Source organism: Streptomyces sp. NPDC097107 (genome assembly GCF_044762405.1).
GTDB classification, from domain to species: Bacteria; Actinomycetota; Actinomycetes; order Streptomycetales; family Streptomycetaceae; genus Streptomyces; species Streptomyces thinghirensis.
In genome coordinates this window covers 182,013-237,050 of sequence record NZ_JBIWEF010000007.1, presented here as the reverse complement: position 1 = coordinate 237,050, position 55,038 = coordinate 182,013, and the positions used below count along the sequence as shown (strand labels likewise).

Genomic DNA, 55,038 nt, shown 5'->3' with positions numbered 1-55,038 from the left:
TACCGCCGCGGCCGCTTCGGGAGGCGAGCGCGCCGGGGACGTCGAGGACGGTGCGCACCTCGGGGGTCAGATGGGCGGAGATCTTCGCGAACTGCTCGTCGGTCAGCTCGTCCAGCTCCTTGCCCTCGGCCTCGGCGGCCTTCACGCACTCCCCGGCCACCTCGTGCGCGACGCGGAACGGCACACCCTGCCTGACCAGCCACTCGGCGATGTCGGTGGCGAGCGAGAACCCGGCCGGGGCCAGTTCCGCCATGCGCTCGCGGTGCACGGTGAGGGTCGCCATCATGCCGGTGAAGGCGGGGAGCAGGACCTCCAGCTGGTCGATGGAGTCGAAGACCGGCTCCTTGTCCTCCTGGAGGTCGCGGTTGTACGCGAGCGGGAGGGCCTTGAGGGTGGCCATCAGGCCGGTGAGGTTGCCGATCAGACGGCCGGACTTGCCGCGGGCCAGCTCGGCGATGTCCGGGTTCTTCTTCTGCGGCATGATCGACGAACCGGTGGAGAAGGCGTCGTGCAGGGTGACGAAGGAGAACTCCTTCGTGTTCCAGATGATGATCTCCTCGGCGATCCGGGAGACGTTCACGCCGATCATCGCGGTGATGAAGGCGAACTCGGCGACGAAGTCGCGGGAGGCCGTCCCGTCGATGGAGTTGCCGGCGCTGCCGTGCTCGAAGCCGAGGTCCTTCGCGACCGCCTCCGGGTCCAGGCCGAGCGAGGAACCGGCCAGGGCGCCCGAGCCGTACGGCGACACGGCGGTGCGCTCGTCCCACTGGCGCAGCCGCTCCGCGTCCCGGGACAGCGCCTGGACGTGGGCGAGGACGTGGTGGGCGAAGAGCACCGGCTGGGCGTGCTGGAGGTGGGTGCGGCCGGGCATCGCCACGTCGGGGTGGGCCTCGGCGAGGCCGACCAGCGCGTCCTGGAGGTCGGCGATCAGGCCGCCGACGGTCCGGGCGTGGTCGCGCAGGTACATGCGGAAGAGGGTCGCCACCTGGTCGTTGCGGGACCGGCCGGCGCGCAGCTTGCCGCCGAGGTCGGGGCCGAGCCGCTCCAGCAGGCCGCGCTCCAGGGCGGTGTGCACGTCCTCGTCGGCGATGGTGCCGACGAAGGAGCCGTCTGCGACGTCGGCTTCCAGCCGGTCGAGGCCGTCGGTCATCCGGGTCAGCTCGTCCTCGGTGAGCAGGCCCGCCTTGTGGAGCACACGCGCGTGGGCGCGCGAACCGGCGATGTCGTAGGGCGCGAGCCGCCAGTCGAAGTGGACGGACGCGGACAGCCTCGCCAGGGCCTCGGCGGGACCGTCGGCGAAACGGCCGCCCCAGAGCCGGACATCACCGTTGTTGCTGCTCACTTGGGTCGCTCCTCTGGGCCGTTGTGGTGCCACCGCCTCCGCACGGTTACCTCCGGTGGCATGCATGATTATGCAGAGTTCCGCATGATTCGTCAATCTGGCGGGGTCCGGCTGGACACGAGGACCAGCTTTCCCGCATCCCCGACCGCGCGCAGGCGCAGTGGCCGTCCACGAAACGCCGGCCGGGGAGGCCGCGGGCGTGCCGGAGGTGGGCGGAAAACGCGTCCGTCTGCCGGGACCAGCGGGGATTCCTCGGACAGGCGCACGACGGGCACCCATAATCGTTAGTCATGGGAAAGACTTATGAGCGCATAGACGGCAGACTCCGCACCTTCATCGAGGCACAGCCCCTCTTCTTCACCGCCACCGCTCCCCTGGCCGGCGACGGAACGGTCAACCTGTCCCCCAAGGGCCTCACGGGCAGCTTCGCGGTGCTCGACGACCTCACCGTGGCCTACCTCGACTTCGCCGGCTCCACCGCCGAGACCGTCGCCCACCTGCGCGAGAACGGACGGATCACGCTCATGTGGTGCGCCTTCCAAGGGCCGCCGAACATCGTCCGGGTGCACGGCCGCGGCGAGCCGGTCTTCCGCGACGACCCCCGCTTCCCGGAACTGCTCACCCACTTCCCGGACATCGACACCACCGAGCACGGGCTGCGCGCGATCATCGTGGTCACGGCCGAACTCGTCCGCGACAGCTGCGGCTACGCCGTCCCCTTCATGGCGTACGAGAGCGACCGGGACCTGCACGGCAAGCGGTTCGCCCGCGAGGACGACGCGTCGCTCAGTGCGTATTTCACCAAGAAGGAGCACATCGCGACGAGCATGGACGGCCTCCCCGGGCTGCCGTTGCCGCTGCCCCCCTCTACCGTCTGACCCATGCGCCCCGGTCTCGTCGCCGTCCTCGTCTCCGCCTCCCTCCTCGTGCTCGGTGCGGCGCCCGCCGACGGGCCCGTTCCCCGGCCGCTGCCGGCCCGGATGGCGGACACCGGCGGCGGCACCCAGCTGATCACCGCGGTCGCCCCGCGGACCGGCTCGACCGAGGGACGGGTCACCTGGTGGGACCGCAGGGGCGGCGGCAGGGACGCCGGCCGGTGGGTGAAGGCCGGGTCCGCGCCGGCCCGCTTCGGGGCCAACGGGCTGGCCGACGGGGCGACGCGCGAGCAGGGCACGAACACCACCCCGACCGGGCTGTACGACCTGCCGTACGCCTTCGGCATCCGGGCGGCGCCGCGCGGGACGGCGTACCGGTACCGCCCGGTGCGCCAGGACTCCTGGTGGTGCCAGGACAACGCCTCCCGCGCCTACAACCGCTGGACCGAACCGCGCCCCGCCGACTGCCGCGCCGCCGAGGCCGAGCACCTGATCACCTACCCGGCGCAGTACGCGCACGCCCTCGTCGTCGGCTTCAACTACCACCGCCCGGTGCGCGGACGCGGCGCGGGCATCTTCCTGCACGTCAACGGGCGAGGGGCGACGGCCGGTTGCGTGTCGGTGCCGGCGGAGGCGATGCGCCGCATCCTGCGGTGGGCCGACCCGGAGGACCAGCCGCACATCGCGATCGGTACCTCGGGCGGGGCGACGGCGATCACACGCTACTGAACGGGCGCGGCAGTACCGGCACGGGCTGAACGCTCCGGGGGTGCGGCGCGTATCTGTGGGCCAAGGGTCAAGTCCCCACGGAGGAACCGTGACCACCACGCTCGCCGGCGGCCGTGCCGCCCGCCGTCAGACGATGCGGCGCATCCGTCCGCGCCGCTCCCCCGCCGTCCCCCTGCTGCTCGCCGTGTGGGCGGGCGCGGCGGGCGTGTTGTGGCTGTGGTGGCGCAACACGCCCGCCATCTCCGACCAGACCGGCATGATCCTCAACGCGGGCCGGATCACCGGTCTGCTCGCCGGGTACCTGATGGCGCTGGTGGTGCTCCAGATGGCGCGCGTGCCGGCGCTGGAGCGGCGGGTGGGCTCCGACCGGGTCGCCCGCTGGCACGCCATGACCGGCCGCTACACGCTCTGCCTGATCCTCGCCCACGTCTTCCTGATCATGTGGGGGTACGCCGCCCAGGCCGGCAAGGGCCTCGGCGACATCGTGCAGCAGACGGTCAGCTCCGTGAACCAGCTGCCGGACATGGGCAAGGCGGCCATCGGCACCGGACTGCTGGTCCTCATCGGACTGCTGTCCGCCGGCCCGGTCCGCCGCCGCATTCCGTACGACGCCTGGTACCACGTGCATCTGCTCACCTACGTGGCGGTGTTCCTGACCTTCTGGCACCAGCTGACCACCGGCAACGACTTCGCCGTCGAGCCGGTCGCGAAGACCGTCTGGTACACGCTGTACGGGACGGTGACCGCGCTCGTCCTCTGGTACCGCTTTCTCACCCCCCTCCGCCTCAACCTGCGGCACCGCATGCGGGTCGAAGCCGTGATCGAGGAGACGCCCGGGATCGTGTCGGTGCTGATCGGCGGGCGCCGGCTGCACCGGATGGGCGCGGAGGCCGGGCAGTTCTTCCGCTGGCGGTTCCTGGCGCCGGGGATGCGGTTCAGCTCGCACCCGTACTCGCTGTCGGCGGCGCCGCGCCCGGACATGCTGCGGATCACCGTGAAGGCGATCGGCGACCACAGCGCCCGGCTGCGCGAGCTGGAGCCCGGCACCCGGGTGTGGGCGGAGGGCCCGTACGGCGCCCTGACCGCGCAGCGCCGCAGCCGCGGCAAGGTGCTGCTGGTGGCGGGCGGGGTGGGGATCACGCCGATGCGGGCGCTGTTCGAGACGCTGCCCGGCGCATCCGGCGACATCACCCTGCTCTACCGGGCCAACAGCACCCAGGATCTGGCCCTGTGGGACGAACTGGCCGGGATCGCCGACGAGCGCGGGGCCCGGCTGATGTACGCGGTGAACAGCCCGCACGGGGAGCGCCCCGACATCTCTGCGGAGACCCTGAGCCGCAAGATCCCGGACGTCGACCGCCACGACGTCTTCCTGTGCGGGCCGCCCGGCTTCGCCCAGTCGGTGTACGAGGCACTGCGCGGCGCGGGAGTCCCCGCCCGCCGTATCCACCACGAGTCGTTCGAGATGTGAGCGACGGACATCAGGAGTCCAGGACAGATGAGGAAAAGCCACCCCGTTCGGCGTGCCGTGCTCGCCGGCGCCGCGACCGTGTCCGGGATCGTGCTGCTGCTGTCGCTGAAACCGGCGTCCGACCCGGGCTCCGCCTCGGCGGCGGGTGGCGCGGCGCCGCCGGTGGCCGCGCAGTCGCCGCAGGGCGGCCGGGGCGCGGGGGCCGGCACGGTCACGGGTGACGCGGCGAGTACGCAGTACGGCCCGGTGCAGGTCCGGCTCACGGTGAACGACGGGAAGATCACGGGCGCCGAGGCCGTCCAGGCGCCCAAGGGCGGACAGAGCGACCAGGTCACCGCCAACGCCGTACCCAAGCTCAACCAGGCCGCCGTCACCGCCGGCAACGCCGGCAACGCCGACATCGACGCCGTCTCCGGCGCCACCTACACCAGCGCCGGATACAAGCAGTCGTTGCAATCGGCACTGGACAAGGTGGCCGCCGCCGGGTCCGCCGGACAGGGATCGGGCGGCGAGGGAGCGGGCGGTGACAGGTCCGGTGGTGACGGACCGGGCGGGGGCGCCCAGGGCACGCAGACGCTCACCGGCGGCGTCGCGCAGACCCAGTACGGGCCCGTTCAGGTCCGTGTCACCGTCAGTGGCGGGAAGATCACGGACGCCGAGGCCGTGCAGGCGCCCAAAGGCGGACAGAGCGACCAGGTCACCGCCAACGCCGTACCCAAGCTCAACCAGGCCGCCGTCACCGCCGGCAACGCCGACATCGACGCCGTCTCCGGCGCCACCTACACCAGCGCCGGATACAAGCAGTCGTTGCAATCGGCACTGGACCAGTCCGGTGGCTGACGCCGTGGCCGAACCCGCACAGGCCCCCGCCGCGGTGCGTCGTGTGGAGGAGACGATGGGGACCGTCTTCTCCCTCGACGTCCGCGGCGGGGAACCCACGGCCGTCCACGCGGCGCTGGACGAGGCGGTCGCGGGGCTGCGCCGGGTCGACGAGGTGTTCAGCACCTATCGGGAGGGCAGCCAGATCTCGCGGCTGGCGCGCGGTGAACTGACCGTCGGCGCGTGCGCGCCCGAGGTCGCCGAGGTGCTGGAACTGGCGGCGGAGGCGGAGCGGGTGAGCGACGGCTGGTTCAGCACGTCGTACCAGGGCCGTCTCGATCCGACCGGGATCGTCAAGGGCTGGGCCGTGGAGCGCGCCGCCCGGCGGGTCGCGGCGGCGGGTGCGAGTGGCGTCAGCGTCAACGGGGGCGGGGACGTGCAGTTGCTCGGGGCGCCGGGGGCGGGGCGGCCGTGGCGGGTCGGTGTGTCGGATCCGCTGCGTCCGGGCGGGCTGGCGGCTGTCGTCTCCGCGGCGGGGACGGCCGAGCTGGCGGTGGCGACGTCCGGAAGCGCGGAGCGGGGTGCGCACATCGTCGATCCGCGCACCGGGCGCTCCGCGGTGACCGACCTGGTGGCGGTGACGGTGGTGGCGCCACGGCTGACGTGGGCGGACTGCTGGGCGACGGCGGCGTTCGCCATGGGGTCGCGGGAGGGGTTGCGGTGGCTGGAGTCCCTGGACGGGGTCGAGGGGCTGTTGGTGACTGCCGGGGATGAGGTGCGGTGCACGGGGGGTTTGGCGGGGTGGCTGGGGTGAGCGGCGTTGGTGAGTGAACGGCGCTGCGGCTGAGGTACGGGGGTGTCACTCGCCCGCGTCGGCGGGGTGCCTCCCCCGCTCCCGGCTCCTCCCCCACGCTCGGCTTCGCTCGCGCGGGGGCCCCGTCAGCGGGAGGTGGCCCCACCGCCCGCCCGTGCCGCCCCTGGGGGTACCTGGGTACCTCCCAGGCCGTTCAGGCACGGGGGGAGGCACGACTGCCCGCAGCCGGGAAAGGGGCGCGGGGAACTGCGCGGCCGGCCACGGACGGCCCGCGGTCGGCCGACCACCGCGTCGCCCCCTTCAGTGGCCGTTCTGAGCCAACCTCAGCAAATGGTCCGCCAGCGCCTGCCCACCCGTAGGCTCCCTGCTGATCAGCATCAGCGTGTCGTCTCCCGCGATCGTGCCCAGGATGTCGTGCAGCTCCGCCTGGTCGATCGCCGAGGCGAGGAACTGCGCCGCCCCCGGAGGAGTCCGCAGGACCACGAGGTTCGCGGACGCCTCCGCGGAGATCAGCAGCTCCGCCGAGAGCCGCCGCATCCGCTCCTCCTTCGCCGACTCCCCGAGCGGGGCTCGCGGGGTGCGGAAGCCGCCCTCGCTGGGCACCGCGTAGATGAGGTCGCCGTCGCTGTTGCGGATCTTCACCGCGTTCAGCTCGTCCAGGTCCCGGGAGAGCGTCGCCTGGGTGACGGTCAGCCCGTCGTCGGCGAGCAGCTTCGCCAGCTGGCTCTGCGAGCGCACCGCCTGCCGGTTGAGGATGTCCACGATCCGGCGGTGGCGTGCGGTGCGGGTCTGCGGAAGGGCGGGCCCGGCCGTCTGCTCGTGCTCCTGCGCATGGCTCATCGTCGTCTCATTCTCCGGATCGTCCGTCCCCGTCGGCCGCGTCGGCGGCCTGGTCAAGGATGCCGGGCAGCGCCCCGAGGAACGCGTCCACCACGTCGTCGCCGAGGTTCAGCGCGGGCATCAGCCGTACGACATCGGGTGCGGGCGCGTTCACCAGGATTCCGGCGTCCTGAGCCGCCTGCTGCACCTGGGCTGCGAGCGGCTCGGTGAGCACGATACCCAGGAGCAGTCCCGCCCCCCGGACGTGGCCGACGAGCGGGTGGCCGAGCGCCTCCACCCCGCCCCGCAGCTTCTCGCTCTGCCGCTTGACGTTGTCCAGCAGTCCCTCGTCCGCGATGGTGTCGAGGACGGCGAGTCCGGCGGCGCAGGCGACCGGGTTGCCGCCGAAGGTCGTGCCGTGCTGGCCGGGCTGGAGCAGTTCGGCCGCGCGGCCGAAGGCGAGGGTCGCGCCCAGCGGCAGTCCGCCGCCGAGGCCCTTGGCGAGGGTGACGACGTCCGGCAGGACACCCTCGTGGGCCTGGTACTCGAACCAGTGCCCGGTCCGGCCGACACCGGTCTGCACCTCGTCCAGGACGAGCAGCGCACCGGTGGCGGCGGTGATGGCGCGGGCGGCCTTCAGGTAGCCGGGGGGCGGGACGACGACGCCGTTCTCACCCTGGATCGGCTCGATGATCACCAGGGCCGTCTCCTCGGTGACCGCGGCGGCCAGCGCCTGCGGGTCGCCGTACGGTACGTGCGTGACGTCGCCGGGCAGTGGCAGGAATGGTTCCCGCTTGCCGGGCTGGCCGGTCAGGGCCAGCGCGCCCATGGTGCGGCCGTGGAAGCCGCCGTCGGTGGCGACCATGTGCGGCCGCCCGGTCAGCCGGCCGATCTTGAACGCGCCCTCGTTGGCCTCGGCGCCGGAGTTGCAGAAGTAGACCTTGCCGTCGCGGCCGAAGCGCTGGAGCAGCCGTTCGGCGAGGGCGACGGGCGGCTCGGCGACGAAGAGGTTGGAGACGTGGCCGAGGGAGGCGATCTGCCGGCTCACCGCCTCCACCACGGCCGGATGGGCGTGGCCGAGCGCGTTGACCGCGATGCCGCCGACGAAGTCGAGGTACTCCTTGCCGTCGGCGTCCCGGAGCCGGGAGCCCTCGCCGTGCACCAGGGGCAGGCGCGGGGTGCCGTAGTTGTTCATGAGCGCGCCCTGCCAGCGGGCGGTCAGCTCCTGGTTGGTCATGCGGCATCCCCCTGTTGCTCGTCGGGCACGACCATCGTGCCGATGCCCTCGTCGGTGAAGATCTCCAGCAGGATCGAGTGCTGGACCCGGCCGTCGATGACGCGGGCGGTCGTGACGCCGCCCCGCACGGCGTGCAGGCAGCCCTCCATCTTCGGCACCATGCCCGAGGACAGGTCCGGCAGCAGTTTCTCCAGCTGGGACGCGGTGAGGCGGCTGATCACCTCGTCGGAGTTCGGCCAGTCCTCGTAGAGGCCCTCGACGTCGGTGAGGACCATGAGAGTCTCGGCGTCGAGCGCCGCAGCGAGTGCCGCAGCCGCCGTATCAGCATTGACGTTGTAGACATGGTGGTCGTCCTGGGAGCGGGCGATCGACGAGACGACCGGGATGCGGCCGTCGGCGAGCAGCGCCTCGATGGCGCCGGTGTCGATCTCGGTGATCTCACCGACCCGCCCGATGTCGACGAACTCGCCGTCGATCTCGGGCTGGTGCCTGGTGGCGGTGATGGTGTGCGCGTCCTCGCCGGTGAGGCCGACGGCGAACGGCCCGTGCTGGTTGAGCAGTCCGACCAGCTCGCGCTGCACCTGCCCGGCCAGCACCATCCGCACGACGTCCATGGCGTCCTCGGTGGTGACGCGCAGGCCGGCCTTGAACTCGCTGACGATGCCGGCCTTGTCGAGCGCCCGGCTGATCTGCGGGCCGCCGCCGTGCACGACGACGGGCTTGAGGCCGGCGTGGCGCAGGAAGACGACGTCCTGGGCGAAGGCGGCCTTCAGGTCCTCGTCCACCATGGCGTTGCCGCCGAACTTGATGACGACGGTCTTGCCGTGGTGCCGGGTCAGCCAGGGCAGGGCCTCGATGAGGATCTGGGCCTTGGGGAGCGCGGTGTGCTTCCTCGTCGTGCTCATGAGCTGTACGCGCTGTTCTCGTGGACGTAGTCGGCGGTGAGGTCGTTGGTCCAGATGGTGGCGGTCGCGTCGCCGGCGGCGAGGTCGGCCACGACGTGGACTTCCCGGTAGCGCATGTCGACCAGCTCGCGGTCCTCGCCGACGCCGCCGTTCTTGCAGACCCAGACGCCGTTGATGGCGACGTTGAGGCGGTCCGGCTCGAAGGCCGCGGAGGTGGTGCCGATGGCGGAGAGTACGCGGCCCCAGTTGGGGTCCTCCCCGTGGATGGCGCACTTGAGGAGGTTGTTGCGGGCGATGGTGCGGCCCACCTGGACGGCGTCGTCCTCGGTCGCGGCGTTCACGACCTCGACCTTGATGTCCTTGCTGGCGCCCTCGGCGTCCCGGATGAGCTGCTGGCCGAGATCGTCGCAGACGGTGCGTACGGCTTCGGCGAACGCCTCGTACTTCGGGGTGAGGCCGGAAGCACCCGAGGCGAGCAGCAGCACCGTGTCGTTGGTGGACATGCAGCCGTCGGAATCGACGCGGTCGAAGGTGACCCGGGTGGCGTCGCGCAGGGCGCGGTCGAGTACCTCGGTGTCGAGGTCGGCGTCGGTGGTGAGGACGACGAGCATGGTGGCGAGGCCCGGCGCGAGCATGCCGGCGCCCTTGGCCATACCGCCGACGGTCCAGCCGTCCTTGCTCACCACGGACGTCTTGTGCACGGTGTCGGTGGTCTTGATGGCGATGGCGGCCTTCTCGCCACCGTGCTCGGACAGCTGGCCGGCGGCGGTCTCGACGCCGGGCAGCAGCCTGTCCATGGGAAGCAGTACGCCGATGAGCCCGGTGGAGCAGACGGCGACCTCTCCGGCACCCGTCCCGAGCACCTCGGCGGCCTTCTCGGCGGTGGCGTGGGTGTCCTGGAAGCCCTTGGGTCCGGTGCAGGCGTTGGCGCCGCCCGAGTTGAGGACGACGGCGGACACCTGCCCGCTCTTCAGCACCTGCTCGGACCAGAGCACCGGCGCGGCCTTGACGCGGTTGGAGGTGAAGACGCCCGCGGCGGCGCGGCGGGGGCCGGTGTTGACCACGAGGGCCAGGTCCGGGTTGCCGCTGTCCTTGATCCCGGCGGCGATACCGGCCGCCGTGAACCCCTTTGCTGCCGTCACACTCACGGCGCGACTCCGATCGTCGTCAGTCCGGTGGTCTCGTCGAGACCCAGGGCGATGTTCATGCTCTGGACGGCACCGCCCGCGGTGCCCTTGGCCAGGTTGTCGATGGCGCTGATGGCGATGATGCGGCCCGCGGCGGCGTCGTACGCGACCTGGATCTGAACGGCGTTGGAACCGTGGACGGACGCGGTCGCCGGCCACTGGCCCTCGGGCAGCAGGTGCACGAAGGGCTCGTCGGCGAAGGCCTTCTCGTAGGCGGCGCGGACGGACTCGGCGGTGACACCGGGCTTCGCCTTGGCGGTGCAGGTGGCGAGGATGCCGCGGGGCATCGGCGCGAGGGTCGGCGTGAAGGAGACGGTGACCGGCTCTCCCGCCGCCGCGCCGAGGTTCTGCATCATCTCGGGGGTGTGCCGGTGCAGGCCCCCGACGCCGTACGGCGACATGGAGCCCATGACTTCGCTGCCCAGCAGGTGCGGCTTGGCCGCCTTGCCCGCGCCGGAGGTGCCGGAGGCGGCGACGATCACGGCCTCGGGCTCGGCGAGCGAGGCGGCGTACGCCGGGAAGAGCGCCAGGGACACGGCGGTCGGGTAGCAACCGGGCACCGCGACGCGCCTGGACCCCTCCAGCGCGGCGCGGGCACCCGGCAGTTCGGGCAGGCCGTACGGCCAGGTGCCGGCGTGCGGGGAACCGTAGAACTGCTCCCAGTCACCGGCGTCCTTCAGCCGGAAGTCGGCGCCCATGTCCACGACCAGCACGTCCGGCCCGAGCTGCTCGGCGACGGCGGCGGACTGCCCGTGCGGCAGCGCGAGGAAGACGACATCGTGGCCGGCCAGCACCTCGGGCGTCGTCGCCTCCAGGACCCGGTCGGCCAGCGGCAGCAGATGCGGCTGCAGCGCGCCGAGTCGCTGTCCCGCGTTGGAGTTGCCGGTCAGGGCGCCGATCTCGATTTCGGGGTGCGCGAGGAGCAGACGCAGCAGCTCACCGCCCGCATACCCGCTCGCTCCGGCCACTGCCGCACGTACCGCCATGACATCCTCCTCCTCGATGGCATGACTATACGTATTGCCGCAGGTTTATGCAATCTGCTTCCGGCAGGCTCGGTCGCACCCGTGGCTCCTGGTGGTGTGGCCGCGCCATGCCCGTCAGGGACCACCGCTGCCGGGCGGTCCGATCGACGCCCTCGTCGCCTGGCAGCGCGGCGAACTCGCCACCCACGGGCCGGCCGGCCTGGGCCAGGACGACGACCCGCTGGAGTTCGCCGGGTTCGTGGCCTGGGACGACCGCGCGTACTGGTGAGGCCGTCCCAGGCCCACTCGACGACTACCGCTGTCTGATCCGCAGGAACGTCACCGAGTTCGCCGGGAAGGTGTACGTGAACTCGCTCGCCGCTCCCGAGAAGGTCGACCGCACCGGGGTGACCGGTGTGTCCGTCTCGGTGTTGACCGCGTCCGGGTCGGCGGCCAGCGTGGTGACGCGGGCCTTGGAGGCGACCTGGGCGCCGCCGAGGTCGACGGCGGTGCGGGCCGCCGTGTCCTGGGCGTTGACGACCTTGACGATCAGCTCGCCGGTCCGCGCGTCCTCGGTGACGATCTGGCGGAACGGCTCGGCCGGCTTGTCGTCGGTGAAGCCGCCCCACTCCTCGCCGTCTAGGTAGAGGGTCACCTGGCGGCCCCGCACCTTGATGTCGATGTCGTAGGCGCGGCCCGTCTCGATGGAGCCGGCCTTGGAGACGAGCGTCGACTTGCCGCCGTCCGAGGCCTGCTCGACGGCGGACTGGGTGTTGTTCCAGCCGCCCAGGTTCCACCAGTAGTAGTTACCGGTGTCCTTGACACCGAAGGCGACGAGGAAGCCCTCCTTGCCGGACTTCTTGGTGGCCGTCACGTGCAGGTCGTAGTTCTGCCAGGTCGGGTCGCCCGCCGTGACCAGGGTGTTCTCGGCGGCGGCGTCCGTCTGGACGTAGGCGCCGTCCTGGACGGTCCAGCTGCCGGTGCCCGAGGGGGTCCACCGCGAGGCGTCACCGGAGAAGTCGTCGGCCAGGAGGGTCTTCCCGTCCGCCGACGTCACCTTCACGTCGTCGTACGCCGCACTGGTCGCCCAGGTCGACAGGCCGACGGCGCCGGTGATGGGGCCGCTGACGGTCGGTGTGCCGGTCGCCGTCGAGGGGACGACCCGGTCGCCGGTGTTGTTCATGAAGAGCTTCTGGACCTCGTAGTTGGCCGAGTTCCAGGACGCGTGGTTGTTGAACCAGATCATGTCCGGGCTCCACTGCACGTAGTCCTCGTTGGCGAGCAGTGGGGCGTAGGAGGCCAGCTTGACGATGTCCGCGTTGCGTTCGAGGCCGGTCATGAAGGCGGCCTCGGACAGCGCGTTCCTCCAGGCGTTGCCCTGGGAGGCGTACTCGCCGAGGAACACCTTGGGGCCGCTGCGGTCGTACGAGTCGTAGCGGTCGTTGTTCTGGAGGAACCACTGCGGGCTGTTGTAGTAGTGCTCGTCGACCATCTCGACGCCGGCCTCGCGGTTCAGCTGCCAGGCGGTGTCGAAGGTGGTGCCGGAGTCGTCCGGGCCGGAGTTGGAGACGACGGTGATGCCGGGGTACTCCGCCTCGATGGCGGTGCGGAACTGCTTGAAGCGGGTCATGAACTCCCGGGGGAGGTTCTCCTCGTTGCCCACGCCGATGTGGGTGAGGCGGAAGGGCTTCGGGTGGCCCATCTCGGCGCGCACACCGCCCCACTCGCTGGTGCGGGGGCCGTTGGCGAACTCGATGAGGTCCAGGGTGTCCTGGATGTGCCGCCTCAGGAGCGCGTCGTCGTCGGTGGCCTTGTTCTGGCCGCAGCCGGTGACCAGGGCGGGCACGACGGGCAGCGGCATGGCTCCGATGTCCTCGGCGAAGCGGAAGTACTCGTAGTAGCCGAGGCCGTAGCTCTGGTTGTATCCCCAGAAGTTGGCGTTGGTGGCGCGCTCCTCGACCGGGCCGACGGTGTCCTTCCACTGGTAGCTGCGTTCGCGCTGCCAGCCGCTCCCCTCGCTGTAGTCCTCCATGGAGCCCGTGTTGACCAGGCAGCCGCCGGGGAAGCGCAGGAAGCCGGGGTCGAGGGCCTCGATCTTCTCGGCGAGGTCCTTGCGCAGGCCGTTGGGCTGGCGCTTGTAGGTGTCGCGGGGGAAGAGGGACACCATGTCGAGGGCGGCGGGGGCGGTGGTGGCGACGGCGAGGCGGCCGCGGCTGCTGGTGCGGGTCGCCGTGAAGGTGGCGGTGTACTTGCGCCACTCCCCGTTGACGGCGACCCGGCGGACCTTGGCGAGCGTGCCCGCGGCGTCCCGGAGGGTGACGGTGAGGGTGGTGCCGCTCTCGGCGCGGGCCCACACCGAGAAGTCGTACTTCTTGCCCTGCTCCACCCTGATGCCGGTGTTGTAGCCGGCGTTGGCGACGGAGGAACCGGCCGCCAGGGAGAGGTAGTTGCGGTTGCGCTCGTTGAGGCGGCCGTCGTCGTTCACGACCTGCGCCGTGCCCTCGGCCGCCCACGAGGTGAGCGGCGTGTAGGAGGCGTTGTCGGCGGTGGAGTACTCGAAGGACCGGTTCTGCACGAGCTCGGCGTACAGACCGCCGTCGGCGGCCCGGTTGATGTCCTCGTAGAAGACGCCGTGCATCGTGTCGTCGATCGCGGCGCCCTCGGCGGACGGGTCGACGGTGATCGCGTAGTCGGTGACGGCCTCCGCGTGCGCCGGGGACGGCAGCAGGGCGGAAGCCGCCAGGAGGGCGGTGACGCTGAGACCGAGTCTCCAGCGGGTGCGTGACATGGGTACTCCGCGGCTCTCACTAGGTCGTTCGAAATAACGGACGTTGGTCAGTACTTCGAACGGCAAGATAGGGAGGGGGCGGAGGCGCGTCAATGGGTCGCGCGGCAACCAGTGGTCCGGGAGCGGAAAGCGGGTGGAAATGGGCGAGTTGTGGCCGGTGCCGGATGCGCTGGCGTATCTCGCGGGCCGGTGGCGCACCCAGCGGGCGGTGCGGGATCTGGCGAGTGGCGCGGAGGGTTTCTTCGAGGGGACCACCGCCTTCGACGCGCTCGCCGGCGGCGGTCTGGTGAGCCGGGAGACCGGGGACTTCACCTGGCGGGGCGCGACCCGCCCCGCCGAGCGGACGCTGCGCTACGAACCGGGGGCCACGCCGGGCACCGCCGAGGTGCGGTTCGCGGACGGCAGGCCCTTCCACGGCCTGGACCTGTCCTCGGGGCACCACGTGGCCGACCACCCGTGCGCCGCCGACCTCTACCGCGGCGAGTTCACCGTCCGGGACGGGAGCCACTGGCGGACGGTGTGGCGGGTGGGCGGCCCGGCGAAGGACCTGCTGCTCACCACGGACTACACCCGGGAAACGGGTGGCATCCGGATGCCTTAGGGTCTGTCGTTCGGATCGGGTCGGCTGAGAGGGACCGCGCCGCTCGGCCCACCCGAGCGGGGCGTGGTGCCTGCGGCTGCAAGGCGGAGGAGGGCGGCAGGGCGGAGCCCCGGCAACCGGCGGCAACGCCGCGGATGCGCGTGCCGCGCCCCGCGACGCCGACAAGGTCCAAACGACAGGCCCGCTAGGCGGGCGCCCCTTCGAAGCGGAGGTTCCAGCGGCCCGCGCAGCCCGTGACGGTAGTGGTCGACAGGGGGCGCACGTCCAGGTTCCAGTAGGTCGCGGGCGGCGCCTTCAGCGCGTAGACCAGCGCGGCCCGGATCACGGACGGCTCGGCCACGGCGACGACACGGTCGCCGTCCTCGCCGGGACGGGTGTCGAGCCAGCCGCCGACCCGGGTGATGAAGGTCAGCAGCGACTCCCCGCCGTGCGGGGCCGTCCGCGGGTCGGCGAGCCAGGCGTCCACCGCAGCCGGCTCCCGGGCCATGGCCTCGCCGAGGGTCAGCCCGCGCCAGCGGCCCATGTCGCACTCCCGCAGGGCGAGTTGCACCAGCGGCGCGAAGCCGATGGCGTCGCCGGTGGCACGGCTGCGGGGCGTGGGCGAGCAATAGCGCAGCTCGGACGCCGCGAGCGGCAGCAGATCACCCGCGGCGCGCAGTACCTCGTCCCAGCCGGCCTGGTCCAGCGGCCGGTCGTCGTCGAAGCGCTCCGCGAGCAGCGGTGAGCTGCGTGCGGCCGCGACGAACGTGACCCGAAGCGCCATGCGGTGATGGTGCTGTCCGGAGGAGCGCAGGTCAAGAGGTGTCACCTGGGCGCTACCCAGGGTGCGCCACGGTTCACCGGCCGAAGGCGGGCGCCATCCACTGGTCGGGCCGGTCCAGCGCCGTCAAGCCGAGCCTCTCGTAGACGCCGAGCGCGTCGTGCGCGGCCATCAGGACGCGCCGCATCCCGTCCGGCAGCAGGTGCTCGCGCACCGCCCCGACCAGTGCCGTACCGAGGCCCTTGGCGCGTACCGCGGGGTCGACGCACACGTCGCACGGCCAGGCGAAGGCCGCCCGGTCGGTGACGACTCGGGCGTACGCCACCTGCTCCCCGGTCGCAGCCCTCGGGGAGGCTCGGCGTGTCGGTCGTGCCGGGATGTTCGCAGGGGTGGCAGGCGGCGTCGACCCGTCAGCCCGCCGCCCTTTGTCCCCGCACCTCCGCGCAGGCCGTGCGCAGGCGCCGTACCCCTTCCGCGATCTCCCCGACGCCGCCGACCGCCGCGAAGCTGAGCCGGAGATGGGCGGCCGGGGGTTCGGCACTGAAGTACGGGCGGCCCGGGGTGATCGCGACGCCCGCCCGCAGGGCCGCCGAGGTGAGCGCGGACTCGTCGGTGCCCTCGGGCAGGCGCAGCCACAGGTGGTAGCCGCCGGAGGGGATGTGGGGCAGGGACACCTCGGGCAGGTGCAGTCGCAGGGCCGACGTCATCGCGTCCCGGCGGGCCTTCAACTCCGCCGAGACGGCGCGCAGATGGCGTGGCCAGGCGGGCGAGCCGACGAGCTCCAGCGCCGCCTCCTGGAGGGGCCGGGGCACGAAGAAGGTGTCGACGACCTGGATGGCCCGCAGCCGCTCCAGCACCGGGCCGCGCGCGGCCAGCGCGCTGACCCGGAAGCTGGGCGAGGTCGCCTTGGTCAGTGAGCAGACGTGGACGACGACGCCGTCCGGGTCGTCGGCGGCGAGCGGGGCGGGCAGCGGGCCCGCGTCCTCGTGCACCAGCCGCCGTACGAAGTCGTCCTCGACGACGAAGGCACCGGCCGCGCGGGCGATGCGCAGCACCTCGCCGCGCCGCTCGGGGGCGAGCACGGCGCCGGTCGGGTTCTGGAACAGCGGCTGGCAGACGAAGACGCGTGCGCCGGTCGCCCGGAAGGCGTCGGCGAGCAGGGCCGGGCGCACGCCGTCCGCGTCCACGGGGACCGGTACCGGGCGCAGGCCGGCCGCCCGCGCGATGGCCAGCATCCCGGGGTACGTCGGGGACTCGACGAGGACGGCGGTACCGGGCGGGGCGAGGGCGCGCAGGGCGGTGGTCAGTGCGGACTGGCCGCCCGCGGTGATCAGCACCTCCGCCGCGGTGATGGCCCCGCCGATGCTGCGAGCGAACCACTCCCGCAGCTCCGGCAGTCCCTCCATCGGCGGCCTGCCCCACGCACCGGGCCGCCGCCCGGCCCGGGACAGGGCCGCTGCCATCGCCCGCTCCGGCTGCAGCGACGTGTGCAGGTAGCCGCCGTTGAACTCCACGACGCCGGGCGGTGGCGCGGCCAGCGAGACCAGGACTCCGGAGGCGTCCACCGAGCGCGGTACGAGGCCGGCGGGACCGTCGGCGCTGAGCGCGATCTCCTGCCACGAGGTGTCCCCGGAGGGCACGGCCGACTCGCGTTGCCGGGCGCGGAAGGCCCCGGCGCCGGGCCGGGTGACCACCAGCCCCTCGGCGGCCAGCTGCGCCAGGGCGCGGGAGACGGTCACCGGACTCACCCGGAACCGGTCGACGAGGGCCCGGCTGGACGGGAGCTTTCCGCCCGGTGAGTAGCGGTCGAGTTCCCGCCGCAACTGGTTCGTCAGGTCAGCGACACTGCTACGCTCATGCATGAGAGCACAGAGTAGCGCTACCAGCTCGACGGCGATAGCAGTCGACGGTCCGGGCACCACCGCCGGCACTGGCACCGGCTCCTCCGGCACCGGCTCGTCCGGCACCGGCTCGTCCGGCACCGGCTCGCTCGGCGCCCTTCAGGCCGCCCTCGGTGTCGTCGCCTTCTCCCTCACCTTCCCCGCCACCGCCTGGGGCCTGGAGGGCTTCGGCCCCTGGTCCCTGATCGCCGTGCGCAGCGTCCTCGCCGCGGTGATCGCGGGCGGCTGCCTGCTGGCGGTGGGGGTCCCCTCGCGCGAGCGAAGCCGAGCGTGGGGGAGGGTGCCGCTTCCCGAGCGGCGGCACTGGTCCGGTCTCGCGGTGGTGGGCGGTGGCGTCGTCCTCGGCTTCCCGCTGCTGACCACGCTCGCCCTGCAGACTTCCACCACCGCGCACGCCGCCGTCGTGGTGGGCCTGCTCCCGCTGACCACCGCACTGCTGTCCGCGCTGCGTCTGGGCACCCGCCCCTCGCGCACCTTCTGGATCGCGGCCCTGGCGGGTGCGGCGGCCGTGCTCGCCTTCACGGTGCAGCAGAGCGGCGGCGCCCTGACCACGGCCGACGCCTATCTCTTCGCGGCGCTGCTGGTGTGCGCGGCCGGCTACACCGAGGGCGGCCGGCTGGCCCGGGTGATGCCGGGCTGGCAGGTCATCGGCTGGGCGCTGGTGCTGTGCCTGCCGCTGACCGTGCCGATGGCCGCCGTGGCCCTGTCCTTCGAGCCGGTGCACCTGACGGCGCACAGCGTGACCGGGCTGCTGTGGGTGGCGGCGGGCTCGCAGTTCCTGGGCCTGGTCGTCTGGTACCGGGGCATGGCGGCCATCGGCATCCCCAAGGCCAGCCAGTTGCAACTGGCCCAGCCGCTGCTCACACTGGTGTGGTCGGTACTTCTCCTGGGCGAGCACCTGACGGTGGCCGCCCCGCTGACGGCCGCGGCGGTACTGGTCTGCATCGCGGTCACCCAGCGGGCCCGGGGGTAGGGCCTGCCCTGCGGCACACAGGTGAGGAGGCCTCACACATGCGAGCAACCAAGGGCGATCAGCTGATCCAGCACGGCCGGGTCGTCGGTGAGCACGACAAGGTCGCGGAAATCGTCGAAGTCATGGGCCAGGAAGGCGCACCCCCGTACCGGGTCCGGTTCGAGGACGGGCACGAGGCGGTGTGCTCGCCCGGCCCCGACTCCGAGATCCGGCACAGGGAGATCCAGCTGTAGCCGGCGCCGGTCCTACCCGTTCCTGCCGGAGGTGCCGGCCGCCCGCGCGTAGTGGTCGGCGCTCACCCGCGCCATCGCCCCGATCCGGTCCTCCGCCACCTCCTTCGCGGAGAAGAAGACGTGCCCGCGCACCTCGGGGTACTCGTGGGCCAGCGTGAGGTGCCGGGACAGTTCGGCGGGGTCCTGCCACGCGGCGGGCTGCGCCGGGTCGCCCGCCTTGTACAGGGCCTCACCCGCGTACAGCTCGGTCCGGCTGCCCTGGGCCACCTCCGCCCACCAGGGCAGCAGCTTCGCGTAGTCGGCGGCGTCCAGGCCGATGTTCCAGTACAGCTGCGGCACGATGTAGTCGAGCCAGCCCTCGCGCACCCACTTGCGGGTGTCCGCGTGCAGGTCGTCGTAGGTCTGTACGCCCGCCCTGGTGTCCGAGCCCTTCGCGTCGGTGGCGGCGTTGCGCCACACCCCGAACGGGCTGACCCCGAAGCGGGCGGCCGGCCGGACCTTCTTGACCCGCTCCGCGGTCTCGCGCACCAGCAGGTCGATGTTCTCCCGCCGCCAAGCGGCCTTGGTGGCGAAGCCGCTGCCGAAGGTGCTGTAGGTCCCGCCGTCGTCGAAGCTCTGGCCCGCCACCGGGTACGGGTAGAAGTAGTCGTCGAAGTGGACGCCGTCCACGGCGTACTTCCCCACCGCGTCCATCATCGCGTCCTGGACGAAGGACCGGACCTCGGGCAGTCCCGGGTTGTAGTAGAGCTTCCCGCCGTACGGCACGACCCATCCGGGGTTCTCGCGCCCGGGATGGGAGGGCACGAGGCGGGCCGGGTCGTCGTGCGTGGCGACGCGGTACGGGTTGAACCAGGCGTGCAGCTCCAGGCCACGGGCGTGGGCCTCCTGTACGGCGGTGCCCAGGGGGTCCCAGCCCGGGTCGCGGCCCTGGCTGCCGGACAGGTACTCCGACCACGGCTCGTACTCCGACGGCCACAGCGCGTCGGCCGTCGGCCGCACCTGGAAGATCACGGTGTTGAGGCCGTGCCGCACCGCGTTGTCGAGATGCTCGACGAGTTCCGCGCGCTGCTCCGCCGCACGCAGCCCCGCGCGGGTGGGCCAGTCGCGGTTGGCCACCGTGGCCAGCCACATGCCCCGCATACCGGTGACGGCACGGCCGGCGGGCGGTCCCGCCGCGGGGCCGCCCGGTGCCGTCGGCGGGGCCGGTGCGCCCGAGGGGATCGGCGCCGCCGACGCCCGGGGCGCCATGGTGAACGCCGACAACGCCGCCACCGTGAAGGCACGACGCGAGACACGGCCCATGGGAAGACCTCCTGAACGCTTCGGATCCGCACGGTCACGGATCGTGAGGGAGACCCCAGCATGCCCGACCCGGGAGACGGATCCGTGACCATTCGGGGGTAACGTGCTCGATCGGAGCAGGCACCGGGGACCCCGGTACGCCTGCTGCCACAGCCGTGAAGTCAGCGAAAGGGACGATGTGACCGGCATCTCGGGAGATATCACACGCGTCGGCGTGGTGGGCTGCGGTCAGATGGGGGCGGGCATCGCCGAGGTGTGCGCCCGCTCCGGTCTGGAGGTGATGGTCGCCGAGACCACCGGCGAGGCCCTGGAGATCGGCCGTACCCGGCTGTACAACTCGCTGAGCAAGGCGGCCGAGCGCGGCAAGATCACCGAGGAGGAGCGGGACGCGACGCAGGCGCGCCTGAGCTTCACCACCGATCTCGGCGAGTTCGCCGACCGTGATCTGGTGGTCGAGGCCGTCGTCGAGAACGAGCAGGTCAAGACCGAGATCTTCCAGGTGCTCGACCAGGTCGTGACCCGGCCGGACGCGATCCTGGCCTCCAACACCTCCTCGATCCCGCTGGTGAAGCTGGCGGTCGCCACCTCGCGGCCCGACCACGTCATCGGCATCCACTTCTTCAATCCGGCCCCGGTGCAGCAGCTGGTCGAGCTGATCCCGGCGCTCACCACCTCCGAGGGCACCCTCAGCCGGGCGCAGCTGTTCACCGAGAAGGTGCTCGGCAAGCACGCCATCCGCGCCCAGGACCGCTCCGGCTTCGTGGTCAACGCGCTGCTGATCCCCTACCTGCTCTCGGCGATCCGGATGTTCGAGTCGGGCATCGCCAGCCGCGAGGACATCGACAACGGCATGGAGATGGGCTGCGCCCACCCGATGGGCCCGCTGAAGCTGTCCGACCTGATCGGCCTGGACACTGTCTCCTCGGTCGCGTACTCGATGTACGAGGAGTACAAGGAGCCGCTGTACGCCGCTCCCCCGCTGCTCCAGCGCATGGTCGACGCGGGCCGGCTCGGCCGCAAGAGCGGTTCCGGCTTCTACTCTTACGGCTGACACGCATCCTGGCATCGCACGGGCCCGGCACCTCATGAGGTGCCGGGCCCGCGGCGCTCACACGGCGTGTGCGCACCGGGTCCACATATGCCGCTCGCACATTCTCCCCGCGCGCCCACCAGGCGAGTTGACTTGCCATGCACATGCAAGGGACGTGAGACGACTACGGAAAGGAGCGGTTCGTGACCGCCGATCCCGAGCATTCCGTCCGTCAGGGAGAACTCACGGAGTTACGGCGCCGGCTCGATGTGGCGTACGCCCGCGTCGAGGGCGGACTCGCCCTGCTCTCCCATCGCACCGAGGAGAGCGCCAGAGAACTGGAGGACCTGCCTGACCGCCCTGGAGCACGCCCGCTGGCCGCTTCCTCGGTCGCGGTCCTCACGGCCCTGGGTGCCCTGGTCGTGGCGGTGTGGCAGGCACTCGGACGCCAGCTAGGACCGGAGGTGGTACAGCAGGAGTAACGCGGCCGCCATGTTGGCGGCCGGGACCTCCCCGCGGGCGACCATGTCGGGCACGAGCTTGAGGGAGACCCATTCCCGGCGGTCCGACTCGAAGTCGTCCACGGGGTGTCCGACGTACGCGCCCTCGTCGGCCCAGTAGATGTGGTGCCGGGCGTCGGTGAGGCCGTTGGACGGCTCCACGCTCATGAGGTGGCGCAGCGGTCCCGGCCGCCAGCCGGTCTCCTCCTCCAGCTCCCTGGCCGCGGCCACCGCCACGTCCTCGCCGTCCTCCACGACGCCTGCCGCGAGTTCCCAGCCCCAGCTGTCGGTGATGAAACGGTGCCGCCACAGCAGGAGGACTTCGCCCGCCGCGTTCACGACCGTCGCCACGGCCACGGGGCGCATCCGGATGAGGAAGTGGTCGAGGTGCCGGCCGTCCGGTAGCCCGACGTCGGCGAGTTTGACGCTGAACCAGCGGTTTGAGTACACAGTTTGTTCGTTCTCTTTCGTCCACTGCACTGTTCTGCCACCTTTCCTGGAGTAGGTGGCAATATCGCAGCAGTGGCGTCCCGGCAGCAGGCGTACGACGGCCGCTCACGGCGCAGCGGTGGGCGCAGGGCACCCCGGGGACCTGGCGGTCACAGCGGGACGCGCAGGGCCCCGTCGATGAGTTCGGCGGCCTCCGCGGTGCCCGCGCAGCCGCTGCGCACCAGGTGCTCGCGGACCGCGCGGAGTCGGTCGCGCAGGCGCTGGGACTCCATGCCGCGGGCCTGTTCGGCCATCTGCACCGCGGTCGCCACCGCCTTGTCGGCGTTGCCCTTTCGCAGTTCGATCGTGCTGAGCATGGCGAGCCGGTGCACGCGGCCCCGGTCGTGCGCGGGATTGTCGACGGCCGCCGCGGCGTGCTCCCCCGCCGCCGCCAGCTCCCCGAGGCTCAGCAACGCCTCCGCCACCTGGACGTTGACCAGGCCGGGCTGGACATAACCGGTCTCGTCGGGCTCGTACCCCCGCCGGATGCGCTCGGCGGCCTGTTCGGCGCGCCGGATGCAGGACAGCGCGCCGGCGCCGTCGCCGAGGTGCGCGTACGCCTTCGCCTGCATCGCGTACAGGTCGGAGGCGAGGGCCGGGGTGATGTGCCGGCCGGCGGCGCGCAGGGCGGCCTCGGCGAAGGCGACGGCCTGCCGGTTCTCCCGCATGAACAGCGCCTGGTTGACCAGCAGGGCGATGACGTAGGCGCCCAGGCCCCGGTCCCCGCTGGCCTTCGCGAGCCGCAGCGCCTGGTGGAAGTAGCGCTGCGCGAGGCCGTGCGCGTCGGAGTCGTACGCGCAGATGCCGGCCACCGCCACCAACCCGCCCGTGGCCCGGTGCAGCTGGCGGCCGGTGGCGTCCGTGTAACTGCCGCGGAGCAACGGGGCGGCCTCGGAGTTGAGGAAGCCGACGACGCGGGCTCGGGTCGCCATGCCGCCGGCCTTGCGGTACATCTGCTCGTAGTGGGCGCGGGCGCAGCGCAGCATCTCCAGGTCCCCCACGGTGACCCGGTGCCGGCCGCCGCGGGAGACGTCCACGTCCTCGGGCGGGTTCTCCCACTCCCACACCGGCATCACGGCGGGCGTGCCGGTGAGCGCGGGGGCGCCGAGGATGTGCGGGCGCTGCTGCTGGTCGGAGCGCCACAGGGCGGTCGCACGCTCCACGAACCCGGACAGTGAACCGGTGTGCGGGGCGGCCCAATCACCGGGCACGCCGAGGCCGATGTCGTCGAGGGTGACGGGGCGGTGCAGCCGGGAGGCGAGGACCTCGCAGAGCAGGTCGGGCACCTGGCCACGCGGCCGCTGCCCCTTCAACCACCGTGCGACGGCGGTGTGTTCGTACCTCAGCGCGAGCCCGCGCGCTCTCCCCGCCTGGTTGACGTGCGCGGCCAGTCCCGCGTGCGAGACCCCGGCCTCGTCGAGGATCGCGTCGAGCAGGGTGTTGGGCTGCATGGGTGCCCCCGGTGACTCGGTGCCGACAGCGTAGTGCGTCGGTCCTCACACGGGGTGTGAACGGAGTACGCGCATCCGTACCGTGCGCGCACTGTCGCGGAGAGTTCCGGGCCGGTTGACTTGACCGTCTCGAAAGAGGCCGGCCGGGCCGTCGGCTCCCCCTCGTACAGTACGGCGGCCCGTTTCCACGCCGTCCGCCCGGCTGCCTGCCCGACACTCCGTGGCGGGGCGGACGGCTCCGCCGGCTTCGCGGAGCGACTGATCGCCGATCAGTGTGCGGGTGCGTTGTCGAGTGCCGGTGCGTCGTGGCCGCTCGCGCCCACGCGGCGGAGCCGCGAGTGTCACAGCCGCGCACTTGTGGAGGGACGCCACCCTGACGCCGACAAGGGGCGCGGGGAACTGCGCGACCAGCCACCGACTACCCGCGGCCGCCGGCCGGCAGAACCCCACGCCCCTCGGGCGAACCGCCGGCTAACTACGCAGCACCGCTCCGACCCGCTCGCCCGCGAGGGCAACCGCCGCATCGCGGGCCGCCGACGCCTCGTCGACCGTCAGCGTCCGGTCCCCCGCGCGGAAGCGCAGCGCGTACGCCAGGGACTTGCGCCCCTCGCCCAGCTGCTCCGCGTTGTCGTAGACGTCGAACAGCCGGATGGACTCGAGCAGTTCGCCCGCGCCCTCACGCAGCGCGGCCTCGACCTCCGCCGCGGGGACGAACTCGTCGACCACCAGGGCGACGTCCTGCGTGGCGACCGGGAAGGTGGAGATGCCCGGCGCCTGCGGGGTGCCGTCGCCGACCCGCGCCACGGCGTCGAGGTCCAGCTCCATCGCGCAGGTGCGCGCCGGCAGGCCCAGCGTCTTCAGGACACGCGGGTGCAGCTCACCGGCGTGCCCGATCACCCGGTCCTCGCCGTCCACCGTGATGGTCAGCTCGGCGCAGCGGCCCGGGTGCCACGGACCGTACTGGCCCTTGCGGGAGCCCAGTTCGGCGCCGGCCTCGCGGGCGACGGACCGGGCGGCCTCGATGGCGTCGGCCCAGTCCGCCGGACGGCCCTTGCCCCACCAGCCGGCCTGCTCGCGGGCGCCGGCCAGGACGACGGCGACGTGCCGCGGCTGGTCGGGCAGCGCGGCGTCCAGCGCGGCCAGGTCGTCGGCGCCGGGACGCCGGTCGACGGGCAGGTTGGCGGCGGCCTTCCGCTCGTCGCGCGGGTGGAAGACCAGACCGGTCTCGAAGAGAGCCAGGTCGTGCGAGCCCCGGCCGTCGTTGCGGCGCAGGGCGCCCAGCAGGCCCGGCAGCAGCGAGGTCCGCAGCGCGGGCTCCTCGTCGCTGAGCGGGTTGACCAGCTTGACGACGCGGCGGGCCGGGTCGTCGGCGTCCAGCCCGAGCTGGTCGAAGACCTGCTCGCTGACGAACGGGTAGTTCGGCGCCTCGACGTAACCGGCCCCGGCCAGCGCCCGGCCGACGCGGCGGTGCAGCCGCTGCCGGGAGGTCAGGCCGCGGCCCGCCGGGGGCCTGGGCAGCGTGGAGGGCAGGTTCTCGTAGCCCTCCAGGCGGATGACCTCTTCGGCCAGGTCGTTCGGGTCGGCGAGGTCGGGCCGCCAGGACGGGGCGGTGACGATCAGCTCGTCCTGCCCGTACACGTCGCAGCCGACCTCCTGAAGGCGGCGTACGACGGTCTCGCGGCCGTACTCGACGCCCGCGACCTTGTCCGGGTGGTCGGCCGGAACGCGGATGGTGTGCGGCACGGGCGGGGCGCTGATCTCGGTGACGCCGGCCTCGGCGGTGCCGCCCGCGAGCAGCACGAGCAGGTCGACGGTGCGCTGCGCGGCAGCGGCGGCGGCCTGCGGGTCGACGCCGCGCTCGAAGCGTCGGGAGGCCTCGGAGGACAGCTTGTGCCGGCGGGCGGTGCGCGCGATGGCGACCTGGTTGAAGTGGGCGGCCTCGATGACGACGTCGGTCGTCGCGTTGCCCCCGTTCTCCGCGGCACCGTGGTCGGCGATCTCCGTGTTGGCGCCGCCCATGACGCCGGCCAGCCCGATCGGGCCGCGGTCGTCGGTGATGACGAGGTCCTCGGCGTGCAGCTTCCGCTCGGTGCCGTCGAGGGTGACGATCTTCTCGCCCTCCGCGGCCCGGCGCACGCCGATGGTGCCCTGGACCAGGGAGCGGTCGTAGGCGTGCAGCGGCTGGCCCAGCTCCATCATCACGTAGTTCGTGACGTCGACGGCGAGCGAGACCGGGCGCATGCCGACCTTCTGCAAACGCCGCTGGAGCCAGATCGGGGAGCGGGCCTCGGCGCTGAGGCCGGTCACCGTGCGGGCGGTGAAGCGGTCGCAGCCGGTGGGGTCGGCGATCTTCACCGGGTAGCCGTAGGCGTTCGGTCCGGGCACGTCGAGCAGGGCCGGGTCGCGCAGCGGCAGGCCGTAGGCGATGGCGGTCTCGCGGGCGACGCCGCGGATGGACAGGCAGTCGCCGCGGTTGGCGGTCACCGCGATGTCCAGCACCTCGTCGACCAGTTCCAGCAGCTCGATGGCGTCCTTGCCGACCTCGGTCTCCGGCGGCAGCACGATGATGCCGTGCGACCCGTCGTCGCCCATGCCCAGCTCGTCGCCGGAGCAGATCATGCCGTGGGACGTCCTGCCGTAGGTCTTGCGGGCGGAGATCGAGAAGCCGCCGGGCAGGGTGGCGCCGGGGAGGACCACGACGACCTTGTCGCCGACGGCGAAGTTCCGGGCGCCGCAGACGATCTCCTGGGGCTCACCGGTGCCGTTGGTCCGGCCGACGTCGACGGTGCAGAAGCGGATCGGCTTCTTGAAGCCCTCCAGCTCCTCGATGGTCAGCACCCGGCCGACGACGAGGGGGCCCTTGAGGTCGGCACCGAGGTGCTCGACGGTCTCGACCTCGAGGCCGGCCGAAATGAGCTTGGCCTGGACGTCGCGGCCGGTCTGCGTGGCCGGCAGGTCGACGTACTCCCGCAGCCAAGAAAGCGGGACCCGCATCAGATCTCCATCCCGAACGGCCGGGTGAAGCGCACGTCACCCTCGACCATGTCTCGCATGTCCTCGACGTTGTGGCGGAACATCAGCATCCGCTCGATGCCGAACCCGAAGGCGAAGCCGCTGTACTTCTCCGGGTCGACGCCGCAGGCGGTGAGCACCCGCGGGTTGACCATGCCGCAGCCGCCCAGTTCGATCCAGCCCTCGCTGGAGCAGGTGCGGCAGGGCCGGTCGGGGTTGCCGACGGACGCGCCCTTGCAGACGTAGCAGAGCATGTCCATCTCGGCGGACGGCTCGGTGAAGGGGAAGAAGTTGGGCCGCAGCCGGGTCTTCATCTCCGCGCCGAACAGCGACTGGACCATGTGGTCCAGGGTGCCCTTGAGGTCCGCCATGGTCAGGCCCTCGTCGATGGCGAGCAGCTCGACCTGGTGGAAGACGGGGGTGTGCGTGGCGTCCAGCTCGTCGGTGCGGTACACGCGGCCGGGGCAGATCACGTAGACCGGCAGCTCGCGGTCGAGCGCGGAGCGGATCTGCACGGGCGAGGTGTGGGTGCGCAGCACGACGCCGGACTCGGTGCCGCCCTTCGGTCCCTCGACGAAGAAGGTGTCGGCCTCGCCGCGGGCCGGGTGGTCCGGGCCGATGTTCAGGGCGTCGAAGTTGAACCACTCGGCCTCGGCCTCGGGGCCCTCGGCGACCTCGTAGCCCATGGCGACGAAGACGTCCTCGATGCGCTCGGAGAGCGTGGTGAGCGGGTGGCGGGCGCCGGCCGGTACACGGTCGTAGGGCAGCGTGACGTCCACGGCCTCCTCGACCAGGACGCGCGCGTCGCGCTCGGCCTCCAGCTCCTCCTGGCGGGCCGCGAGCGCCTTGTTCACGGCGCCGCGGGCCATGCCGACGCGCTTGCCGGCCTCGGCCTTGGCCTGCGGGGGCAGGGCGCCGATCTCGCGGTTGGCCAGCGCCAGCGGCGAGGTGCCGCCGGTGTGGGCGACCTTGGCCTCCTGGAGCGCGTCGAGGGAGCCCGCTGCGTCGAAGGCGGCGAGCGCCTCGTCCCGCATGCGCTCGATCTCTTCCGGTTTCAACGCCTCGACCTCGACAGGGTCGTACGACTTATTCGGTGCCGACATCTCTTCCCGTGCTTCCGATTGTCCCCCAGCTATCGCTGGGAGGTGCCCCATGCTGATGGTCCCCGTCACCGGCTCGTGGACGAAGCGTCCGTGTGACGCAGCGTCTCCGTGACGAATCGTCTGCGTCCGAGCGTCTCCGCCTGCGGGACACAAAGGTGCCAAAGGCCGAGTCTAACGGGGTGGAGGGAGGCGAATGCGCCCGCGGTGCTCAGGCCAGGTAGGCCGGGGCCGCCACGGGCAGCGTAAATCGGAACTCGGCGCCGCCGCCGGGGGCGCGGCCGACGGTGATGGTGCCGCCGTGGGCTTCGACGATGCCCTTGACGATGTACAGCCCGAGGCCGGTGCCGCCGCGCTTGCTGCCCCGCCAGAAGCGGGTGAAGACGCGGTTCATGGACTCCTCCGGGATGCCGGCCCCTTCGTCGCTCACCGTGACCGACGTGCCGGTGTCCTCCCCTTCGCGGGGGGACGCCGTGGGCGTGACGTCAATGGTGACGGTTCCCTCGCCGTGGCGCACGGCGTTTTCCAGCAGGTTGCTCAGGACCTGGTCGACCTTGTCGGGGTCGGCCCACAGGTCGGGCAGCGGCTGCGCGATGCGGAGCAGGAAGCGGTCGGCCCGCTGGCCTGCGGCGACGTACGCCTGGATGTGCCGGCCGACGGCGGCGCCGATGTCGACGGGCTGGCGGCGGACCTCCAGCCTGCCCGAGTCGATCCGCGAGATGTCCAGCAGCTCGGCGATGAGCCGGGTGACCCGGTCGGCGTCGGCGTCGACGGTCTCCAGCATCAACCGCTTCTGGTCGTCGGTGAACCGCTCCCACTTGGCCAGCAGCGTGGCCGTGAAGCCTTTGACGGAGGTGAGCGGGGAGCGCAGTTCGTGGGCGACGGTGGCGATCAGCTCGGCGTGGCTGCGTTCGGTGCGGCGGCGGGCCTCGGTGTCGCGCAGGGTGACGACGACGCGGTGGAGGGGGCCGGTGGGCCGGGTGCGGACGTAGCGGGCGGAGACGAGGACCTCCCGTCCGCCGGGGAGCAGGAGGTTCCGCTCGGGCTGTCGGACGCGGATGGCGAGCCCGCCGTAGGGGTCGGTCAGTTGCCACCAGCGCCTGCCCTCGAGGTCCTCCAGGGGAAGCGCCTTGTCCAGCTGCTCGCCGAGGGCTTCGGCGGCGGGGACGGCGCTGATGCGGGCGGCGGCCGCGTTGAAGCAGATGACCCGGCCCCGCTCGTCCGCGACGACGAGACCGTCGGGCAGCTGGTCGGGGTCGATTCCGAGGCCGGCGAGATCGCCGGGTGTGCGGGGCGCGGGCGGACGCGGCGCCTCCCGTGCACCCGGTGCGCTGCTCGTGCCGACGCTCATCCCCGTACCCCACCTCTCAACCGCGCAGGGGCCTTGAGCCGGTCACCCTACTAGCTCTCGGTGACGGAGCGGCACCCTCCGGCGGCGCGCTGTGCACGCGCCGACGCGTAGAGACATACGGCGGCGGCGGTGGCGAGGTTCAGACTCTCGGCCTTCCCGTGGATCGGAACGCGCAGGACGGCGTCGGCGAGGGCGCGGGTCTCCTCCGGAAGCCCCCAGGCCTCGTTGCCGAACACCCAGGCCGTGGGGCCGCCCATGGTGCCGGCGTCCAGTTCGGCGTCGAGGTCGTGCTCGCCCGCGCCGTCGGCGGCGAGGACGCGGACCCCGGTGTCCCTGAGACCGGCGACGGCTCGTTCGACGGGGACGCCGACGGCGACGGGGAGGTGGAAGAGGGAGCCGACGGAGGCGCGTACGGCCTTGGGGTTGTACAGGTCGACGGAGGCGTCGGTGAGTACGACGGCCTCGGCGCCGGCGGCGTCGGCGCAGCGCAGCACGGTACCGGCGTTGCCGGGGTCGCGGACGTTGGCCAGGACGGCGACGAGCCCCGGGCGGGCGGCGAGGATCTCGTCGAAGGGGGTGTCCAGGAACCGGCACACCCCGACCAGGCCCTGCGGGGTGACGGTGGTGGAGATGTCCTCGATCACCTGCTCGGCGGCGAGGTGGACGCGGGCACCGGCGTCCCGGGCCGCGCCGACGATGTCGGCGTAGCGCTCGGCGGCCTCGACGGTGGCGAACACCTCGACGAGCGTGTCCCCGTACTCCGCGGCCTCCCGCACGGCCTGCGGCCCCTCGGCCAGGAACAGCCGCTCCTTGCCCCGGAAGTTCCGCTTCGCCAGCCGCCGGGCGGCGGCGACGCGGGGGGACCGGGGGGAGATCGGCTCGGGGGCGGCAGGGCGCATCTACTTCTTCACCTTCACAGTTTCTCGACGCGGGCTGGAGCGCCCCTTCAGGGGCGCGGGGAACTGCGCGACCAGCCACAACGAACCCGCGGCCGAAAGACGGGGCAGCGGCGGCAGCCGAAGGACCCGCAGGCTCGAAGCCTGCGGGTCCTTCGACATCGGCTCAATGCCGGCGCAGCGTCACGCGGCCTTCGGCGCGTTGACGTCGCTCGGCAGCGCCTTCTGGGCGACCTCGACGAGCGCGGCGAACGCGTTCGGGTCGTTGACGGCCAGCTCGGCGAGGATCTTGCGGTCGACCTCGACGTTGGCGGCCTTCAGGCCCTGGATGAAGCGGTTGTACGTGATGCCGTTGGCGCGGGCAGCGGCGTTGATGCGCTGGATCCACAGCTGGCGGAAGTCACCCTTGCGCTTCTTGCGGTCGTTGTAGTTGTAGACCAGCGAGTGGGTGACCTGCTCCTTGGCCTTGCGGTACAGGCGCGAACGCTGACCGCGGTAGCCGGAGGCCTGCTCGAGGATCGCCCGGCGCTTCTTGTGGGCGTTGACTGCCCGCTTGACGCGTGCCACTTGTTAACTCCTTGTAGCGGGGCCGCGGTGATCCTCGCGCGGCCCGGTATCGATTGGGTCCCGGTCCTGCCGTACGACGCTCAGTGGCGCCCGTACGTCACTTGCCGAGAAGCTTCTTGATCTTCGCGGCGTCGCCCGGGGCCATCTCGGCGTTGCCGGTGAGGCGACGCGTCACGCGGGACGACTTGTGCTCGAGCAGGTGGCGCTTGCCGGCGCGCTCACGGAGCACCTTGCCGGAGCCGGTGATCTTGAAGCGCTTGCTGGCACCGCTGTGCGACTTGTTCTTCGGCATAGCGCCGTTCTCTCCTCGTCGGTGGCGCTCCGATGCCCGGTCGTGAAACCGGGCACGGTGGAGCGTCGCTTGTATCGGTTACGTCCTGGGGACTGACGTCCCCCGGGGTCACGCCTCGGCGGGTGCCTCGGCCTGAGCCTCGGCGGGTGCCTCGGCCTGAGCCTCGTCGTCCACCTCGTCGGACTCCGCGGCGTTCTGCGACTTGCCGGGGTTGGCCTTCGCGTCCGCCTTGCGGGCTTCCTGCGCCTGGCGAGCCTCGGCCATCGCCTCGGTCTTCTTCTTGTGCGGACCGAGGACCATGATCATGTTTCGGCCGTCCTGCTTCGGGTTCGACTCCACGAACCCGAGGTCGGCCACGTCCTCCGCGAGACGCTGCAGCAGTCGGTAGCCGAGCTCCGGCCGGGACTGCTCGCGACCACGGAACATGATCGTGATCTTGACCTTGTCGCCCTGCTTGAGGAACCGGACGACGTGACCCTTCTTGGTGTCATAGTCGTGCGGGTCGATCTTCGGCCGGAGCTTCATCTCCTTGATGACCGTGTGCGCCTGGTTCTTGCGCGCTTCACGTGCCTTCATGGCCGACTCGTACTTGAACTTTCCGTAGTCCATGAGCTTGCACACGGGCGGACGGGCGTTCGCCGCGACCTCGACGAGATCGAGGTCGTACTCCTGCGCAAGCTCCAGGGCCTTGGCAAGCGGGACAATCCCGACCTGCTCGCCGCTGGGACCGACAAGTCGCACCTCGGGAACGCGAATCCGGTCGTTGATGCGGGGCTCGGCGCTGATGGATCCTCCTCGGTAGCACCACGCGACGGTCTGGCGGACAGCCGCGTAACGTCTGTGTTCGATAGACCTAACCGCGTCGGCGCAACAAAAATGCCCCGCGCGATCACAGGCGGGGCTCCTCGAACTACTACCGGAGCACCGTCGCGATGGCCGCGGGGCGCGATTTCGGGCCGGTCGCCGCCGCTGGGACGGGACCGCCTGACCGGTGACCCGCCGTCCATGGGACGGCCAGGTGGGAGTTCGAAGCCTCCACTTGTGGGCCGGGCCCGCCGCCCTGAGGCGTGCGTGTCCGACCGGTCGTTACACAAGGTTAGCAGCTCGGCAGGGGAAGGGCTAACCGAGACCGAGTGGGGCCGGCCCCCGCCCTGCGCCTATCGTGTGCGGCATGAGTGACACCCCTCCTGAGACGCCCGACTTCGATGCCATGACCCGCGACATCGCCGAGGTTCCCGCGGTCGAGGTGATCGTGACGGTCGCCGTCAACCTGATGAGCGCCGCCGCCGTGAAGCTGGGACTGACCGAGGAGGGCGAGGCGCACAAGGACCTGGACGAGGCCCGCAAGCTGGTGCACGCGCTGGCCGGTCTGCTCGACGCGACCGCGACCGAGATCAGCTCCTTCCACGCGGCCCCGCTGCGCGACGGTCTGAAGTCGCTCCAGCTGGCCTTCCGCGAGGCCTCGCTCGTCCCGGACGAGCCGGGCCAGGGGCCGGGCGAGAAGTACACGGGGCCGATCTACGGCTGACCCTGTTCCCTCACGTACAAGGGCTCGCCCGGCGGCGTGGCCCCGGCCGGCAGCAGTGCCAGGTCGAGGCCCCGCACCAGGCGGGCCCTCAGTGTCTCGTCGGCGGCGAGGCGCTCGGCGACGGCGCGGGCGGCCTTCGCCGGGTCGGCGCCGGGATCCAGGAGCAGCGCCAGGGTGCCGTCGGCCCGGCCCGGCCCGAGGTACGCCCGGAGCACGGCGGGCTCGGCGGCCACGGCGGCGCGGACGGCCTCGGCCACGGCGGGATCGGCGAGCGGGTCGGTCGTCGTACGGCCCTCGGCCAGCGCCAGCAGCGCCGCTCCGGTCAGCTCGAACGGCACCGGTCCGGCGAGGTCCAGTACGACCGTGTCCGCCTTCTCGTGCGCGGCGGCCTGCAACGCCTGGTGCACCGGTACGGCGACGGGGCGGGCCCCGGGGTCCCAACGGGCGAGCGAGTCCGTGGACGTGAAAGCGGGCAGGGCGGTGCGGCCACCGGCCTTCAGCGTCGGCACGGCCATGTCGCTGGTCTTCTCGCGGCGCAGTCCGTTCTCGTCCTCCTCCGCCTCGCCGAGTACGGCCACGACCGGCACCAGCAGCCGGGCGCCCTTGAGCGCCTCCAGTACGGGTGCCAGGGCGGACCGATCCTCGGCCCAGGCGGTGAGCGCGGCGCTCAGCCGGGGGTCGGCGGAGCCGTCGTCGTCGGAGAAGGCGGAGTCGGGAATGTTCTTGTCGGCCACGGTTCCCGACCCTAGTCGAGAGGGGCGTACCGCCCGCCGCGGGCTCCCCTGCCCGGCGGGGAGGACGATCATGGTCAGTAGCCTCGCCGGATGACCGCGACCTTCGACGACGCCGTCCGCGCTCGGCTCCGGGCTCCCCGCATCTGGTACGTCGGCACTGTGTTCGCCGACGGAGCGCCGCAGGTCAGCCCCATGTGGGTGGACCTGGAGGGGGAGAACGAGCTCACGTTCAACACCTCGGTGGGCCGGGTGAAGTCGGTGGGCCGGGTGAAGGAGGAGAACCTGCGCCGCGACCCCCGTGTCTACCTCTCGCACGCCGACGCCACCGACCCCTCCGACCGGGTACAGATCAGCGGTGTCGTGTCCCGCTTCGTCGAGGGCCGGGAGGCGCACGACCGGATGGACCGGCCGGCCCGCAAGTACCTGGGCAGCGAGCGCTTCGAGTGGACCATGCCGGGCGAGCAGCGGATCGCGGTGGTCGTCCGCCCGGTGAAGGTGCGGCACATCGTGGGGGTGGAGCGGTTCCGTCCCGGTGGTCCGGTGCCCGCTTCCTGAGCGGCCCTCGGCCGAGCCGCGCGCGGACGATCCTCATCCGTCTCTCAGGGATCTGTGACCGGCATTTAACGTCCGCCCCACGGAACGCACAGCCACCGCCTGAAGCATCACGGGCATGGAGTCCTCCAGAGCCCGGCCGGACCGGCGAGCCCGAAGGCCACGGCGACGGCGCGCGCCGTTGTGTGCCGCCCTGATCGCGATCGCCGTCGTGGGCGGTGCGGCCACCGGCGCTCCGTACTGGCAGGGGCAGGGCCACGCGCGCCCCGGTACGGGCGGCGCCGTATCGTCGTCGGGCTCGGCACCCTCGGGCGGGGAGGCATCGGTGGAGACGGTCGAGCCGGTCGTGGACCGTGACGCGCTGCTGGCCTCGGCCATGGCGTCGGTGGCCGTGGCGGACGGCGCCGAGGTGTCCGTGGCGGTGACCGACGCGGACTCCGGCGAGAGCGCCTCGTACGGCACGGGTGTCTTCGAGACGGCGAGCATCGTCAAGGTCGGCATCCTGGCCACGCTGCTGCTCCAGGCGCAGGACGCGGGGCGTGCGCTGACCGCGGCCGAGCAGTCGTACGCCGTCGCCATGATCGAGGACAGTGACAACGACTCGGCGTCGGCGCTGTGGCGGGCGATCGGGACGGCGAACGGGTTCGACGCCGCGAACGAGCGCTTCGGCCTGACGGGGACCTCGGGCGGCGACGGCCCGCTGTGGGGGCTGACCCGGACCACGGCCGCCGACCAGGTCGCGCTGCTGCGGCAGGTGTTCGTGGCGGACGGCTCCGAGCTGAGCGAGGCGTCACGGGCGTATGTGCGGGGGCTGATGGGCCGCATCGCCGACGGTCAGCGGTGGGGCGTGTCGGCGGCGGCCGACGGTGGCGACGGCTCGGGAGGCGGCGGTTCAGGGGGTGGCGGTTCAGGGGGTGGCGGTTCAGGGGGTGGCGGTTCAGGGTGGGCGTTGAAGAACGGCTGGCTGCGGCGCAGTACCACCGGGCTCTGGGTGGTCAACAGCGTCGGACGGGTCTCGTCGGATGGTCACGACCGACTGGTGGCGGTGGTGTCGCGGGGCAGCGCGACGCTGGCGGAGGGGATCGCGCTGACCGAGGCGGCGGCCAAAGCGGCGGTGTCCGTGTTCGCGGGGGCCGCGGGCGCCGCCGGTGGTCACAAGTCGTCGTAGCGTTCCCGGCGGCCCCGCCACAGGACGACGGCCGCGACGATCATGACGCCGCCCGCGCCGCCGGCCAGGGGGGCGGCCCAGGCCGAGGTGTCGTCGTCGGAGTCCGGGGCGTCGGGGCCGGAGCCGAAGTACTTCTCGCCGTACACCGCTGACTTCAGCCCTTCCGGTTTCAGCCGTCCGGCCGCCTCGATGGCGGCGGCGGGGTCGACGAAGCCGTAGCCGCGTGAGTCGTCGCGGCCCTCGGCAGGGGCGTTGCGGGCCGTGTCCTCCAGCAGGGACTTGACCTGGGCCGGGGTGAGGTCCGGGTGGGCCGACTTCACGAGGGCGGCGGCGCCGGAGACGAAGGCGGAGGCGGCGCTGGTGCCCCAGCCCTCGTAGTACCGGTGGTCGGGGTCGGCGATGATCACGTCGACGCCGGGGGCGCTGACCGTGGCGTACCAGCGGCGGGTGGAGAAGGAGGCACGGGTGCCGTAGCGGTCGACGGCGGTCGCGGCGATCACGCCCGGGTAGGCGGCCGGGTAGGAGATGTGGTCGCCCTTCTCGCCGCCGTTGCCGGCCGAGGCGACGACGACCACACCCTTCTTCAGGGCGTACTGGATGGCCTCGTCCTCGGCGGGTTCGGGGTGGGCGGAGGCCGAGTCGTCGCCGAGGGAGAGGTTGATGATGTCGGCGCCGTGGTCGGCGGCCCAGCGGATGCCCTCGGCGAGAGCGTTGCCGCGGGTCTTGCGGGCCTTGGCACGGGACGGGTCGCCGTCCTCCAGGATCACGCGCAAAGGCAGGATCTTCGCCTCGGGGGCGATGCCCATGACGCCGTCGGCGTTGCCGGCGCCGTGGCCGTGACCGTGACCGGCGATGATCCCGGCCATGGCGGTGCCGTGCCGGGCCCAGGCGCGGTCGCCCTCGCTCGCGCCGAAACCGACCAGATCCTTGCCGGTGAGGACGTTTCCGGTCAGGTCGGGGTGGTCGGCTTCGACGCCGGTGTCCAGGACGGCGACGGTGACGCCGGCGCCCTTGGTGGTCCCCCACGCCTCCTGGGTGTGCATGGCGTCCAGCGCCCACTGCTGGGCGCGGATGCCGTCGGCGTGCGCGGCGGGTGCCGGGACGAGGACGAGGGCGGCGGCGAGGAGGAGGCTCAGGGCGCCCGTCCTGCGGGCGCGGGTCCCGGCGGTGTCCGCGACGGGGCTGACCGTGTTCACGGCGGCGCCGGCGGGGCTCACCGCGCTGCTGGCGGGGTTCACGACGGGCGCTCCGTGGCCGGGCCGACATTCTTGCGCAGGGCGCGTTCGACGCGGTCGGCGAGGCCCTGCGCCTCGTGGCCGAGGCCGGCCTGGGCGGGGGCCGACGTGGCGTCGGACTCCATGGCCTCCTCGGCGGGCTCCGGCTCGTCGACGGTGCGGGCGTCGGCCCAGCCGGACACGGCGTAGACGACGACGGGGGCGTCGGTGAGGACGGAGACGGTCCACGAGGCCCGCTGCCGCGCGCCGAAGCCCGCGGCGACGGTGTCCCTCGCGGCGTACGGCAGCGGCATGAGGTCCTCGCGGCGGCCCAGCCCCTCCTTCTCGAACCGGCCCGCCAGCGAGGTCATGGCGGCGGCGTCGGCCTTGGCGAAGAGCAGGCCGACGGTGGTGATGTAGCTCTGGGTGGCGTCGGTGTAGGTGGCGCGCAGCAGGCGCCGGCAGCCGATCGGGTCGAGGGCCTTGGCCAGCAGCGGGTCGAAGGCACCCGCGCAGTCGCTGTCCGGGGCCACGGCGACCCGCGTCCAGGTGCGGTCGGCGCCGCCGGGGCCCGCGCCCTGTCCTCGCACGGTGGCCGGGAACAGCTGGTCGACCGGCACCGTGTGCCACAGCTCCCCGGCCTCGGCGAACGCGCCGCGGGCGCCCCCGTCCCCGGAGTCCCCGGCAAGCCAGCTGCCGGTGACGGCACCGGTGACGAGTCCCAGCCCGAGCACGAGGCAGACGGCCGCGGCGACGGCCTGGGGTCGCAGCCGTCCGCCGAGCGGACGCGGCCGGGCACGTTCGTCATAGCCCTCGGGCTCCCCGAACGACACCCGCGGCCGCCCGTCGCCGGGCACCGGCGACGGGCTCCAGGAGAAGGCCGGGTCGGGGGTGGCGGCCCTCGGAGACGGGGTCGCCGGGTCGGCGGGCGGGGTGCGTGCGGGTCGTCGTCGCGGATGCGGGTCCGCTCGGACTGCGAACTCCGCTGCGGCTGCGGGTTCGGCTCCGGCTTCCCGTCCGGGAGTGACTGCCGGTGCCGCTCGGACTTCCCGTCCGGGAGTGACTGCCGGTACCGACTCCGGTGCCGGTTCTGCCGGGATCGGGCGCAGGCGTGTGGTCGTCTCCGACGGGGTCTCCGCGGGGACGGCGGGCCGGCGGAGCGGCGCCTTGGGCGCCCCGCTTCCACCCGGGGTCTCCCGGCCGACGTTCGGCGGGACGTCGGGGAAGCGGGCGGAGGCGCGGGGCGGGGGCGCGGGGTCGGTGCCTCGGGAATCGGCCAGCCGGAAACGCGGGTAGCGGGGCCGGGTACCGTCACCGGGGCCGGGGACCTCGGGGTCGCCGTCCCCGCCCGGCGTGGACGGACCGGACTCCCGGCCGTCGCCCGAGGAGGCGGTTCCGTCCGCCCGGCCTTCCCCCGTCGCCGTACGCCGTCCCGGGGCGCCCTCCGGTTCCGTTCTGGCGTCGCTGCCCTGGTGGGAGGCGGAGTGCGGGACGTTCACGTCGCCGCGCACCGCCGGCGCCTGTGCCGGGCGGGGCGGCGTGCCGGGACGGGGCGGTGTCTCCGGGTGAGGCGGAGTGCCTGGGCGGGGCGCAGTGTGCGGATAGGGCGGCGCGCCCTGGTGGGGCGGCGTACCCGGCTCGGGCGGCGCGCCCAGGTGGGGCGGCGTACCCGGCTCGGGCGGCGTTCCCCGGTGAGGCGGCGTACCCGGCTCGGGCGGCGCGCCCTGGTGGGGTGGCGTACCCGGCTCGGGCGGCGCGCCCTGGTGGGGCGGCGTACCCGGCTGGTGGGGCGGCGTACCCGGCTGGAGGGGCCTGTTCAGGTGGGGCGGCGTGCCGCGGTGGGGCTGGGTCTCGGGGCGCGGGGGGACGGAGGCGCGGCGTGCTTCCGTGCTCATGCGCCCCCCGTTTCCTCTTCCTCGGGCCCGGCCCGTTGCTCGACGCGGGCCGGTGATGTGGTCTCCCGCCCCGGCCCGGCGCGGACCGATCCGTCCCGGGCACGCATACCCGCACGGGACGACCGCCATCCCGGCGCGGACCTCGGGCCCTGCCGCCCGGGCGTCGGGCCGTGCGTGCGCGTCACTCTACGGCGTGCCCCCGCCCGGCGGGGAACCAGTCCACGCGCCCGCGGCATTGGCCCGGAACGTCCCCCTACCCTGCGGTAAACCTGTCTGGCAGGCTGCGTCCATGACTGCGCGCGCCGCCGACCGGGCCCGTTACGACCGGGCCACCGCCCATCTGGACGCCCCCGTGGCGATCGTGGATCTGGAGGCCTTCGACGCCAACGCGGACGACCTGGTCCGCCGGGCGGGCGGCAAGCCGATCCGGGTCGCCAGCAAGTCCGTACGCTGCCGTGCGCTGCTCGAACGCGCCCTGGCGAGAGACGGTTTCGCGGGCGTCATGTCGTTCACGCTGGCCGAGTCCCTGTGGCTGGCGCGCTCCGGTTTCGAGGACGTGCTCCTCGGCTATCCGTCGGCGGATCGCGCCCGGTACGCCGAGCTGACCGCCGACCCCAAGCTCGCCTCCGCCGTGACCGTGATGATCGACGACCCGGCGCAGCTCGACCTCATCGACGCCGCCCGCGAGGGCGGCCGTGAAGTCGTGCGGGTCTGCCTGGAGTTGGACACCTCCCTCAGGCTGTTCGGGGGGCGGGTGCGGGTCGGGGCCCGGCGCTCCCCGCTGCACTCCCCCGCCCAGGTCGCCGAACTGGCCCGCGCGGTGGCCCGCCGGCCGGGGTTCGAGGTCGTGGGGCTCATGGCGTACGAGGGGCATGTCGCCGGTGTCGGGGACGCGGTGCCCGGCCGGCCGCTGCGGTCCCGGGCGGTGCGGCTGATGCAGGCCGCCGCCCGCCGGGAACTCGCCGAGCGGCGGGCCGCGGTCGTGCGTGCGGTGCGGGCCGTGGTGCCCGGCCTGGAGTTCGTCAACGGCGGCGGCACGGGCAGCGTGCAGCACACCGCCGCGGAGGACGCGGTCACGGAGATCGCCGCCGGGTCCGGGCTGTACGTACCGCGGCTGTTCGACAACTACACGTCGTTCCGGGGCCGTCCGGCGGCGCTGTTCGCCCAGCCCGTCGTACGGCGGCCGGGGGTCGGGGCCGTGGCCGTCCTCGGCGGCGGCTACCCGGCCTCCGGTGCGCCCGGCGCCGACCGGCTGCCGGTGCCGTACCTGCCCGAGGGTTTGCGCTACGACCCCCAGGAGGGCGCCGGTGAGGTGCAGACGCCGCTGCTCGGCTCGCCCGCCGACGACCTGCTCATCGGCGACAAGGTGTGGTTCCGGCACGCCAAGGCAGGTGAGCTGTGCGAGCGGTTCGACGCGCTTCACCTGGTGGAGGGGGACGCGGTGACGGCGACGGTGCCGACGTACCGGGGCGAGGGAAACACATTCCTGTAGCTCCGTAGCCCCGTAGCTCCGTAGCCCCGTAACGCCGCAGCTCCGTACTTACGGTCGGCTCGACGGGCCGATGCCGCTGCCCACGCCACCGCCCGTGTCCGCGTCGCCGACGGGTCGGATGCCCTTGGTGATCCGGTCCATGTCGTCGAGCGGCGGTCCGTCCTCGCCGGCGTCGAAGACGTAGCGAACGAGGATCGGGGACTCGGTGCCGACGGTGGAGGGGAAGACCAGCGACTGCACATAGCCGCCGGGGCCCTTGGCGGTCTTCACCCGCCAGCGCACGTAGTAGCCGGCGCGTCCGGCGACCGCGACCTGCCCGGAGGCCACCTCCTCGTGGGACTCGATGCCGCCGAAGGGCTTGTTGCCGATCAGGTCGCGGTCGTAGGCGTCGTCGGCAGCGTCCTCGATGTCCTGCTGGGCGAGGGCCTTCGGGGAGGTCTCGGCGTTCGCGGTGACGGTGCGGGAGATGACGAGACCGTTCCGGCACACGCCGCCGTCGCCGGGGCAGTCGTAGGTGCCGTCCGTGGTCATCATGACGTCGTCCTCGGTGACGTACTCGGGCAGCACCCAGCCGGTCGGGAGCGGGAAGGTGATCCCGTTGAGCTGGTCCTCGACCACGGGCGGGGCGTCGGCGGAGGGTTCGGAGGGCGTCGGCGAGGGGGTCGGCGCCGCGGTGACCGGCTCCGGAGCGGTGGACGTCGCGGTGGTCGGCGGGGCCTGCGCCGCGGGGCCGCCGTCCTCCTCGCCGAGGACGAACACCCCGGTGACGATCGCCGCGACCAGCGCGGCCGCCGCGGTGGCGAGGGCGACGGCCCTTCCGCGACCGGGCACGGGCTGCTGTCGGTGCACCGGCTGCTGGTGCTGCATCGGCTGCTGGTGCTGCATCGGCTGCGGCTGCGCCGGCTGCTGCGGCGAGGACGGGGGCGCGCCGAACCCGGTGGTCCCGGGTGCGCGACGGTGCTCCGTCCAGGCCGCGCCGTCCCACCAGCGTTCCTGGTGCGGGGCCGACGGATCGCGATACCAGCCGGGTGGCGGCGTCATGCTCATTCCGGCACTGTAGGACGCCGCCCGGGGCGATCTACAGCGGTGTGACGTACGCCCCGGAGATCCCGCCGTCCACCAGGAAGTCGGTGGCGTTCACGAAGGAGGAGTCGTCGCTGGCCAGGAACGCGACGGCCGCGGCGATCTCCTCGGCCTCGGCGAACCGCCCGAGCGGGATGTGGACGAGGCGGCGTGCGGCCCGCTCCGGGTCCTTGGCGAACAGCTCCTGGAGGAGCGGGGTGTTGACCGGGCCGGGGCAGAGGGCGTTGACCCGGATGCCCTCCCGCGCGAACTGCACGCCCAGTTCCCGGGACATGGCGAGGACGCCGCCCTTGGACGCCGTGTACGAGATCTGCGAGGTGGCCGCGCCCATCCGGGCCACGAAGGACGCGGTGTTGATGACGGACCCCCTGCCCTGGCGCCGCATGTAGGGGATGGCGGCCTTGCAGCACAGGTAGACGGAGGTGAGGTTGACCTCCTGGACGCGCTTCCACGCCTCCAGCCCCGTCTCCAGGATGGAGTCGTCGTCGGGCGGCGAGATACCGGCGTTGTTGAACGCGACGTCGACGCTGCCGCAGGTCTCGTACGCCGTCCCGAACAGCGCCTCGACCTGTTCGGGGTCGGTGACGTCGACCTTGACGAAGGTGCCGCCGACCTCCTCGGCCGCCGCCTTGCCCCGGGTCTCGTCCACGTCGCCGCAGACGACGTGCGCGCCCTCGGCGGCGAGCCGGCGGGAGGCGGCGAGGCCGATGCCGCTGCCCGCCCCGGTGACGACGGCGGTACGGCCGACCAGACGGCGGCAGATGATGTCCTCGGTCATGAGTGGCTAGGCCTCCGTACTCGACGACACGTTGCTGATGAAGACGTTCTTGGTCTCGGTGAAGGCGGTCAGCGCGTCCGGGCCGAGTTCGCGGCCGAGGCCGGACTGCTCGAACCCGCCGAACGGCGTCCAGTAGCGGACGCTGGCGTGGGAGTTGACGGACAGGTTCCCCGCGCGCACCACGCCCGACACGCGCAGGGCCCGGCCGACGTCCCGGGTCCACACCGACCCGGACAGTCCGTAGTCGGTGGCGTTGGCCAGGCGGACGGCGTCGGCCTCGTCCTCGAAGGGCAGGACGACGGCGACGGGCCCGAAGACCTCCTCGACGGCCACGCGCGCGTGCGCCCCGACGCCGGTGAGGACGGTGGGCGGGAACCAGAAGCCGGGGCCGCCCTCCGGGGCCTTGCCGCGGATGCCGTCGGCGTCGGCGGGGACGTAGGAGCGGACGCGGTCCAGCTGGGCCCGGGAGATCAGCGGGCCCATGTCGGTGCGCTCGTCGGCCGGGTCGCCGACGAGGACGGACTCGATCGCGGGGGCGAGGAGGGCGAGGAAGCGGTCGTACACCGTGCGCTGGACGAGGATGCGGGTGCGGGCGCAGCAGTCCTGGCCGGAGTTGTCGAGGAAGGACATGGGCGTGGCGGCCGCGGCCGCCTCGATGTCCGCGTCGGCGAAGACGATGTTGGGGCTCTTGCCGCCCAGTTCGAGGGTGACGGGCTTGAGGAGCGCCGCGCCCTTGGCCGCCACCTGCTGGCCCACGGCCGTCGACCCGGTGAAGACGACCTTCGCCACGCCCGGATGCTCGACGAGCGCGTCGCCCGCGACCGGGCCGCGACCGGGCAGCACCTGGAACAGGCCCTCGGGGAGCCCGGCCGTCAGGGCGAGTTCGGCCAGGCGCAGCGCGGTCAGCGGGGTCGTCTCGGCGGGCTTGAGGAGGACCGCGTTGCCCGCCGCCAGCGCGGGCGCGGTGCCCCAGGCCGCGATCGGCATCGGGAAGTTCCAGGGTGCGATGACGCCGACGACGCCGAGCGGTTCGAGCATCGTCACGTCCAGGCCGCCGGTGACCGGGATCTGCCGTCCGGTGAGCCGCTCCACTCCCCCGGCGGCGTAGTCGAGCAGGTCGCGGACGTTCCCGGCCTCCCAGCGGGCGTTGTTGATGGTGTGCCCGGCTTCCTGGACCTCCAGCCGGGCCAGTTCTTCCAGGTGTTCGTCGACCGCGGTGGCGAAGCGGCGCAGCAGCCGGGCGCGATCGCCGGGGGCGAGGGCGGCCCAGTCCGTCTGCGCCCGCGCGGCCCGTACGACGGCGGCGTCGACGTCGGCCGCGGAGGCGGCGGGGACGGTGGCGAGGGCCTCTTCGGTGGCGGGGTTCAGTACACGTAGCAGGTCGGGCAGGTCGGACAACGGGGCCTCACATGCGTTCGAAGGAGCGGCGCAGCTCCCAGTCCGTGACGGCGGCGTCGTAGGCGTCCAGTTCGACGCGCGCCATGTTGCGGTAGTGGGCGACGACCTCGTCCCCGAAGGCGGCCTTGGCGAGGGTGCTGTTCTCCCACAGCCCGGCGGCCTCGCGCAGGGTGGTGGGGACGTGTTCGTAGTCGGCGGTGTAGGCGTTGCCGGCGCAGGGTTCGGGCACCTCCAGCCGCTGTTCGACGCCGTGCAGTCCGGCCGCGACCATGCCCGCCACCGCGAGGTACGGGTTGACGTCGCCGCCGGGGAGCCGGTTCTCGAAGCGGAGCGAGCGGCCGTGGCCGACGACGCGCAGGGCGCAGGTGCGGTTGTCGTGGCCCCAGGCGACGGCGGTCGGGGCGAAGGAGCCCGGCTGGAACCGCTTGTAGGAGTTGATGTGGGGGGCGTAGAGGAGGGAGAACTCGCGCAGCGCCACCAGTTGCCCGGCGAGGAAGTGCCGCATGACCTGGGACGTACCGCCCTCCCCCTCGCCGGCCATGGCGCTGTTGCCGTCGGCGTCGGTGAGGGAGAGGTGGATGTGGCAGGAGTTGCCCTCGCGCTCGTTGTACTTGGCCATGAAGGTGAGGGACATGCCCTCCTGGGCCGCGATCTCCTTGGCGCCGGTCTTGTAGACCGCGTGCTGGTCGCAGGTGACCAGGGCCTCGTCGTAGCGGAAGACGATCTCGTGCTGGCCGGGGTTGCACTCGCCCTTGGCGGACTCGACGGTGAGGCCGGCGCCCGCCATCTCGTTGCGGATGCGCCGCAGCAGGGGCTCGACGCGGCCGGTGCCGAGCACGGAGTAGTCGATGTTGTACTGGTTGGCCGGGGTCAGGCCGCGGTAGTTCGAGTCCCAGGCCTGTTCGTAGGTGTCCCGGAAGACGATGAACTCCAGCTCGGTGCCGGCCTGCGCGGCCCAGCCGTGCCCGGCGAGGCGCTCCAGCTGGCGGCGCAGGATCTGGCGGGGCGCGGCGGGCACCGGGGAGCCGTCCTCCCAGGCGAGGTCGGCGACGACCATCGCGGTGCCCTCGTTCCACGGCAGGCGGCGCAGCGTGGCCATGTCGGGGTGCATGGCGAAGTCGCCGTAGCCGCGGTCCCAGGAGGACATCGCGTACCCGTCGACGGTATTCATGTCGGCGTCGACGGCGAGGAGGTAGTTGCAGCCCTCGGTGCCGTGCCGGAGGACCTCGTCGAGGAAGAAGCGGGCGGCGAACCGCTTGCCCTGGAGGCGGCCCTGCATGTCGGGGAAGGCCAGGACGACGGTGTCGATGTCACCGGCGGCGACGAGGGCGTGCAGTTCCTCGACCCCGAGCGGGGGTGTGCGGTCTGCCACGGGGGAAGCCTCCTTCTGGCCGGGAGCTATAAGGTATTGCCGGGAACCATTGCTTGGGAAGGGGGCGCGGCCGCATGCCGGAGGAAACCGGCGGGAGCGTGACGGACCGGCTCGCACCGGTGCTGCGGGCGGTGCGGGCCGGCAACGGCTTCGAGGAGGCGCTGGAGCAGATCCTTCAGATCGTCAGGCTGGGCCTGGTGCCGGGGGGCGAGCGGCTGCCGGCCGAGCGGGAGCTGGCGGAGCGGCTGGGGATCAGCCGGGTGACGCTGCGCGAGGTGCTGAGGGTGCTCCAGGACCAGGGGCTGGTGGCGGCCCGGCGCGGCCGGTACGGCGGAACGTTCGTGCTGCCGCGGGCGGACGCGGGCGGCGGGGACGAGCTGCGGCGCCGGGTCGCCGGGGTCGACATCGAGGACGTGCTGCGCTTCCGGGAGGTACTGGAGGTGGGCGCGGCCGGGCTGTGCGCGGCGCACGGGCTGACGGACGCGCGGGCGGCGCGGCTGCGCGAGGCGCTGGCCGGCACGCGGGACGCGCCGCTGGCGGAGTACCGGCGACTGGACACGATGCTGCACCTCACCCTCGCCGAACTGTGCGGCTCCCCGGCCCTGGCCGCGCAGTACGCGGCCGCCCGGTCGACCCTGAACGACCTGCTGGACTGCATCCCGCTGCTGGTGCGCAACCTGGAACACTCCCAGCGCCAGCACACCGCCCTCGTGGAGGCCGTGCTCGACGGGGACGCGGACGGGGCGCGGGAGATCGCGCGGGAGCACTGCGCGGGCACGGCGGCGCTGCTGCGCGGGTTCCTGGCGTGAGCGCCCTGCCGTGGGAACGCTCCCCGGAAAAGGTATGAGATCGGTCCATTGTCTGGAGGTCGGATGGCGGGCAGGCCGCTGATCGGCGTCAGCACGTACCTGGAGTCCGGGGCGCGCTGGGGCGTGTGGGAGCTGGAGGCGGCGCTGTTGCCGGCCGGGTATCCGCGGCTCGTGCAGCGGGCGGGCGGACTGGCCGCGATGCTGCCGCCGGACGCGCCGGAGCACGCCGCGGCCACCGTCGCCCGCCTCGACGGGCTGGTGATCGCCGGCGGCCCGGACGTGGAGCCGGTCCGCTACGGCGCCGAACCCGGTCCCCGCACCGGCCCGCCCGCCCGGGCCCGGGACACCTGGGAGCTGGCGCTCATCGAGGCGGCCCTGGCCGCGCGCGTCCCGCTGCTGGGCGTCTGCCGGGGCATGCAGCTGCTCAACGTCGCCCTGGGCGGGACCCTCGTCCAGCACATCGAGGGCCACGCCGAGGTGGTGGGCGTCTTCGGCGGGCACCCGGTCAAGCCGGTGCCGGGGACGCTGTACGCCTCCGTCGTACCCGAGGAGATGTTCGTGCCGACGTACCACCACCAGGCGGTGGACCGGATCGGCGCGGGCCTCACCGCGTCGGCCCACGCGGCGGACGGCACCGTGGAGGCCCTGGAGCTGCCGTCCGGACCGGGCTGGGTCCTCGGCGTGCAGTGGCACCCGGAGATGGGCGAGGACGTACGGGTGATGCGGGCGCTGGTGGAGGCGTCGGGGCCGGTCTGACCAGGCTCCGGGGACGGCCCGCGCCCCGCGCCCCGCCGCCGGACCTACGCCCGTGTCAGCGACAGCAGTTGCCGGGCCGGGCCCGTCGGGCGGTGGCCCGTGGGCCATACCGCTCGTAGGTCGCGGGCCAGGGCGACGTCCGCCACGGGCACGCGCACCAGGCGGCGGGTGGTGAGTTCCTCGCCGACGGCGAGTTCACTGAGGACGGACGGGCCGGCGCCGCTCACGGCTGCCGCCTTCACCGCGGTGGTCGACGACAGCTCGATCAGGGGGCGGGCCAGCCCGCCCAGGGCCGCGTCCAGGACCTGCCTGGTGCCCGAGCCCTTCTCCCGCAGGATCAGCGGGGTCGCCGCCAGTTCCGACCCCGCGAGCGGGCGCCGCCGACGGGCCCACGGGTGGCCCGGTGCGGTCACGACGATCAGCCGGTCATGGGCGATGACGGCCGAGTCGAGGCCCGCCGGGACGCTCACCCCCTCCACGAAACCCAGGTCGGCCTCACCGGCCAGCAGGCGCTCCGCCACCGCCGTCGAGTTCCCGGCGAGCAGCGAGACCGCCGTGTCCGGCAACTGGGTGCGCAGCGCGACCAGCCAGCCCGGCAGCAGGTACTCGGCGATCGTCATGCTCGCCGCCACCCGCAGCCGCGAGTCCCGCCGGTCCCGCAGCGCCTGTGCGCCCGCGTCGAACGCCTCGGCCGCCTCCACGATGCGGCGCGCCCAGTCCGTGACCAGCGCGCCGGCGTCGGTGAGCCGGGAACCCCGCGGCGAACGGTCCACCAGGGCGACACCCAGCTGGCGTTCCATCGAGCGGATGCGGCTGCTGGCGGCCGGCTGTGTGATGCCCAGCTCCCGCGCCGCCCCGCCGAGGCTGCCCAGGCGTGCCACCGCCAGCAGCAGCTCCATCGCCCCGAGATCCGGTACCCGGTGCGCCAGCGAGCCCGCCGCGTGCCGCCCCGGTGTGTGCTGCCCGCCCTCCGTACCGCCCGTACCGCCCGTACTGCTGCTCATAACCCCAGCTTATGCCCTCATAGGGACATGGTCCCTGGTCAGGGCCTTCTGCCACGGAGACCGTGGACGCATGGTCACCGCAGCCCAGCCCCTGTCTCCTCCCGCCGTCCCCATCCGGCGTGTCCCGGCCGTTCGTCACCTCGGGCCCAACTGGTACGCCTGCGTCATGGGCACCGCCATCGTCGGTACCGCGGGAGCCGCGCTTCCCTGGCGGGTGCCCGGCCTGCGCGCCGTCTGCACCACGGTCTGGGCGCTGTCCCTCGTCCTGCTGGCGGTCCTGCTGGTGGCCCGTTCCCTGCACTGGCTCCACCACCGCGACCAGGCCCGCGCCCATCTGCTCGACCCGGCGGCGGCTCCCTTCTACGGGTGCCCGGCCATGGCTCTGCCGGCCGTGGGCGGCGGCGCCCTGACCGTCGGGCGGGACTGGCTCGGCACCTCCGCCGCGGTCGCCCTGGACACCGTGCTGTTCACCGCCGGTACGGTCATCGGGCTCGCGGCTGCGGTGGCCGTGCCGTACCTGATGGCCGTGCGTCACCGGGCAGAGCCGGGACAGGCCAGTCCCGTGTGGCTGCTGCCGCTCGTCGCGCCGATGGTGTCCGCGGCCGTCGGACCGCTGCTGGTCCCGCACCTCCCGCCGGGGCAGCCCCGGGAAACACTGCTGCTCGCCTGTGTCGCCATGTTCGGGGTGAGTCTGCTCGCGACCCTGGTGACCCTGCCGGTGATCTTCGGCCGGCTGCTCACCGGCGGTCCGCTGCCGCTCGCGCTCACCCCGTCGCTGTTCCTGGTGCTGGGACCACTCGGGCAGTCGACCACCGCCGTGGGCACGTTCGCGGACGTGGCCCCGGGAGTCGTTCCGGGCCCGTACGCCGAGGGCTTCGGGGTGCTCGCCGTCCTGTACGGCGTGCCGGTGATGGGCTTCGCGCTCATGTGGCTGTGTCTCGCCGCCGCGCACGTCGTGCGGGCCCGCCGGGAGGGCATGGGCTTCTCGATGACGTGGTGGTCGTTCACCTTCCCGGTGGGCACCTGTGTCACCGGGGCGGAGGCGCTGGCCCGGCACACGGGGCTCGCCGTCTACGACGGGCTCACCGTCGTCCTGTACGCCGGCCTCGTCGCCGCCTGGGCCGTCGCCGCCGTGCACACCACGCGCGGTGTGGTCAGCGGCGCGCTGCTCGCAGGGCCGCGCCCAGCGCCCGGGGCGCCTCGGCCAGCGACGGCCCGTACCACGTGAGGTACCGCCCGTCGACGAGGGCGCAGGGCAGGCCCGGGAAGGCCTCCGGGCCGTCGGCGGCGGTGAAGCGGTACGGCTCGTCGGGCAGGACCACGACCTCCGGGCGGACCGCCCGCAGTTCCTCGACCGGAACCTTCGGGTAGCGCTCGGCGTGACCGGCGTACAGGTGATCGACGCCGAGGCGGGCGAGCACGTCGCCCGCGAAGGTGTCGCGCCCCAGCACCATCCATGGCCTGCGCCAGATCGGTACCACGGCCGTACGGCGCTGCTCGGGGGACGGGGACGGCAGGTCCGACCAGGCCGTCTCCGCGGCGTCCAGCCACCGGGGCCGGGACGGCGCGCCGCAGGCGGTCAGTACCCGGTCCAGCTCGGTGAACGCCTGCGGCACCGTGCGCACGTCGGTCACCAGCACCTCGGCGCCCGCCGCGCGCAGGGCGTCCAGGTCGGGGGCGCGGTTCTCCTCGTCGTTGGCGACCACCAGGTCGGGGGCGAGGGCGACGATCCGCTCGGTGTCCGGGTTCTTCGTGCCGCCGACGCGTGCGACGTCGAGGCCGGCCGGGTGCGTGCACCAGTCGGTGGCGCCCACGAGGGCGCCCGGAACCGTCCGGGCCACCGCCTCGGTCAGCGACGGCACCAGGGAGACCACCCTCACCGGCGCGTCCTCACCGGCGGGGCCCTTCCCGGACCGCCTCGATGTGCTCGGCGACGGCGACCACGATCAGTCGCGTTTCGGGCACCGTGGCCCGCCACCGGTGCCGCACCCCGCCGGTGAGGTAAAGCGTGTCGCCGCGCCCCAGCCGGTAGGCACGGCCCTCGGCCTCGATCTCCACGGCGCCCTCGGTGACGAACATCAACTGGTCGTTGCGGTACTGCAGTTCCCGGCCCGCGTCGTGGTCGCCGGTGAACTCGGAGGCATGCATCTGGTGGTGTCCGCGCACCAGCGAGCGCACCTTGGGCGCCAGCTCGGGATCGGGGTCCTCGGCCCGGACGACGTCGACGCTGCACGCGGGGTCGGCGGCGGCGAGCAGTTCCACGGCGGTGGTGCGCAGGGCGTCGGCCACCTTCTCCAGGGAACTCTGGCTGGGCCGCGCCCGGTCGTTCTCGATCTGGCTCAGGAAGGGCACGGACAGGCCGCTGCGCTCGGCCACGCCGGCGAGGGTGAGTTCGAGGGCCCGGCGCCGCCGCCGTACGGCCGCGCCCACCCGAAGGTGCTGATCTTTGTGGTCGCCCATCGCTCCGGCTCCCTCCTTCACCCGTCGCGGTACCGCCGCGGCCGCCCGGTCCGGGCGCCGTACTCCTGAGGAGTTCTCTGCACCCTACGCATGTTCGGCAAACCGTTTCATGCGGCCGTCACATCGACGTCACGGTGCGGTGGCCGCGACCTCACACTTCTCGCCACCTGAAGGGCCGCTCGCGCGGCGTGCCGGACGCCTTACCGGTTCAAGGCGTGGCGGGCCCCGCATGTTCCCGCCAGCCCCTCCAGCCCCGTCGGAGCGATGCTCAGGCGGGGACTTGGCGCTCCGTGGTTGTCCAAATCCCTACCGTGTCCGGGCTCGGTACGACCCGAGGGGTGGGCCCGGCGGCACGCTCTCGCGAGGCGCCGCCGGGCCCACCCCTCGGGGTGGCCGGTACTGCTGCTCGGCCGGTACCGCTACTGCGGGGTCATCCGCCCGACCATGTCCGGGTGCTCCTCCAGCCAGGCCGCCACGGCTTCCTCCTCGTGGCCCTGACCGCGGTTCTTGATCTCCGCCTCCAGGCTGCCGAGCTCGTCCTCGCTCATGTGGAAGTCCTTGATCCACTCGGTGAGCCGCGGGTACTGCTCGGGGAACTTCTTGCTGGAGATGGTCCGGATCGTGTTGCCCTCGCCGAAGGCCTTCTTGGGGTCCTTCAGCTTGGTCAGCTCGTACTCGCTGTACGCCCAGTGCGGCGACCAGAGAGTGACCGCGACCGGCTCCTTCCTGGCCAGCGCGCGCTTGAGCTCGGCCAGCATCGCCGGCGTGGAGCCGTCGACGACCTCGTACTCGTCCTCCAGGCCGTAGCCCGGCATGACCTCGTCCTTGAGCAGCTGCATCTCACCGGTGCCGGGCTCGATACCGATGATCTTCCCGTCGAAGAGGTCGGCCTTGCCCTTGAGGTCCGCGAGGGACTTGACGTCCTTCACGTACGAGGGGACGGCGATCTCCAGGGAGGTCGGCTCGTACCAGGTGCCCAGGTCGGTGAGGTTGTTCTTGTGCTTGTCCCAGTAGTTCTTCTGGGCGTAGGGCAGCCAGGCGTCGAAGTTGAGGTCGAGGTCGCCGGAGGCCAGGCCGGTGTAGACCGGGCCGACGTCCATCTGCTTCAGGTTCAGCTTGTAGCCGCGCCGCTCCAGGACGTTCTTCCACAGGTAGGTGACGGCGATGTCCTCGTCCCAGGGGAACCAGGCGATGTCCAGCGGGCGCTTCGCCTCGGCCGGGGTGGCGCCGGCGCCGCCCTCGACCGGGGCGAGCTTGTCGACGAGACCCGGGTTGGCGTCCAGCCAGGTGCGGACGGCGTCCTGCTGGTTGCCCTTGCCGGCCTTGTTGATCTCGGCTTCGAGGCTGGTCAGCTGCTTCTCGGTCATCGAGAAGTCCTTGAGCCACCGGGCCGTGGTGGGGTCGTCGCCCGCGAAGCCCTTGCGGGACAGCGTGTGCACGCCGTCACCCGCGCCCCAGGCACCCTCCGGGTCCTTCAGCTTCTTCAGGTCGAGGTCGTTGTACGCCCAGTGCGGGGACCAGAGCGTGACGACCACCGGCTCCTTCTTGCTCATCGCCCGCTTCAGCTCGGCCAGCATCGCCGGGGTGGAGCTGTCGACGACCTTGTACTCCTTCTCCAGGCCGTACGCCTTGAGGACCTTGCTCTTCAGCAGGGCCATCTCACCGGCGCTGGACTCGATGCCGGTGATCTTCCCGCCGAAGAGGCCGGCCTTGCCCTTGAGATCCGCCAGCGAGTTGATGTCCTTCATGTACGCGGGGACGGTCAGCTCCAGCGACGTCTCGTCGTACCAGGAGCCGAGGTCGTCGAGCCGGTCACCGTACTTCTTCCAGTACTGCTCGTGCGTGGTCGGCAGCCAGGAGTTGGTGACGATGTCGATGTCGCCCTGGGCGAGGGACGTGTAGAGCGGCCCGGCGTCGAACTGCTTGGCCTCCACCTCGTAACCGCGCTGTTCGAGGATCTCCTTCCACAGGAAGGTGGAGGCGACGCCCTCGTCCCACGGGACGTAGCCGAGCGAGACCTTCTTGCCCTGGCCTACGTTCTTGCCGTCGGCGACGGTCTCCGAGTCACCGGAGCCGCCGAACATGCCCATGCCGCCGGCCACCAGGGCCAGGATCACGACACCGATCACGGCGACCTGCGGACGGGGACGGTAGGACCAGATCTTCATGCCGCTCGCGGCCCGGGCCCGGGCCGCGGCGCGCCGGCCCAGCGGCGAGACGTGGGTGCCCAGGGCGCTGGTCATGCGGTCCAGGTAGATCGCGAGGATCACGATGGCGATGCCGGACTCGGAGCCGAGGCCGACGTTGAGCTGGCCGATCGCCTCGTTGACGTCGCCGCCGAGGCCGCCGGTGCCGACCATGCCGGCGATCGCGGCCATGGACAGGCCGAGCATGATGACCTGGTTGACGCCCGCCATCACCGTGGGCAGCGCCAGCGGGAGCTGGACGCGCAGCAGGGTGTTGCGGGGGGTGGTGCCGAAGGCCTCCGCGGCCTCGACCAGTTCCTTGTCGACCTGGCGGATGCCCAGCTCGGTCATGCGCACGCCCGGGGCGAGCGCGAAGATCAGGGTGGCGACGATGCCCGCGGAGGCGCCGGTGCCGAAGAACAGGATCGCCGGGATCAGGTAGATCATCGCGGGCAGCGTCTGCATGAAGTCCAGCACCGGCCGGACGACGCCGCTGACCCGGTCCGAGCGGGCCGCCCAGATGCCCACGGGCACCGCGACGACCAGCGCGATCAGGGTGGCGACGAGCACCAGCGACAGGGTGATCATCGCGTTTTCCCACAGTTCCATGGAGACGATGAACGCGAATCCCAGGAAGGTGAGAACACCGGCGACCGTGCCGCGCAGCCAGAAGGCGATGATCGCGAAGATGCCGACGAGGAGCAGCGGTTCGGGCGCCTGGAGGACGGCGTTGATGCCGTCGTAGGTGCCGGTGAAGACGGTCTTGAGGAAGTCGAAGAGCCACGCGACGTGTCCGAGCAGCCAGTCGACGGCGCTGTTGACCCAGTCGCCGAGCGGAATCCTAGGCACGGGCCATCACCTTCTCGGGACCCTTGTCGCGCGGGGAGTCGCAGGTGCCGACCTCGGCCTGCTCGTCGCCCAGGAAGCCCACGAGGCGGCGGGAGGGGACCACACCCACGAGCTCGCCGTCGTCGATGACCGCGACGGGGTGCGGTACGCGCGCGCTGATGGCGCACAGCTCGGTGAACGACGTCTCGGACGTGGCCGTGTCGCACGCGCAGTCGGCCTCGTCGCCGCGCAGTTCGGTCTCCATGACGGCTCGGGCGGTGAGGACGCGGGAGCGGTCGACGTCCTGGGTGAAGGAGGCGACGTAGTCGTTGGCGGGACGTATCAGGATGTCCTGCGCGGTGCCGATCTGCACGATCCGGCCGTCCCGCATGACGGCGATGCGGTCGCCCAGGCGCATGGCCTCGTTGAGGTCGTGGGTGATGAAGACGATGGTCTTCTTCAGGGTTTTCTGCAGTTCGAGCAGCTGGTCCTGCATGTCGCGGCGGATCAGCGGGTCGAGGGCGCTGAAGGACTCGTCCATGAGCAGCAGGTCGGCGTCCGTGGCGAGGGCGCGGGCCAGGCCCACGCGCTGCTGCATACCGCCGGACAGCTCGTCCGGCCAGGACTTCTCCCAGCCGGCCAGGCCGCACAGGGTGAGCGCCTCGTCGGCGCGGCGCTCGCGCTCGGCGCGGGGCACGCCCTGCACTTCGAGACCGTAGGCAGCGTTGTCACGGACGGTGCGGTGCGGGAAGAGCGCGAAGTGCTGGAAGACCATGCTGATCTGCCTGGAGCGGACCTCGCGCAGTCCGCGGTCGCTTAGCTCCGTCAGGTCCTGACCACCGAAGCGGACGTGCCCGGCGGTCGGTTCCAGCAGACCGTTGAGCATGCGCAGCAGCGTGGACTTGCCGGACCCGGACAGCCCCATGACCACGAAGATCTCGCCGGGCTCCACGGTGAAGGACGCGTCGATGACGGCGGCCGTGGTGCCGTCGGCGCGCAGTTCCTCCCGGTCGGCTCCCTGGCGCAGCCGTTCGGCTGCCTGGTCCGGTTTCCTGCCGAAGACCTTGTACAGGTTTTCGGCCTCTAGTCTGGCTGACACGCTTACCTCTTGCATCGGGGGCAGGGACAGGGACGTGAAGACTCGCCGATGCGCAGACCCGCTGACGCGAGCACTCGTGAATACGAAGACTCGCTAACAGTTGAAAGCATCAACCAGCTTTGACCCGGGTGCGCGCCTGCCCTGATCGTCCCGACCCAAACATTTGAGTGACCCAGTTCACACGCCCCCCGCCCCCTCGCCACCTGGCCTGCGGCATGATGCGAGGCGTGACCGGACGACTGATGCTTCTCGACACCGCCTCCCTCTACTTCCGCGCCTACTTCGGCGTGCCGGACTCCGTGAAGGCCCCCGACGGCACGCCGGTGAACGCCGTGCGCGGACTCCTCGACTTCATCGACCGCCTGGTGAAGGACCACCGGCCCGACCACCTCGTCGCCTGCATGGACGCCGACTGGCGCCCGCACTGGCGCGTGGAGCTGATCCCCTCCTACAAGGCGCACCGCGTCGCCGAGGAGCGCCCGGCGGGGCCGGACACCGAAGAGGTGCCCGACACGCTCTCGCCGCAGGTGCCGGTCATCGAGGCCGTCCTCGACGCGCTCGGCATCGCCCGTGTCGGCGTGGCCGGGTACGAGGCGGACGACGTCATCGGCACGTACACGGCGCGGGCGACGGGCCCGGTCGACATCGTCACCGGCGACCGGGACCTCTACCAACTGGTCGACGACGCCCGTGGCGTGCGCGTGCTCTACCCGGTCAAGGGCGTCGGCACGCTCCACCTCACCGACGAGGCGGCACTGCGCGAGAAGTACGGAGTCGACGGCCGCGGGTACGCCGACCTGGCGCTGCTGCGGGGCGACCCGAGCGACGGACTGCCGGGCGTGGCGGGCATCGGCGAGAAGACGGCGGCCAAGCTGCTCGCCGAGTTCGGGGACCTGGCCGGGATCCTGGCCGCCGTCGACGACCCGAGGGCGAAGCTCACGCCCACGCAGCGCAAGCGGCTGACCGAGGCCGCACCGTACCTCGCGGTCGCCCCGAAGGTCGTCCGGGTGGCCGGCGACGTCCCGCTGCCGGACGTCGACACCGCGCTGCCGCACGCCCCGCGCGAGGCCGCGGCGCTGGACGGACTGGCGGCCCGCTGGGGTCTGGGCGGATCACTGCAGCGGCTGCTGACGACACTCGGCACCTGAGCCGTGCGGCCCCGGCAGGCGATGCCTGCCCGGCGCATCGGAGCCCCGACGAGGGGAAGCCGTACTTGGCGCATACGAGGATGCTAACTTAGGTATACCTAAGTCAGGGAACCCTTATGCAGGGAGCAGGGAGGCCGACATGGCAGACCGTCCGGAACGCAAGCCGCGCAAGCCGCACACCGCACAGGTCGTCCGCACCGAGCGGCTGACCCCGCACATGCAGCGTGTGGTGATCGGCGGCGAGGAACTCGCCGGGCTGCCGGCGGACACCTGCACCGATCACTACGTGAAGCTGCTGTTCCCCGCCGGGGGCGCGACCTACCCGGAGCCCTTCGACGTGGAACGGATCCGCGAGGAGTTCCCCCGCGACCAGTGGCCGGTGACCCGGACGTACACGGTGCGCCACTGGGACGCGGAGCTCCGCGAGCTGACCCTGGACTTCGTGATCCACGGCGACGAAGGTCTGGCCGGCCCGTGGGCGCAGCGCGTCCAGCCGGGCGAGACCGTCCACTTCATGGGCCCCGGTGGCGCCTACGCCCCCGACCCCACCGCCGACTGGCACCTGCTCGCCGGTGACGAGAGCGCCCTGCCCGCGATCGCCCGGTCCCTGGAGGCACTGCCCGACGGCGCCCGCGCCTTCGCCTTCATCGAGGTCGACGGGCCCGAGGAGGAGCAGAAGATCGACTCCGACGTGGACGTCGTCTGGCTGCACCGCGGCGACCGTCCGGTGGGCCAGGCCCTGGTCGAGGCCCTGCGCGGCCTGGACTTTCCCGAGGGCCGGGTGCACGCCTTCGTCCACGGCGAGGCGGCCTGCATGAAGGAACTCCGGGGGCTCCTCCGGGTGGGACGCGAGATCCCCCGCGAGGACCTCTCCATCTCCGGGTACTGGCGCCTCGGCCACAACGAGGACGGCTGGCAGGCCTCGAAGCCGGAGTGGAACGCACGCATCGAGGCAGAACAGGAGGGCACGGCCTCAGCGGCGTGACCGGCCCGCCCCTCCCCGGCCGCGTGACCGAGCCCGCCCCTCCCCGGCCGCGTGACCGAGCCCGCGCCCACCACCCGGCCACGGGACCCAGCCCGCGCCACCGCCCGGCGGCTGCCCCAGCCCGCCACCACCACCCCGCC

General features: G+C 72.6%; 50 protein-coding genes and 2 pseudogenes (1 of these 52 cut by a window edge). 20 read left to right on the top strand and 32 right to left on the bottom strand.

The genetic code is table 11. The features are described 5' to 3' along the window. Window positions 1–1,342, bottom strand: partial view of an argininosuccinate lyase gene (argH, locus tag ACIQ1J_RS18835; RefSeq protein WP_403557944.1) — the 5' portion only. 86 nt of this gene lie to the left of the window's left edge; only the first 1,342 of its 1,428 coding nucleotides appear in the window; it begins with the start codon at window positions 1,340–1,342; its stop codon lies beyond the left edge, outside the window. A gap of 290 nt (window positions 1,343–1,632) precedes the next feature. On the opposite strand from argH, the gene ACIQ1J_RS18830 reads away from it, so the two are divergent. From ACIQ1J_RS18830 to ACIQ1J_RS18810, 5 genes are all read left to right on the top strand, one after another. Then, a complete protein-coding gene (locus tag ACIQ1J_RS18830) occupies window positions 1,633–2,220 on the top strand; it encodes a pyridoxamine 5'-phosphate oxidase family protein (protein ID WP_210961524.1) in 588 nt (195 codons plus the stop codon). Window positions 2,221–2,223: 3 nt separating this feature from the next. Further along, window positions 2,224–2,946 (top strand): L,D-transpeptidase, encoded by a 723-nt coding sequence (locus ACIQ1J_RS18825; protein WP_403557941.1) that lies wholly within the window; start codon window positions 2,224–2,226, stop codon window positions 2,944–2,946. A gap of 88 nt (window positions 2,947–3,034) precedes the next feature. Beyond that, window positions 3,035–4,417 (top strand): ferric reductase-like transmembrane domain-containing protein, encoded by a 1,383-nt coding sequence (locus ACIQ1J_RS18820; protein ID WP_403557939.1) that lies wholly within the window; start codon window positions 3,035–3,037, stop codon window positions 4,415–4,417. Window positions 4,418–4,444: 27 nt separating this feature from the next. Then, window positions 4,445–5,257 carry an FMN-binding protein gene (locus tag ACIQ1J_RS18815; RefSeq protein WP_403557937.1) on the top strand — a complete coding sequence of 271 codons (813 nt, stop codon included), beginning with the start codon at window positions 4,445–4,447 and terminating at the stop codon, window positions 5,255–5,257. 55 nt (window positions 5,258–5,312) lie between these two features. Beyond that, window positions 5,313–6,050, top strand: coding sequence for an FAD:protein FMN transferase (locus ACIQ1J_RS18810; RefSeq protein ID WP_403558236.1), 738 nt, complete (start codon window positions 5,313–5,315; stop codon window positions 6,048–6,050). A 300-nt stretch (window positions 6,051–6,350) separates the two neighbouring features. Here the strand turns inward: ACIQ1J_RS18810 and ACIQ1J_RS18805 are convergent, their stop codons facing one another. The 5 genes from ACIQ1J_RS18805 to argC are packed head-to-tail and all read right to left on the bottom strand — an operon-like array spanning window position 6,351 to window position 11,184. After that, complete coding sequence (locus tag ACIQ1J_RS18805) at window positions 6,351–6,890, bottom strand: arginine repressor (protein WP_403557935.1); 540 nt, start codon at window positions 6,888–6,890, stop codon at window positions 6,351–6,353. 7 nt (window positions 6,891–6,897) lie between these two features. Then, window positions 6,898–8,106, bottom strand: coding sequence for an acetylornithine transaminase (locus ACIQ1J_RS18800; RefSeq protein WP_403557933.1), 1,209 nt, complete (start codon window positions 8,104–8,106; stop codon window positions 6,898–6,900). Continuing rightward, window positions 8,103–9,011 (bottom strand): acetylglutamate kinase, encoded by a 909-nt coding sequence (gene argB, locus ACIQ1J_RS18795; RefSeq protein WP_210961530.1) that lies wholly within the window; start codon window positions 9,009–9,011, stop codon window positions 8,103–8,105. Before argB ends, ACIQ1J_RS18800 begins: the two co-directional genes overlap by 4 nt. Next, window positions 9,008–10,159 carry a bifunctional glutamate N-acetyltransferase/amino-acid acetyltransferase ArgJ gene (gene argJ, locus ACIQ1J_RS18790; RefSeq protein WP_403557931.1) on the bottom strand — a complete coding sequence of 384 codons (1,152 nt, stop codon included), beginning with the start codon at window positions 10,157–10,159 and terminating at the stop codon, window positions 9,008–9,010. The genes argB and argJ overlap by 4 nt, the downstream gene beginning before the upstream one ends. Next, window positions 10,156–11,184 (bottom strand): N-acetyl-gamma-glutamyl-phosphate reductase, encoded by a 1,029-nt coding sequence (gene argC / locus ACIQ1J_RS18785; RefSeq protein WP_403557929.1) that lies wholly within the window; start codon window positions 11,182–11,184, stop codon window positions 10,156–10,158. Before argC ends, argJ begins: the two co-directional genes overlap by 4 nt. 94 nt (window positions 11,185–11,278) lie before the next feature. Here argC and ACIQ1J_RS18780 point away from each other — a divergent pair, with 94 nt between their 5' ends. Next, entirely contained in the window at window positions 11,279–11,452 is a 174-nt protein-coding gene (locus ACIQ1J_RS18780) for a hypothetical protein (protein ID WP_403557927.1), read from the top strand. Between the two features lie 24 nt (window positions 11,453–11,476). On the opposite strand, the gene ACIQ1J_RS18775 is transcribed toward ACIQ1J_RS18780, so the two are convergent. Further along, window positions 11,477–13,951, bottom strand: coding sequence for an alpha-L-arabinofuranosidase C-terminal domain-containing protein (locus ACIQ1J_RS18775; protein ID WP_403557925.1), 2,475 nt, complete (start codon window positions 13,949–13,951; stop codon window positions 11,477–11,479). A gap of 139 nt (window positions 13,952–14,090) precedes the next feature. On the opposite strand from ACIQ1J_RS18775, the gene ACIQ1J_RS18770 reads away from it, so the two are divergent. Beyond that, window positions 14,091–14,552 (top strand): DUF6314 family protein, encoded by a 462-nt coding sequence (locus tag ACIQ1J_RS18770; RefSeq protein ID WP_403557923.1) that lies wholly within the window; start codon window positions 14,091–14,093, stop codon window positions 14,550–14,552. 184 nt (window positions 14,553–14,736) lie between these two features. On the opposite strand, the gene ACIQ1J_RS18765 is transcribed toward ACIQ1J_RS18770, so the two are convergent. The 3 genes and pseudogenes from ACIQ1J_RS18765 to ACIQ1J_RS18755 form a co-directional block, all read right to left on the bottom strand. Further along, on the bottom strand, window positions 14,737–15,315 hold the full coding sequence (locus tag ACIQ1J_RS18765) for a histidine phosphatase family protein (protein WP_403557921.1): 579 nt from the start codon (window positions 15,313–15,315) through the stop codon (window positions 14,737–14,739). A 73-nt stretch (window positions 15,316–15,388) separates the two neighbouring features. Beyond that, a pseudogene (locus ACIQ1J_RS18760) lies at window positions 15,389–15,649 on the bottom strand (GNAT family N-acetyltransferase); the annotation flags it as partial. A gap of 73 nt (window positions 15,650–15,722) precedes the next feature. After that, a complete protein-coding gene (locus tag ACIQ1J_RS18755; protein ID WP_403557919.1) occupies window positions 15,723–17,174 on the bottom strand; it encodes a PLP-dependent aminotransferase family protein in 1,452 nt (483 codons plus the stop codon). Between ACIQ1J_RS18755 and ACIQ1J_RS18750 the strand changes: the two genes are divergently transcribed. Next, the gene (locus ACIQ1J_RS18750) at window positions 17,173–18,186 is read left to right on the top strand and encodes a DMT family transporter (RefSeq protein ID WP_403557917.1); all 1,014 of its coding nucleotides are present in this window, start codon (window positions 17,173–17,175) and stop codon (window positions 18,184–18,186) included. The two genes, ACIQ1J_RS18755 and ACIQ1J_RS18750, sit on opposite strands and share 2 nt — an antisense overlap. A 38-nt stretch (window positions 18,187–18,224) precedes the next feature. After that, window positions 18,225–18,419: a DUF1918 domain-containing protein gene (locus ACIQ1J_RS18745; protein ID WP_403557915.1), complete on the top strand. Its 195-nt coding sequence runs from the start codon at window positions 18,225–18,227 to the stop codon at window positions 18,417–18,419. 12 nt (window positions 18,420–18,431) lie between these two features. On the opposite strand, the gene ACIQ1J_RS18740 is transcribed toward ACIQ1J_RS18745, so the two are convergent. Beyond that, a complete protein-coding gene (locus ACIQ1J_RS18740; protein ID WP_403557913.1) occupies window positions 18,432–19,721 on the bottom strand; it encodes a glycoside hydrolase family 10 protein in 1,290 nt (429 codons plus the stop codon). Window positions 19,722–19,899: 178 nt separating this feature from the next. On the opposite strand from ACIQ1J_RS18740, the gene ACIQ1J_RS18735 reads away from it, so the two are divergent. Continuing rightward, the gene (locus tag ACIQ1J_RS18735; protein ID WP_403557911.1) at window positions 19,900–20,772 is read left to right on the top strand and encodes a 3-hydroxybutyryl-CoA dehydrogenase; all 873 of its coding nucleotides are present in this window, start codon (window positions 19,900–19,902) and stop codon (window positions 20,770–20,772) included. Between the two features lie 182 nt (window positions 20,773–20,954). After that, window positions 20,955–21,233: pseudogene (locus ACIQ1J_RS18730) on the top strand (hypothetical protein). Here ACIQ1J_RS18730 and ACIQ1J_RS18725 read toward each other — a convergent pair. The 9 genes from ACIQ1J_RS18725 to infC form a co-directional block, all read right to left on the bottom strand. Further along, window positions 21,204–21,731, bottom strand: a complete 528-nt coding sequence (locus tag ACIQ1J_RS18725) for an NUDIX hydrolase (RefSeq protein WP_403557909.1) — start codon at window positions 21,729–21,731, stop codon at window positions 21,204–21,206. The pseudogene ACIQ1J_RS18730 and the gene ACIQ1J_RS18725 overlap by 30 nt on opposite strands. Before the next feature lie 119 nt (window positions 21,732–21,850). After that, window positions 21,851–23,191 (bottom strand): transcriptional regulator, encoded by a 1,341-nt coding sequence (locus tag ACIQ1J_RS18720; RefSeq protein WP_403557907.1) that lies wholly within the window; start codon window positions 23,189–23,191, stop codon window positions 21,851–21,853. A gap of 471 nt (window positions 23,192–23,662) precedes the next feature. Continuing rightward, window positions 23,663–26,185, bottom strand: a complete 2,523-nt coding sequence (pheT, locus tag ACIQ1J_RS18715; protein ID WP_403557905.1) for a phenylalanine--tRNA ligase subunit beta — start codon at window positions 26,183–26,185, stop codon at window positions 23,663–23,665. Further along, window positions 26,185–27,306, bottom strand: a complete 1,122-nt coding sequence (pheS, locus tag ACIQ1J_RS18710) for a phenylalanine--tRNA ligase subunit alpha (protein WP_210961708.1) — start codon at window positions 27,304–27,306, stop codon at window positions 26,185–26,187. The genes pheT and pheS overlap by 1 nt, the downstream gene beginning before the upstream one ends. A 208-nt stretch (window positions 27,307–27,514) precedes the next feature. Further along, window positions 27,515–28,654, bottom strand: coding sequence for an ATP-binding protein (locus ACIQ1J_RS18705; RefSeq protein WP_403557902.1), 1,140 nt, complete (start codon window positions 28,652–28,654; stop codon window positions 27,515–27,517). Window positions 28,655–28,704: 50 nt separating this feature from the next. Continuing rightward, a complete protein-coding gene (locus ACIQ1J_RS18700) occupies window positions 28,705–29,553 on the bottom strand; it encodes a TrmH family RNA methyltransferase (protein ID WP_403557900.1) in 849 nt (282 codons plus the stop codon). A 180-nt stretch (window positions 29,554–29,733) separates the two neighbouring features. After that, the gene (gene rplT, locus ACIQ1J_RS18695) at window positions 29,734–30,117 is read right to left on the bottom strand and encodes a 50S ribosomal protein L20 (RefSeq protein WP_003977226.1); all 384 of its coding nucleotides are present in this window, start codon (window positions 30,115–30,117) and stop codon (window positions 29,734–29,736) included. 97 nt (window positions 30,118–30,214) lie between these two features. Beyond that, complete coding sequence (gene rpmI / locus ACIQ1J_RS18690; RefSeq protein WP_003977225.1) at window positions 30,215–30,409, bottom strand: 50S ribosomal protein L35; 195 nt, start codon at window positions 30,407–30,409, stop codon at window positions 30,215–30,217. 108 nt (window positions 30,410–30,517) lie between these two features. After that, window positions 30,518–31,195, bottom strand: coding sequence for a translation initiation factor IF-3 (gene infC / locus ACIQ1J_RS18685; RefSeq protein WP_403558234.1), 678 nt, complete (start codon window positions 31,193–31,195; stop codon window positions 30,518–30,520). A gap of 385 nt (window positions 31,196–31,580) precedes the next feature. Between infC and ACIQ1J_RS18680 the strand changes: the two genes are divergently transcribed. After that, window positions 31,581–31,937, top strand: coding sequence for a DUF1844 domain-containing protein (locus tag ACIQ1J_RS18680; protein ID WP_310874228.1), 357 nt, complete (start codon window positions 31,581–31,583; stop codon window positions 31,935–31,937). Here the strand turns inward: ACIQ1J_RS18680 and ACIQ1J_RS18675 are convergent. Next, a complete protein-coding gene (locus ACIQ1J_RS18675; RefSeq protein ID WP_403557897.1) occupies window positions 31,928–32,671 on the bottom strand; it encodes an SseB family protein in 744 nt (247 codons plus the stop codon). The two genes, ACIQ1J_RS18680 and ACIQ1J_RS18675, sit on opposite strands and share 10 nt — an antisense overlap. A gap of 90 nt (window positions 32,672–32,761) precedes the next feature. On the opposite strand from ACIQ1J_RS18675, the gene ACIQ1J_RS18670 reads away from it, so the two are divergent. Both ACIQ1J_RS18670 and ACIQ1J_RS18665 read left to right on the top strand, forming a co-directional pair. Next, on the top strand, window positions 32,762–33,226 hold the full coding sequence (locus ACIQ1J_RS18670) for a pyridoxamine 5'-phosphate oxidase family protein (protein WP_403557895.1): 465 nt from the start codon (window positions 32,762–32,764) through the stop codon (window positions 33,224–33,226). Between the two features lie 115 nt (window positions 33,227–33,341). Further along, window positions 33,342–34,391 (top strand): hypothetical protein, encoded by a 1,050-nt coding sequence (locus tag ACIQ1J_RS18665; protein WP_403557893.1) that lies wholly within the window; start codon window positions 33,342–33,344, stop codon window positions 34,389–34,391. Here the strand turns inward: ACIQ1J_RS18665 and mycP are convergent. Next, complete coding sequence (mycP, locus tag ACIQ1J_RS18660) at window positions 34,376–35,587, bottom strand: type VII secretion-associated serine protease mycosin (RefSeq protein WP_403558232.1); 1,212 nt, start codon at window positions 35,585–35,587, stop codon at window positions 34,376–34,378. The genes ACIQ1J_RS18665 and mycP overlap by 16 nt on opposite strands. A 38-nt stretch (window positions 35,588–35,625) precedes the next feature. Next, entirely contained in the window at window positions 35,626–37,500 is a 1,875-nt protein-coding gene (locus ACIQ1J_RS18655) for a hypothetical protein (protein WP_403557891.1), read from the bottom strand. Window positions 37,501–37,789: 289 nt separating this feature from the next. Between ACIQ1J_RS18655 and ACIQ1J_RS18650 the strand changes: the two genes are divergently transcribed. Continuing rightward, complete coding sequence (locus ACIQ1J_RS18650; protein WP_403557889.1) at window positions 37,790–38,992, top strand: amino acid deaminase/aldolase; 1,203 nt, start codon at window positions 37,790–37,792, stop codon at window positions 38,990–38,992. 48 nt (window positions 38,993–39,040) lie between these two features. On the opposite strand, the gene ACIQ1J_RS18645 is transcribed toward ACIQ1J_RS18650, so the two are convergent. From ACIQ1J_RS18645 to ACIQ1J_RS18630, 4 genes are read right to left on the bottom strand one after another with little or no spacing between them, the layout of a single operon-like run. Next, a complete protein-coding gene (locus ACIQ1J_RS18645) occupies window positions 39,041–40,033 on the bottom strand; it encodes a DUF2510 domain-containing protein (RefSeq protein ID WP_403558230.1) in 993 nt (330 codons plus the stop codon). A 37-nt stretch (window positions 40,034–40,070) separates the two neighbouring features. Beyond that, window positions 40,071–40,853 (bottom strand): 3-oxoacyl-ACP reductase, encoded by a 783-nt coding sequence (locus ACIQ1J_RS18640; RefSeq protein WP_403557887.1) that lies wholly within the window; start codon window positions 40,851–40,853, stop codon window positions 40,071–40,073. A gap of 6 nt (window positions 40,854–40,859) precedes the next feature. After that, a complete protein-coding gene (locus ACIQ1J_RS18635; RefSeq protein WP_403558228.1) occupies window positions 40,860–42,242 on the bottom strand; it encodes an aldehyde dehydrogenase family protein in 1,383 nt (460 codons plus the stop codon). A 16-nt stretch (window positions 42,243–42,258) separates the two neighbouring features. Beyond that, window positions 42,259–43,623, bottom strand: a complete 1,365-nt coding sequence (locus ACIQ1J_RS18630; RefSeq protein WP_403557885.1) for a glutamine synthetase family protein — start codon at window positions 43,621–43,623, stop codon at window positions 42,259–42,261. A gap of 74 nt (window positions 43,624–43,697) precedes the next feature. On the opposite strand from ACIQ1J_RS18630, the gene ACIQ1J_RS18625 reads away from it, so the two are divergent. Together ACIQ1J_RS18625 and ACIQ1J_RS18620 are read left to right on the top strand one after the other, a co-directional pair. Beyond that, window positions 43,698–44,432, top strand: coding sequence for a FadR/GntR family transcriptional regulator (locus ACIQ1J_RS18625; RefSeq protein WP_403557883.1), 735 nt, complete (start codon window positions 43,698–43,700; stop codon window positions 44,430–44,432). A 63-nt stretch (window positions 44,433–44,495) separates the two neighbouring features. Next, on the top strand, window positions 44,496–45,188 hold the full coding sequence (locus ACIQ1J_RS18620) for a gamma-glutamyl-gamma-aminobutyrate hydrolase family protein (protein WP_403557881.1): 693 nt from the start codon (window positions 44,496–44,498) through the stop codon (window positions 45,186–45,188). Window positions 45,189–45,232: 44 nt separating this feature from the next. Here the strand turns inward: ACIQ1J_RS18620 and ACIQ1J_RS18615 are convergent, their stop codons facing one another. Next, a complete protein-coding gene (locus ACIQ1J_RS18615; RefSeq protein ID WP_403558226.1) occupies window positions 45,233–46,087 on the bottom strand; it encodes a LysR family transcriptional regulator in 855 nt (284 codons plus the stop codon). A 175-nt stretch (window positions 46,088–46,262) separates the two neighbouring features. Here ACIQ1J_RS18615 and ACIQ1J_RS18610 point away from each other — a divergent pair, with 175 nt between their 5' ends. Continuing rightward, window positions 46,263–47,420 carry a TDT family transporter gene (locus tag ACIQ1J_RS18610; protein WP_403557879.1) on the top strand — a complete coding sequence of 386 codons (1,158 nt, stop codon included), beginning with the start codon at window positions 46,263–46,265 and terminating at the stop codon, window positions 47,418–47,420. On the opposite strand, the gene ACIQ1J_RS18605 is transcribed toward ACIQ1J_RS18610, so the two are convergent. The 4 genes from ACIQ1J_RS18605 to ACIQ1J_RS18590 all read right to left on the bottom strand — a co-directional run bounded on the left by ACIQ1J_RS18605 (window position 47,347) and on the right by ACIQ1J_RS18590 (window position 52,765). Beyond that, complete coding sequence (locus ACIQ1J_RS18605; RefSeq protein ID WP_403557877.1) at window positions 47,347–48,072, bottom strand: helical backbone metal receptor; 726 nt, start codon at window positions 48,070–48,072, stop codon at window positions 47,347–47,349. The genes ACIQ1J_RS18610 and ACIQ1J_RS18605 overlap by 74 nt on opposite strands. 10 nt (window positions 48,073–48,082) lie before the next feature. Then, window positions 48,083–48,652, bottom strand: coding sequence for a helix-turn-helix domain-containing protein (locus tag ACIQ1J_RS18600; RefSeq protein WP_210961725.1), 570 nt, complete (start codon window positions 48,650–48,652; stop codon window positions 48,083–48,085). A gap of 419 nt (window positions 48,653–49,071) precedes the next feature. Continuing rightward, window positions 49,072–51,687, bottom strand: a complete 2,616-nt coding sequence (locus tag ACIQ1J_RS18595) for an ABC transporter permease/substrate binding protein (protein WP_403557874.1) — start codon at window positions 51,685–51,687, stop codon at window positions 49,072–49,074. Continuing rightward, window positions 51,680–52,765, bottom strand: coding sequence for a glycine betaine/L-proline ABC transporter ATP-binding protein (locus ACIQ1J_RS18590; RefSeq protein WP_403557872.1), 1,086 nt, complete (start codon window positions 52,763–52,765; stop codon window positions 51,680–51,682). The genes ACIQ1J_RS18595 and ACIQ1J_RS18590 overlap by 8 nt, the downstream gene beginning before the upstream one ends. 242 nt (window positions 52,766–53,007) lie before the next feature. On the opposite strand from ACIQ1J_RS18590, the gene ACIQ1J_RS18585 reads away from it, so the two are divergent. Together ACIQ1J_RS18585 and ACIQ1J_RS18580 are read left to right on the top strand one after the other, a co-directional pair. Continuing rightward, on the top strand, window positions 53,008–53,913 hold the full coding sequence (locus ACIQ1J_RS18585) for a 5'-3' exonuclease H3TH domain-containing protein (protein ID WP_403558224.1): 906 nt from the start codon (window positions 53,008–53,010) through the stop codon (window positions 53,911–53,913). 139 nt (window positions 53,914–54,052) lie between these two features. Beyond that, entirely contained in the window at window positions 54,053–54,898 is an 846-nt protein-coding gene (locus ACIQ1J_RS18580; RefSeq protein ID WP_403557870.1) for a siderophore-interacting protein, read from the top strand. Window positions 54,899–55,038: the final 140 nt, after the last annotated feature.

Bases quoted from the DNA above. Each gene is read 5' to 3' on its own strand.
- ACIQ1J_RS18830 (WP_210961524.1), top strand. From the start codon at position 1,633: ATGGGAAAGACTTATGAGCGCATAGACGGCAGACTCCGCACCTTCATC.
- ACIQ1J_RS18825 (WP_403557941.1), top strand. From the start codon at position 2,224: ATGCGCCCCGGTCTCGTCGCCGTCCTCGTCTCCGCCTCCCTCCTCGTG.
- ACIQ1J_RS18815 (WP_403557937.1), top strand. From the start codon at position 4,445: ATGAGGAAAAGCCACCCCGTTCGGCGTGCCGTGCTCGCCGGCGCCGCG.
- ACIQ1J_RS18810 (WP_403558236.1), top strand. From the start codon at position 5,313: ATGGGGACCGTCTTCTCCCTCGACGTCCGCGGCGGGGAACCCACGGCC.
- ACIQ1J_RS18805 (WP_403557935.1), bottom strand. From the start codon at position 6,890: ATGAGCCATGCGCAGGAGCACGAGCAGACGGCCGGGCCCGCCCTTCCG.
- ACIQ1J_RS18800 (WP_403557933.1), bottom strand. From the start codon at position 8,106: ATGACCAACCAGGAGCTGACCGCCCGCTGGCAGGGCGCGCTCATGAAC.
- argB (WP_210961530.1), bottom strand. From the start codon at position 9,011: ATGAGCACGACGAGGAAGCACACCGCGCTCCCCAAGGCCCAGATCCTC.
- argC (WP_403557929.1), bottom strand. From the start codon at position 11,184: ATGGCGGTACGTGCGGCAGTGGCCGGAGCGAGCGGGTATGCGGGCGGT.
- ACIQ1J_RS18775 (WP_403557925.1), bottom strand. From the start codon at position 13,951: ATGTCACGCACCCGCTGGAGACTCGGTCTCAGCGTCACCGCCCTCCTG.
- ACIQ1J_RS18770 (WP_403557923.1), top strand. From the start codon at position 14,091: ATGGGCGAGTTGTGGCCGGTGCCGGATGCGCTGGCGTATCTCGCGGGC.
- ACIQ1J_RS18765 (WP_403557921.1), bottom strand. From the start codon at position 15,315: ATGGCGCTTCGGGTCACGTTCGTCGCGGCCGCACGCAGCTCACCGCTG.
- ACIQ1J_RS18750 (WP_403557917.1), top strand. From the start codon at position 17,173: ATGAGAGCACAGAGTAGCGCTACCAGCTCGACGGCGATAGCAGTCGAC.
- ACIQ1J_RS18755 (WP_403557919.1), bottom strand. From the start codon at position 17,174: ATGCATGAGCGTAGCAGTGTCGCTGACCTGACGAACCAGTTGCGGCGG.
- ACIQ1J_RS18745 (WP_403557915.1), top strand. From the start codon at position 18,225: ATGCGAGCAACCAAGGGCGATCAGCTGATCCAGCACGGCCGGGTCGTC.
- ACIQ1J_RS18740 (WP_403557913.1), bottom strand. From the start codon at position 19,721: ATGGGCCGTGTCTCGCGTCGTGCCTTCACGGTGGCGGCGTTGTCGGCG.
- ACIQ1J_RS18720 (WP_403557907.1), bottom strand. From the start codon at position 23,191: ATGCAGCCCAACACCCTGCTCGACGCGATCCTCGACGAGGCCGGGGTC.
- pheT (WP_403557905.1), bottom strand. From the start codon at position 26,185: ATGCGGGTCCCGCTTTCTTGGCTGCGGGAGTACGTCGACCTGCCGGCC.
- pheS (WP_210961708.1), bottom strand. From the start codon at position 27,306: ATGTCGGCACCGAATAAGTCGTACGACCCTGTCGAGGTCGAGGCGTTG.
- ACIQ1J_RS18705 (WP_403557902.1), bottom strand. From the start codon at position 28,654: ATGAGCGTCGGCACGAGCAGCGCACCGGGTGCACGGGAGGCGCCGCGT.
- ACIQ1J_RS18700 (WP_403557900.1), bottom strand. From the start codon at position 29,553: ATGCGCCCTGCCGCCCCCGAGCCGATCTCCCCCCGGTCCCCCCGCGTC.
- rpmI (WP_003977225.1), bottom strand. From the start codon at position 30,409: ATGCCGAAGAACAAGTCGCACAGCGGTGCCAGCAAGCGCTTCAAGATC.
- ACIQ1J_RS18680 (WP_310874228.1), top strand. From the start codon at position 31,581: ATGAGTGACACCCCTCCTGAGACGCCCGACTTCGATGCCATGACCCGC.
- ACIQ1J_RS18670 (WP_403557895.1), top strand. From the start codon at position 32,762: ATGACCGCGACCTTCGACGACGCCGTCCGCGCTCGGCTCCGGGCTCCC.
- ACIQ1J_RS18665 (WP_403557893.1), top strand. From the start codon at position 33,342: ATGGAGTCCTCCAGAGCCCGGCCGGACCGGCGAGCCCGAAGGCCACGG.
- ACIQ1J_RS18655 (WP_403557891.1), bottom strand. From the start codon at position 37,500: ATGAGCACGGAAGCACGCCGCGCCTCCGTCCCCCCGCGCCCCGAGACC.
- ACIQ1J_RS18650 (WP_403557889.1), top strand. From the start codon at position 37,790: ATGACTGCGCGCGCCGCCGACCGGGCCCGTTACGACCGGGCCACCGCC.
- ACIQ1J_RS18645 (WP_403558230.1), bottom strand. From the start codon at position 40,033: ATGACGCCGCCACCCGGCTGGTATCGCGATCCGTCGGCCCCGCACCAG.
- ACIQ1J_RS18640 (WP_403557887.1), bottom strand. From the start codon at position 40,853: ATGACCGAGGACATCATCTGCCGCCGTCTGGTCGGCCGTACCGCCGTC.
- ACIQ1J_RS18625 (WP_403557883.1), top strand. From the start codon at position 43,698: ATGCCGGAGGAAACCGGCGGGAGCGTGACGGACCGGCTCGCACCGGTG.
- ACIQ1J_RS18620 (WP_403557881.1), top strand. From the start codon at position 44,496: ATGGCGGGCAGGCCGCTGATCGGCGTCAGCACGTACCTGGAGTCCGGG.
- ACIQ1J_RS18615 (WP_403558226.1), bottom strand. From the start codon at position 46,087: ATGGAGCTGCTGCTGGCGGTGGCACGCCTGGGCAGCCTCGGCGGGGCG.
- ACIQ1J_RS18610 (WP_403557879.1), top strand. From the start codon at position 46,263: ATGGTCACCGCAGCCCAGCCCCTGTCTCCTCCCGCCGTCCCCATCCGG.
- ACIQ1J_RS18600 (WP_210961725.1), bottom strand. From the start codon at position 48,652: ATGGGCGACCACAAAGATCAGCACCTTCGGGTGGGCGCGGCCGTACGG.
- ACIQ1J_RS18585 (WP_403558224.1), top strand. From the start codon at position 53,008: ATGCTTCTCGACACCGCCTCCCTCTACTTCCGCGCCTACTTCGGCGTG.
- ACIQ1J_RS18580 (WP_403557870.1), top strand. From the start codon at position 54,053: ATGGCAGACCGTCCGGAACGCAAGCCGCGCAAGCCGCACACCGCACAG.